The organism is Azohydromonas caseinilytica, from assembly GCF_012927045.1.
In the GTDB taxonomy this organism is placed as follows: domain Bacteria; phylum Pseudomonadota; class Gammaproteobacteria; order Burkholderiales; family Burkholderiaceae_C; genus Azohydromonas; species Azohydromonas caseinilytica.
In genome coordinates this window covers 1-56,167 of the sequence record NZ_JABBFW010000018.1, presented here as the reverse complement: position 1 = coordinate 56,167, position 56,167 = coordinate 1, and the positions used below count along the sequence as shown (strand labels likewise).

The window sequence follows — 56,167 nt, the reverse complement described above, 5'->3', positions numbered from 1 at the left end:
GCAGCCATTGAGCGTACCGTCACGGGTTTGGGTTACGAACTCGTGGAGGTGGAGCGCGCGGCGCGCGGCCTGCTGCGGGTGACTATCGACCGGGTGCCTGGGCACAGCTACCCCGGGGCCGCGTCGGAGTCGGTGACGGTGGACGACTGCGAGGCCGTGACGCGGCAGTTGCAGTACGTGCTGGAGGTTGAGGGCGCCGACTATGCGCGACTGGAAGTCTCATCGCCGGGGTTGGATCGCCCGCTCAAGCGCGAGGCCGACTATGCGCGCTTCGCCGGCGAACTGGTCGAAATCACTTTGAAGTTGCCGTTCCAGGGGCGGCGCAAGTACCGCGGTGTATTGCAGCCGCGTCCGGCTGAGGTGCCGCAGTCGCTGGTGGAAGGCAAGGCTGCCGATGCCGTGCCTCAGGCGGCTGGTGGCTGGCGGCTGGTGCTGCAGGACGAGGCGGCGACGGCGCGCAAGGGCGGCGGCAACAAGGCCGCACGCTCCAACGCCAAAGCGCGTGCCAAGGCCAGTGACGAGGAGGCGCCGGTGCAGGTGCTGGACTTCGCCTTCGATGAAGTGCGTGAGGCCCGGTTGGTGCCGGTGGTGGATTTCAAGGGCCGGCGGGCCCAGGCTGCGCAGCCGCAGGAGCCGCAGCAGGACGGAGGACGCACAGAATGAACCGCGAAATGTTGATGCTGGTGGACGCCATCTCGCGCGAGAAGAGCGTCGAGCGCGACGTCGTGTTCGGTGCCGTGGAAGCGGCCCTGGCCTCGGCCACCAAGAAGCTGCACGGTGGCGAGGTGGACATCCGCGTGGCCATCGATCGCGACACCGGCGAGTACGAGACTTTCCGGCGCTGGCTGGTGGTGCCTGACAGCGCCGGGCTGCAAAACCCCGATGCCGAAGAGCTGCTGTCGGATGCGCGCGACCGGATTGCCGACATCGAGGAGGGCGACTACATCGAGGAGCCCATCGAGTCCGTCACCATCGGGCGCATCGGCGCGCAGGCCGCCAAGCAGGTGATCCTGCAGAAGATCCGCGACGCCGAGCGCGAGCAGCTGCTCAATGACTTCCTTGCCCGCGGCGAGAAGATCATGGTCGGTACCGTCAAGCGCCTGGACAAGGGCGACATCATCGTCGAGAGCGGCCGTGTTGAAGGCCGGCTCAAGCGCAGCGAGATGATCCCCAAGGAGAACCTGCGCACGGGCGACCGCGTGCGGGCCTTCATCGCCGGCATCGACCCGACCGTGCGCGGGCCGCAGATCATGCTCTCGCGCGCTGCGCCGGGTTTCATGATCGAGCTGTTCGCCCAGGAGGTGCCCGAGATCGAGCAAGGGCTGCTGGAGATCAAGAGCTGCGCCCGCGATCCCGGCTCGCGCGCCAAGATCGCCGTGCTCTCGCATGACAAGCGCGTGGACCCGATCGGCACCTGCGTCGGCGTGCGCGGTTCGCGCGTGAACGCCGTGACCAATGAGCTGGCCGGCGAGCGCGTGGACATCGTCTTGTGGTCCGAGGACCCGGCCCAATTTGTGATTGGTGCCCTGGCGCCGGCGAACGTCCAGTCCATCGTGGTGGACGAGGAGCGCCACGCCATGGACGTGGTGGTGGACGAGGAAAACCTCGCCATCGCCATCGGCCGCGGCGGCCAGAACGTGCGCCTGGCTTCCGATCTCACCGGCTGGCGCATCAACATCATGACGGCCGAGGAATCGCAGGCCAAGCAGGCCACCGAGACCGAGAAGCTGCGCCGTCTGTTCGTGGAGAAGCTTGACGTGGACGAGGAGGTCGCCGACATCCTCATCGGCGAAGGCTTCACCAGCCTTGAAGAAGTGGCCTACGTCCCCATGCATGAAATGCTGGAGATCGAAGCCTTCGACGAGGACACCGTCGGTGAGCTGCGCAAGCGCGCCAAGGATGCGCTGCTGACCATGGAGATTGCCCGCGAGGAGGCCGTGGAGGAGGTGTCGCAGGACCTGCGCGACCTCGACGGCCTCACGCCCGAGGTGATCGCCAAACTGGCCGACGGCGGCGTCCACACCCGTGACGACCTGGCCGACCTGGCCGTCGATGAACTGACCGAAATGACTGGCCTGGACGACGTGGCGGCCAAGGCTCTGATCATGAAGGCGCGTGAACACTGGTTCAACGCCTGAGCATCATCCTGACCACGCCCGTAAGACCGCACCGCCCAGTAAGCAAGGATTCCCATAATGGCCGTGACCACCGTCGCCCAGTTCGCCGCCGAGCTCAATCGCCCGGCGTCCGCACTGCTCGAGCAACTGCAGTCCGCCGGCGTCAGCAAGCGCTCCACCGACGACGCGCTCACCGATGCCGACAAGGAGCGACTGCTGGACTACCTGCGCAGCAGCCATGGCACTGCGGCGGGCGATCGCAAGAAGATCACGCTGACGCGCAAGAGCACCAGCGAGATCAAGCAAGCCGACGCCTCCGGCAAGGCCCGCACCATCCAGGTCGAAGTGCGCAAGAAGCGCGTCTTCGAGCGCGTCGCCAGCCGCCCCGATGAGGCGCCGCAGGTCGATCCCGAGGAACTGCGCCGCCGCGAGGAAGAGGCGCGCGCCCAGGCCGAGGCCCTGCGCCGCCAGGAAGAGGAGCTGGCGGAGCGCCAGCGCCAGCGCGAAGCCGAGGAAAAGCGCCAGCGCGAGGAGGCCGAGGCCGCCCGCCGTGCCCGTGAGGCCGAGGAGGCTGCGGCGCGCGAGCGCGAAGCCGCTGCTGCCCAAGAAGCCCAAGAAGCGCAGGCTGCCCAAGCCGCGCAGGCTGCCAAGAGCAGCGCCCGTGAGCAGGCTGCGGCCCGTGCCGCAGCGGAGGCCGCGGCGCTGCAGGCCGCCTCGCGCCGCCAGCACCAGGGTGTACGCCATGCGCCGCGCCAGCAGCCCGCGGCCCGTGGCGGAGCACCGGCACCCGCGCCGGTGGCCGCTGCTCCGGCGCCCGCTCCTGCGGCTGCTGCTCCGGCACCCGCGCCCGCCCCCGTACCGACTCCCGTGCCCGCGCGCGGTGTCGCCGCGCCGGCGCCCGCGGCCCCGGCCGTCGAGCCGCCCAAGCCCGTGCTGCGCGTGGTGAAGGCCGCCGAGGTGGCCGACGCCGAGAAGCAGCGCCTGGCTGACCTGGAGCGTCGCCGTAAGGCCGCCGAGGCCGAGGCCGCCGCCATCCGCGCCATGATGAACGCGCCCAAGAAGGTGCTCGTGGCCAAGAAGGAGGAGCCCAAGCCGGCGCCCGCCCCGATCAAGGGCACGATCCACAAGCCCGCGGCCAAGACGGCCGCCGGCGCTGCTGCGGCCGCCGCACCGGCTCCGGCCGGCGCTAAGCCCGGCGACAAGAAGTCCGTCAAGTCCGAGAAGCTGTCTTCCAGCTGGGCCGACGACGCCGCCAAGAAGCGCGCCGCGCTCAAGGGCCGCAGCGACGCCGGTGGCGGTGCGCGCGCGGGCTGGCGTTCGCCGCGCGGCGGCCGCCGTGGTGGCGACCGTGACGAGCGCAGCAGCTCCAACTTCGTGGCACCGAACGAGCCGCAGGTGCAGGAAGTGCACGTGCCGGAGACCATCAGCGTCGCGGATCTGGCGCACAAGATGAGCGTCAAGGCCTCCGAGGTCATCAAGCAGTTGATGAAGCTGGGCCAGATGGTCACCATCAACCAGCAGCTGGACCAGGAGACCGCGATGATCCTGGTCGAGGAGATGGGCCACAAGGCCTTCGCGGCCAAGCTGGATGATCCGGAAGCCTTCCTGGAAGAGGAAGCCGCCGCCAGCAGCGCGGAGCAAAAGCCGCGTGCCCCGGTGGTGACGGTGATGGGCCACGTCGACCACGGCAAGACTTCGCTGCTGGACTACATCCGCCGCTCGCGCGTGGCGGCTGGCGAGGCCGGCGGTATCACGCAGCACATCGGCGCCTACCACGTCGAAACGCCCCGCGGCGTCATCACCTTCCTCGACACCCCGGGCCACGAGGCCTTCACGGCCATGCGTGCCCGCGGCGCCAAGGCCACGGACATCGTGATCCTGGTGGTGGCGGCTGACGATGGCGTGATGCCCCAGACCAAGGAAGCCATCCACCACGCCAAGGCGGCCGGCGTGCCGCTGGTGGTGGCGATCAACAAGATCGACAAGCCCGATTCCAACCTGGAGCGCGTGCGCAGCGAGCTGGTCGCGGAGCAGGTCGTGCCGGAAGAGTTCGGCGGCGATTCCCCCTTCGTGTCCGTGTCCGCCCGTACCGGCCAGGGCATCGACGACCTGCTGGAGCAAGTGCTGCTGCAGGCCGAAGTGCTGGAGCTCAAGGCGGCCGAGGACACCCTGGCCAAGGGCCTGGTGATCGAAGCGCGCCTGGACAAGGGCCGCGGCCCCGTGGCAACCGTGCTGGTGCAGAGCGGCACCCTGAAGAAGGGCGACGTGGTGCTGGCCGGCTCCAGCTATGGCCGCGTGCGCGCCATGCTGGATGAGGACGGCAAGGCCACCGAGGCTGCGGGCCCGTCCATCCCCGTGGAGATCCAGGGCCTGACCGAGGTGCCGCAGGCTGGTGACGAGTTCATGGTGCTGGCCGACGAGCGCCGCGCCCGCGAGATCGCCACCTTCCGCCAGGGCAAGTACCGCGACGTCAAGCTGGCCAAGCAGCAGGCCGCCAAGCTGGAGAACATGTTCGACCAGATGGGCGCCGGCGACGTGCAGACGCTGCCCTTGATCATCAAGGCCGACGTCCAAGGTTCGCAGGAGGCCCTGGCGTCCTCGCTTCTGAAACTCTCCACCGACGAGGTCAAGGTGCAGATCGTGCACGCGGCCGTGGGTGGCATTAGCGAGAGCGACGTCAACCTGGCCATCGCCTCCAAGGCGGTGATCGTGGGCTTCAACGTCCGTGCCGACGCCGGTGCGCGCAAGCTCGCCGACAACAACGGCGTGGACCTGCGCTACTACAACATCATCTACGACGCCGTCGACGAGATCCGCGCGGCGATGTCGGGGATGCTGGCGCCGGAGCAGAGGGAAGAGGCGCTGGGCACGGCGGAGATCCGCACCGTGTTCGTGGCCTCCAAGATCGGCACCGTGGCGGGCTGCATGGTCACCTCGGGCCTGGTGCGCCGCAACGCGCGCTTCCGCCTGCTGCGCGACAACGTGGTCATCTACACCGGCGAGATCGAGTCGGTGCGCCGCTTGAAGGACGACGTGCGCGAGGTCAAGGAAGGCTTCGAGTGCGGCATCAAGCTCAAGAACTACAACGACATCGCCGAGGGCGACCAGATCGAAGTGTTCGAGGTCAAGGAAGTGGCGCGCACGCTGTAACCCAGCCTGCCGTCCCTTCCTGCCAAGCCCCGCCCCGATGGGCGGGGTTTTGTACTTCAGGAGCGCCGCATGCGACACAAGAGAAACATCCCCAACCGCAGCTTCCGCATCGCCGACCAGATCCAGCGCGACGTGGCCGAGCTCGTGCGCGAGCTCAAGGACCCGCGTGTCGGCATGGTCACGATCAATGCCGTCGAGGTGACGCCCGACTACGCGCACGCCAAGGTGTTCTTCTCGCTGCTGGTGGGCGACCCGCAGGAAACCCAGCTGGCCCTCAACGAGGCCGCCGGTTTCCTGCGCAACAGCCTGTTCAAGCGGCTGCAGATCCACACCGTGCCGACGCTGCACTTCCAGTTCGACCGCACCACCGAGCGCGCGGCCGAGCTCGGTGCCTTGATCGCGCAGGCCAACGCCACGCGCGCCAAGGAGGACTGACGCGATGAGCGGCGCCGTGCGCACCCGACTCCCGCGCCGTGCGCTGCATGGCGTGCTGCTGCTGGACAAGCCGCTGGGCTGGTCCAGCAACGACGCGCTGCAGAAGGTGAAGTGGCTGCTGCGGGCCGAGAAGGCCGGCCACACCGGCACGCTGGACCCGCTGGCCACCGGGCTGCTGCCGCTGTGCTTCGGCGCGGCCACCAAGTTCTCCCAGGTCAGCCTGGATGCCGACAAGCGCTACACCGCCACGCTGAAGCTCGGCCAGGTCACCACCACCGGCGACGCCGAGGGCGAGGTGACTAGCGAGCGCCCGGTGGCCGTGACCCAAGCCACCATCGAAGCCGCCTGCGCGCGCCTGACCGGTGCCATCGAGCAGGTGCCGCCGATGCACTCCGCGCTCAAGAAAGACGGCAAGGCGCTGTACGAGTACGCGCGCGCCGGCATCGAGGTCGAGCGCGCCGCGCGCCAGGTCACGATTCACGCGCTTGACATCCTCAAGTGGCAAGGTGACGCGCTGGTGTTGGATGTGCGCTGCAGCAAGGGCACTTACGTCCGCACGCTGGCCCAAGACCTGGGCGAGCTGCTGGGCTGCGGCGCGCACCTCTCGGCGCTGCGGCGCACCGGCAGCGGCGCGCTCACGGTGAGCCGCGCCATCAGCCTGGAGGCGCTGGAGGCCCTGGACGAGGCCGCGCGCGTGGCGCTGCTGCAGCCGCCCGACGCGCTGGTGGCCGACTGGCCGGCCGTCCGCCTGCCGGCCGACGAGGCCGCGCGTTTTCTCACCGGGCTGCGCCGCCGTGTCAGCCATGCCGATGCCGCCGGCGTTCGTGTCTACGGCCCCGAGCCGCGCGCCTTCCTGGGCACCGCCCAGGTTCGCGCCGGCGAACTGATTGCCCAACGCCTGCTGAGCCCTCCCGAGGTGCAGGCACTGCTCCAAGTTCCCCATGGCGCCCTGGCGCCGCAGGCCCACGAGGCCGCCCTGAATTTCTGAAAGACGTTCTTTATGAGCAAGCAGATCCGCAACATCGCCATCATCGCGCACGTCGACCATGGCAAGACCACGATGGTCGACCAGCTCCTGCGCCAGTCCGGCACCTTTGCCGAGCACGAGAAGGTGGTCGACACCGTGATGGACAGCAACGCGATCGAGCGCGAGCGCGGCATCACCATCCTGGCCAAGAACTGCGCCGTGAGCTGGGAAGGCACGCACATCAACATCGTGGACACCCCGGGCCACGCCGACTTCGGCGGCGAGGTGGAGCGCGCGTTGTCCATGGTGGACGGCGTGGTCCTGCTCATCGACGCCCAGGAAGGCCCGATGCCGCAGACGCGCTTCGTGACCAAGAAGGCGCTGGCCCTGGGCCTCAAGCCCATCGTGGTGGTCAACAAGGTCGACAAGCCCGGCGCCAACTGCGACAAGGTCATCAACGCCGCCTTCGACCTCTTCGACAAGCTCGGCGCCACCGACGAGCAGCTGGACTTCCCCGTGGTCTACGCCTCGGGCATCAACGGCTGGTCCTCGCTGGAAGAGGGCGCCCCGGGCGAGCAGTGGGGCCCCGACATGTCGGCCCTGTTCAACACCGTCCTCAAGCACGTGCCGGCGCACGAGGGTGACCCCGACGCCCCGCTGCAGCTGCAGATCTCGGCGCTGGACTACAACAGCTTCGTCGGCCGCATCGGCGTGGGCCGCGTCAACGCCGGCAAGATCAAGCCGGCCATGGACGTGCTGGTGATGGAAGGTCCGGACGGCAAGTCCTTCAAGGGCCGCGTCAACCAGGTGCTGACCTTCCAGGGCCTGGACCGCATCCAGGTCACCGAGGCCGGCCCCGGCGACATCGTGCTGATCAACGGCATCGAGGACCTGGGCATCGGCGTGACCGTGACCGACCCGGCCAACCCGCAGCCGCTGCCCATGCTGCGCATCGACGAGCCGACGCTGACGATGAACTTCTGCGTCAACACCTCGCCGCTGGCCGGCCGCGAGGGCAAGTTCGTCACCAGCCGCCAGATCTGGGATCGGCTGCAGAAGGAGCTGCAGAGCAACGTCGCGCTGCGCGTCAAGGAAACGGACGAGGACGGCATCTTCGAGGTCGCGGGCCGCGGCGAGCTGCACCTGACCATCCTGCTGGAGAACATGCGCCGCGAGGGCTACGAGCTGGCCGTCTCCAAGCCGCGCGTGGTGTTCCGCGAGATCGAGGGCGTCAAGATGGAGCCCATCGAGCTGGTGACGGCCGACATCGAGGAAGGCCACCAGGGCGGCGTGATGCAGGCGCTGGGTGAGCGCAAGGGCGAGCTGGTCAACATGGAGCCGGACGGCCGCGGCCGCGTGCGCCTGGAGTACCGCATCCCGGCGCGTGGCCTGATCGGCTTCTCCAACGAGTTCCTGAACCTCACCCGCGGCTCGGGCCTGATCAGCAGCCTGTTCGACGGCTACGAGCCCTTCAAGGGCGACGTGGGCGGCCGCAAGAACGGCGTGCTGATCTCCATGGACGACGGCGAGATCTTCACCTACGCGCTGGGCAAGCTCGACGACCGCGGCCGCATGTTCGTGAAGGCGGGCGACCCGGTGTACGAGGGCATGATCGTCGGCGTGCACAACCGTGACAACGACCTGGTGGTCAACGCCACGCGCACCAAGCAGCTGACCAACTTCCGTGTCAGCGGCAAGGAAGACGCCATCAAGATCACGCCCCCGATCGAGTGCACGCTGGAGTACGGCGTGGAGTTCATCGAGGACGACGAGCTGGTCGAGATCACCCCGAAGTCGATCCGGCTGCGCAAGCGCTTCCTGAAGGAGCACGAGCGCAAGCGTGCGCAACGGGAAGGTGCTTGACGCACCTTCCCGCCGCGCACGCGGCGTGCAGGATGGGGCACCCCCCGCCCCCCGCCAAGCGGGGGCTCCAGCTTGAATGACGCCCGGGCCGCCTCCAGCGGCCCTCTTTCATTGAGCTGCACCTCTGCTGCGACGAAACGCCTCCCGCCGTTCTTCTCGCTGCTCAACGACCTTTCACCATCTCGTCTTTCGGAGCTGCCCCTGCTATGACCCACCGCCAAGGCATCGTCACCATGGTCCTGGTCACCCTGCTGTGGAGCATCGCGGGGGTGGTGACGCGGCAGCTGGACAGCGCGGCCAGCTTCGAGGTGACCTTCTGGCGCAGCGCCTTCAACGCGCTGGCGCTGGGCGTGCTGCTGGCGGCGCTGCGCGGGCCGCGGGCGGTGTGGGCAACGCTGCGCAGCGGCGGGCGCACGCTGTGGCTCTCGGGGCTGTGCTGGAGCGTGATGTTCACCGCCTTCATGGTGGCGCTCACCCTCACCACCGTCGCCAACGTGCTGGTGACCATGGCGCTGGGGCCGCTGTTCACGGCGCTGCTGTCACGGGTCGTGCTGCAGCACCGGCTCGCTGCCCGCACCTGGATCGCCATCGTCCTGGCGGGCGTGGGCATCGCCTGGATGTACGGCAATGAGCTGCTGCGCAGCGACGCGCGCGCGCTGCTGGGCATCGGCGTGGCGCTGGCGGTGCCGCTGGCCGCGGCCACCAATTGGACGGTGCTGCAGTACAGCCGCCGCCGCGGCGCCGCGCAGGAGGGCGGCGGTGGGGACATGCTGCCGGCGGTGCTGATCGGCGCGCTGCTCTCGTCCGCCGCCACGCTGCCGCTGGCCGCTCCCTTCCAGGCCACCGGCTCCGATCTGGCCTGGCTGGCGCTGCTGGGTGCGCTGCAACTGGCCGTGCCCTGCCTGCTGTGCGTGGCGGTGTCGCGCGTGCTGCACGCGCCCGAGATGTCGCTGCTGGGCCTGCTGGAAGTGCTGTTCGGCGTGCTGTGGGCCTGGCTCGGCGCGGACGAGACGCCGGCACCTTCCGTGCTGGCCGGCGGCACGCTGGTGCTGGGCGCGCTGGCGCTGGATGCGGCGCTGGGGTTGAGGCAGGGTGGGGCTCCCACACCCGCGCCGGACGCCAAGCTGCATTCCCGGGCCTGAGGCGCACGGCTGCCACCACGCCCGCATCGGTTGACCTCCACTGCGCTCGCTGGCCATGAAAGGCGCCTGGTCCACCTGTCTCCTGGTCGCCGCACTGGGCCTGCTGCTCGCCCTGCTGGCCTTGCTGCTGGGCATGCGCTCGGCGGTGCGGCAGGACGAGCTGTTCCTTTTCGTGTGGAACACTTGGCATCGATTCAAAAGCAACGATGCGCAAAATCCGGTCCGATGGAACCATTTCCATCAGCTCACGGCCTATCCAGGCAAGATAGAAATTCAGCGCCCCGCCATCACGGAAAAAACCATGGTGGCTTTTGTTTTTGGCCAGAGCGATTCTGCAAACTCCGGCGGCGAGCGGTTCGAGGTGCCTGACGAGCGGGTGGTGAACTACTGGGGCGGCAAATACCACCGCGCCGCGGACCCGTTGCTGGGTGCCACCGCCAACCGGCTGTTGGAGCGACAGCCGGCGGATCGGCGGCCGGTTGAACGGCATGCCCGGGCATGGTTCAGGGCACTGCAAGACCCTGCAAGAATGCCCGGACCGACAGGCATGACACCACGACCTTGATGCCCAGGCCTGTTCATCGACGCAGGACACCAGCCATGCAACTCAATCAGCACGACTTGCCTTCTCCGGACAAGCCCCTTAGGTCGCCGCTGCGGCGACGGGTTATTGCACTCATGGCTGCAGCCGGTGGCACGCTGCTGGGCTGGGGAGCCCGGGCTGGAACGGCTGGGGTGATCTCCGTTGCCGACAAGGCACGCTCGGTGATCCGACCGGCCGATTTCGGTGCCCTGGGTGATGGCCGCAGTGACGACACCGCCGCCTTGGTCGACATGTTCACGGCGGCGCCTTCCGGCAGCGTGATCGACCTGGGCGCCAAGAGCTACGCCGTGTACGGCAGTGTCGAGGGCGCCAGGGAGGGCGACGCGGTGCCGCTTTCGTCTACGCTGCGCCTGATCGGCAAGAGCGACATCGCCATCCGCAACGGCACGATCTTCGCCGCGAATCCCGGCCGCTCGGCGGCCAAGCGCCGTTTCCCTTCCACGCTCACCATTGATGGCTGCAAGCGCATCAGCCTCACCGACGTGACTCTGCGCAGCAAGGGCGAGTCGTGGGGCGACGCGGACGCCTCGGCCAAGCTTGGCCCGGAGGCACGCCGGGTGTTCCTGGCGCAAAACGGTGGCCATGCCCTGGTCGTCATCCGCTCGGAAAATATCCGTGGCACCAACTGCAGATTCGAGCTTTGCGGCTCATGCGCTTCCTTCTATGTCTGCAGCTCGGACGACGTCCAGCTGACGGCCTGTTATTCATCTCCATAGTCCCTTGGATATGCCGCATTCGCCGCCGATTCCTGGTGCGGCAATGCCAGCGTTTCAGGTTTTTCGAAACACGAGCTGGTTCTGAACGATTGCCGCTCCGACAAAGGAGGGGCCGCTTATGGCAGCAAGAGCTGTGTTGCCGCCGATGACGCCGATGTCATCATTCGCGTCAACGGCGGCGTCTACAAGGACGCTTACGCCAACGGGAGCGCCAATTTCCTGGGCTCTGCGTTCAGCAGCATGAGTTCCCATGTCTATGTCAATGACACCCAGGTGGAGAACTGTGCCTCGGTCGGCCTGACCCACCATTCCGGGACAGGAACAGCGGTACTGGAGTGCAACAAGGTGATGGCGCGTGGTCTACGCACCGCACTGCATATCAATGGCCCCGCCGCGTTCGGCAAGTCGGCGGTGAGCTACCAGCGTTGCCGCGCCACCTTCTCGCCATCGCCCTCGCTGTGGGGCAGTGCCGAGCTGTCGCAACCCACGGTCGTGGCCAACATGAAAGTGTCCAGCCTCATCACGGTCGAGCTGACTGAATGCGACGTGCGGGGGGCAAAATACCTTTCCTGGAATAACCGAGCCTGCTATGGCGGCTTGAAAATAGTTGGTGGTTATTACGAAATTGACAACCAGATATTCAAGTCAAAAGGTTGAGGTGGGGCCAGCGCCGGTTCTGGGCGTGGTTTTGAAATCACAGGGGGAGCCACGATCAAGATAAGGCGTCCAGATTTGGACGAGCCGGTTTTCGATATTGAAAACAGGGACGGAGCCGGCGTGATGACCTATCAGTATGTCGACATCGACTCCAGCGTGACGATCGAGCTTCCCAGGGGCCGCCAGGTGGCCAGGATCAACGACGCCAGCCGGGGCAAGCTGTCCGAGCGCAAGCGGCTGGATGCCCGAGTCATCCATTGAGCGGGGCTTCGGGCCGCAAGCATTGTTGACCAGCGCCCCTGTTGGGTACCGGAAGCGCGGTGTGATGCCCGTGTGCCATGGGCCGCGGCAGTGTCCGTCTCCTGGCCATGGCCTCGCTCGGGAAGGTTCTGGGCTCGCTCAATACAATCCGGCCCGCCTCTTGGAGCCGGCCTGGGCCAGCCATTCAAATGAATCAAGCACTTAACGAAAGTCTGAGCCCCTGGCGTCTGTCGGTGGCCCCCATGCTGGACTGGACCGACCGCCACTGCCGCTACTTTCACCGCCTCATCACGCGCCACACCCGGCTCTACACCGAGATGGTGACCACCGGTGCGCTGCTGCACGGTGACCGGCCCCGCCACCTCGACTTCAATCCCGAGGAGCACCCGCTGGCGCTGCAGCTCGGCGGCAGCGAGCCCGCCGATCTGGCCGCCTGCGCCCGGCTCGCGCAGGACTGGGGCTACGACGAGGTCAACCTCAATTGCGGCTGTCCCAGCGAGCGCGTGCAGCGCGGCGCCTTCGGGGCCTGCCTCATGGCCGAGGCGGACCTCGTCGCCCAGGGCGTGAAAGCCATGCGTGACGCGGTGGACATCCCGGTGACGGTCAAGCACCGCATCGGCATCGACCGCATCGAGTCCTACGACTTCGTGCGCGACTTCGTGGGCGCCGTGGCCGAGGCCGGCTGTGAGGTGTTCATCGTCCACGCCCGCAATGCCTGGCTGCAGGGCCTGAGCCCCAAGGAAAACCGCGAAGTGCCGCCGCTGCGCTACGAGTTCGCCTATCAGCTCAAGCGCGACTTCCCAGGGCTCACCATCGTGCTCAACGGCGGCGTGAAGGGCGACGACGAGATCGCCGAGCACCTGCGCCACGTGGACGGCGTGATGGTGGGCCGGCAGGCCTACCACGAGCCCTGGAGCATGGCGCGCTGGGACGAGCGCTTCTTCGGCGACGCACCCGCCGAGCGGGATCGGGCCGACATCGAGAAGCTGATGGTCGAGTACATGGCGCGGCAGGCGTCCAACGGGGTGGCCTGGTCGCATGTCGCGCGCCACATGCTGGGCCTGTGGAACGGCATGCCCGGCGCGCGGCGCTGGCGCCAGGTGTGGAGTGACCACCGCCTCAAGCACGAGCCGCCGCAGGCGGTGTGGCGCCAAGCGCAGCGGCCCGCCGCCCAGCCGGTTTCCGAGCCGGCCTGACAGCGCCGCCTGGGGCGGGCCCCGGCGCCGGACGCGGCTCCGCGCACCGACCCGCACACGGGGAGGGCCTGAGCCTTTCAATCGCCCCTCCAGAGCCGGGACGCGCCGCATGGCCGGGCACGGCGCGCGCTGACACACTCCGCGCTGGCCGCCACGGGGGCGGCCGCTGGACAGCGGAGGTGCAGTGAAAAGAACAGCCCAGTGGCCCCTTTCCCCGTCACGGAGCGGCTGAGCCATGGCGACCTGGACCGTGGTGCTGCTGAGCGTGCTGGGCACGTTGGCCGTGTCCTTCGTGGCCATGAACCTGATGTCGGGCGAGCGGCGCATCCAGGAGCAGCTGGAGCGGCTCTACGACACCGACGACCCGCAGTTCCGCCGCTCCATGAGCGTGCTGCTGGGCCCGCCGATGCTCGAAGGCAACCATGTGCGGGAGCTGGTCAACGGCGATCAGATCTTCCCGGCCATGCTGGAGGCCATGCGCGGCGCGCAGCGCAGCCTGACGTTTGAAACCTTCATCTACTGGTCCGGCCAGATCGGCGACCAATTCGCCGAGGTCCTGTCCGAGCGGGCCCGGGCCGGCGTCAAGGTCCATGTGCTGCTGGACTGGGTGGGCAGCTTCAAGATGGAGGACCGCTACCTCGAACAGATGAAGGAAGCCGGCGTCGAGGTCGAGCGCTACCACAAGCCGCACTGGTCGCACCTGGCGCGGCTGAACCAGCGCACGCACCGCAAGGTGCTGGTGGTGGACGGGCGCATCGGCTTCACCGGCGGCGTGGGCATCGCCGACGAGTGGCAGGGCCACGCCCAGGACGAGCACCACTGGCGCGACACGCATTTCTGCGTCAAGGGCCCCGTGGTGGCGCAGATGCAGGCGGTGTTCACCGACAACTGGATCAAGGCCACCGGCCGCGTGCTGCACGGCGAGGCCTACTTTCCGGCGCTGTACCCCAACGGCGACCAGCCGGCGCAGATGTTCAGCAGCTCGCCCACGGGCGGCAGCGAGAGCATGCACCTGATGTACCTGATGTCCATCACGGCGGCGCGCCACACCATCCACCTCTCCAGCAGCTACTTCGTGCCGGACCACCTCGCGGTGCAGGCGCTGGTGGACGCCCGCAAGCGCGGCGTGCGGGTGCGCATCATCACGCCGGGGCGCTTCATCGACACCGCCACCGTGCGGCGCGCGTCACGGGCGCGCTGGGGCCCGCTGCTGGAGGCGGGCGTGGAGATCGCCGAGTTCCAGCCGACGATGTTCCATTGCAAGGTGCTGGTGGTGGACGGGCTGCTGGTGTCGGTGGGCTCCACCAACTTCGACAACCGCAGCTTCAAGCTCAACGACGAGGCCAACCTGAACGTGATGGACGCGGCCTTCGCGCAGCGGCTGATCGAGGTCTTCGAGCGCGACTGGCAGCGCGCCCGCCCGGTGACGCTGCAGGCCTGGCGGCACCGGCCGGCGCGCGAGAAGCTCATCGAGCACGCGGCCGCGCTGATGCGGGCGCAGCTGTAGGCGTGGCGCGCGCCGGCCAGGTCGCCAGCAGCAGCCCGGCCAGGGCCAGTGCGCAGGCCACGGCGTGCCCCGCCGTCATGTGCTCGCCCAGCAGCAGCACGCCGATGGCGGCGGCCGAGAGCGGCAGCATCACCGTGAACACCCCGGCCTGCTGCGCCGGCACGCCCTTGAGGCCCTGCATCCAGAGCCAGACGCTGACCATGCTGGCCGCCAGCGCGTAGAACACCAGCAGCGCCCAGGAGGCGGGCGTGACCTGGGCGAAGTCGAAGGACAGCGCCTGCCACAGCCCGAAGGGCGTCACCAGCAGCAGGCCCCAGACGTTGATGAGCGCGCTGATGCGCCGCGGCGACAGGCTGGCCGTGAGCCGCTTGCCGATCACCACGTAGCTGGCCTCGCACAGCACCGCTGCCAGCAGCAGGGCATAGCCCCACCAGGGGGCGGACGCCGTGCCCGGCGCATTGCGCGCGAAGGCCAGCAGCGCAATGCCGCCCACGGCGCAGGCGATGCCCAGCGCCGAGCGCGGCGTGATGCGCTCCTTGAGCAGCGCCCAGGACAGCAGCGCAACCGCCGCTGGGATGCCGGCCATGGTCACGCCCGCGGCCAGCGCCGAGGTGGCCTGCACGCCGAAGAGCATGCAGATGGAGAACATGAAATTGCCGAAGAAGCTCTGCAGGAACAGCAGGCGTTTCTCGGCCGGGCCCAACGTGGGCTCATCCACCGGCCGCCTGACCCATCCCGCCATCGCCACCGCCGCGATGCCGAAGCGCAGCCACGCCAGCAGGAACACCGGGAACACCGCCACCAGCAGCTTCGACAGCCCCACATAGCTGCCGACCAGGGCCATGCTGGCGGCCAGCGAGAGGCAGGAGATGAGGGGCAGGTGGGTGGCGGGGCGCGAGGAGGGAGGCGAGGACTTCAAGACGGCGGCCTGGGGAACAGCGGGTAGGCGGGGGAGTGTGCCTCAGGGGCGGGACGGCTTTGCCCGCAGCGCCAGTGACCCCGGCAATGCTCCAGGGCAGCGGGCTGCCCGGTCAACGAGTTGGCTGTGAAAAACCGCTTCCTTTGAAAAGGCCTGTGCGCCTGCTGGCAAGGCGGTTTCGAGGCTCAACAAAATTCCGGCCGGAAATGGCAATAAATGAGAATGGGGAGTCGATCCTGCAACAGGATCAATTGGGTGTGCATTAATGGGATTGTGAACTGCGTCACGCAGTGCATTGCGGAAGCGGTGGATAACTCAGAGCCGGCCGCGCCAGCGCATACGATTTGCCGTTGGCTGCGGAGGTCCACCACTGAAAGTGGCGCCCGGTCGGGTTTTTTGTCTCTTGACGCGCCCGTGACCGCTGAAGTCAAAATATTCCAAAACTCCAATAACGGACCCACCATGCCAACCACCTCCGCCCGAACCCGGGTTCGCCGCCTGCCCGAGCTTGCCAACCATGAGCGGAGCATGCTGCACGCCATCGTCGATGAATCCTACGTCTGCCATATCGCGTTTTCAGTGGAGGATGGCACCCATTGCATTCCGACGGCGCACTGGCGGCAGGGCGAATATCTCTACATCCACGGCTCCAACGGCAGCCGGCTGATCAAGGCGCTGAAATCCGGCGTGCAGGTGTCGGTGGCCATCACGCTGCTTGATGGGCTGGTGCTGGCCAAATCGGCCTTCAGCCATTCGATGAATTATCGGTCGGCGGTGGCTTATGGACACTTCCAGGAAATCCATGGCCAGGATGAGAAGCTGGAGGCGCTGGATATGTTCATGGAAAAAATCGCCACCGGCCGCAAGGACGAAGCCCGCCGGGGTAATTTCAAGGAGCTTGCCGCCACCAGCCTGATGCGGATGCCGCTCACGGAAACGGCGGTCAAGGTCAGCGATTCAGAGCCAGCGGACAAGGAAGAGGATATCGATCTTCCCGTGTGGGCTGGCATATTGCCTCTCATGACCCGGCGGGGAATGCCGATCCGCGCTGACCACAGTCCATGTGGAACCGTGCCGGAGTATGTGAAATCATGGGCTGCCGAGTGAGTAATGGGTCAAGCGTGGGAAATGAATTCAAGCTCGTCGCCGCTTTCAAAATCCGGTGAAATAAATTGATATTCCTGCAAATACCTCATTGCGTCAAAATCAAAACGCATCCACATACCTCAACAATTCCCAAGCGCTGACATGCCGCGCATATTCGGCCCATTCCTGCCGCTTGAGCCGCACGAACTCGCGCACCAGTGAGGACGACAGCGCATTGACCAGCACCTCGTCCCCCTCCAGCGCGTCCAGCGCCTGCGCCAGGCTGTGGGGCAGCGTGCGCAGGCCCAGTTCGGCCAGGGTTTGAGGCGAGGCTTCCAGCAGGTCGATGTCCACGTCCGGGCCCGGGTCGAGCCGGCGCTCGATGCCGTCGAGGCCCGCCGCCACCATCCCGGCCAGCATCAGGTAGGGGTTGGCGCTGGCGTCCGGCAGCCGCCACTCGAAGCGTCCATGCAGCGTCCGCACCAGCGCCGTGCGGTTGTCCGGACCCTGGGCGACGTACTTGGGCGCGTAGCCCGGGCCGTTGAGCGTGGGGCGCAATCGCTTGTACGAGTTCACCGTCGGCGCGGCCAGCGCGCACAGCGCGGCGCTGTGCGCCAGCACGCCGGCCACGAAATGCCGGCCCAGTGTGGACAGCGTGCGGGTGCGGTCCACCGCGCCATCGGGCAGGTGCGGCGTGAACAGGCTGCGCGCATCCACGCCTTCGCCTTCCCACAGCGAGACATGCACGTGCATGTCGCTGCCCGCCTGGTCGGCAAACGGTTTTGGCATCAGCGAGAACAGCATGTCGTGCTGCTGCGCGATGGCATGCGCCGCCTGCTTGAACAGCATCAGCTGGTCGGCGCAGGCGAGAGCGTCGGTGTGGCCGAAATTGACCTCGTACTGCCCCGGCGCCTCGGCATGCTCCAGCTGCATCACGTCCAGCCCGCAGCGCTCCAGCGCCTCGCGCAGCTCGTGCAGGTAGCCGGCCTGGCGCGGCAGCGTCTTCAGGTCGTAGCAGGGTTTGTCCAGCCGTTCGCGCGCGTCCGCCGGGACGAAGGACTCGCCCTCGCGGCGCAGCAGGAAGAACTCCGGCTCCAGTCCCACGCGCAGCATCCAGCCCTGCTCCTCCAGCGGCGCCAGCGCGCGGCGCAGCACCTGGCGCGGATCGGCGTCGAAGGGCTCACCGGCGACGAAGCCGTCGGCCACGATGCGCGCCACGCCGGGCAGCCAGGGCAGGGCAACGATGGAGCTGGCCTGCCCGCGCGCGTGGTAGCGGGCGCGCTCGCCGGTGCGCGGCAGGGCGCTGCCCCAGATGGCCGGGCCGGCAAAACCGGCGCCGTCGGTGAGCACGTCGTCCAGGTGCGCCAGCGGCACGAAGCGGCCGCGCGCGGCCCCGTGCAGGTCGGTGAACTGCACCAGCAGGGTGTGGATGCCCTGCTTCTTCAAGCGCTCGCGCAGGTCCCGCATGGGTGTGCTCCGTCAGCTGTCGGCGGCGTCGATGCGCAGCCAGGTGGTCTTGAGCTCGGTGTACTTGTCGAAGGCGTGCAGCGATTTGTCCCGCCCGTTGCCGCTCTGCTTGAAGCCACCGAAAGGCACGGTGATGTCATCCTCGTCGTACTGGTTGACATGCACGGTGCCCGCCCGCAAGGCGCGTGCCACCCGGTGCGCCCGGCTCAGGTGGTCGCTCCAGACGCTGGCCTGCAGCCCGTAGGGCGTGCCGTTGGCAATGCGCACCGCCTCGGCCTCGTCCCGGAAGCGCAGCACGCCCACGACCGGCCCGAAGATTTCCTCCTGCGCAATGCGCATGCCGTGGTTCACGCCAACAAAGATCGTCGGCTCGACGTAGTGGCCGCCGCTGTCCGGCCGGGCCTGGCGCCCGCCGGCCACCAGCTGCGCGCCCTCGGACTGGCCCGCCTCGATGTAGCCCAGCACCGTGCGCAGCTGGATGTCGTCCACGATCGCGCCCATGGCCGTGCCCGGCTGCAGCGGGTCGCCCGGCTGGTAGCGCGGCAGCTGCGCTGCCAGCAGCTCGGTGAAGCGCTCGGCGATGTCCTCGTGCACCAGCAGGCGCGAGGGCGCATTGCAGCTCTCGCCCTGGTTGAAGAACATGCTGCCCGCCGCGGTGGCGGCGGCGCGGGCCAGGTCGGCGCAGTCCGGAAACACGATGAAGGCCGACTTGCCGCCCAGCTCGTTGAACACGCGTTTCAGATTGCTGCGCCCGGCGTACTCCAGCATGCGCCGCCCGGTGCGCGTGGAGCCGGTGAAGCCGATGGCGTCCACGTCCATGTGCAGCGCCAACGCCTCGCCGGCCTCGCCGCCGTGCCCCGGCACGACGTTGAACACGCCCGGCGGCAGCCCGGCCTCCACGGCCAGCTCGGCCAGCCGCAGCGCGGTGAACGGGGACTTCTCGCTGGGCTTGAGCACCAGCGAGTTGCCGGTGGCCAGCGCCGGCGCGATCTTCCAGGCCGCCATGATCATCGGGTAGTTCCAGGGCACGATGGCCCCGACCACGCCGACAGGCTCGCGCGTGATCAGCGCCAGCGCCGTCTCCGGCGTGGGCGCGATCTCGTCGTAGCGCTTGTCCAGCGCCTCGGCGTACCAGGCGATGCAGCGCGCCGTGGCCGGCACGTCCACCGTCAGCGCATGGCCGATGGGCTTGCCCATGTCCAGCGTCTCCAGCAGCGCCAGCTCCTCGCGCGCTGCCAGCACGGCTTCGGCGAAGCGCTGCAGCACCTTCTTGCGCGCCGCGGGCGGCTGGCTGGCCCAGCGCCGGTCTTCGAAGGCGGCGCGGGCGCTTCGCACCGCGGCGTCGATGTCGGCCTCGCGCCCGCGCGCCACCGCGCCCAGGCGCCGGCCGTCCACCGGCGAGTGTTTCTCGGTGGTTTCGCCGGCAACCGCGTCGCGGCGCTGGCCGTCAATGAAGCAGCGGCCGTCCGGACGCACCTCGGCGGCGCGGGCATGCCAGTCGATGGCGGGGCGGTTCATGCGCGTTCCTTTCCCGATGCAGGCCTTCAGAGCCAGCCGTTGCGCGTGGCGTCGGCCAGGGTCAGGTCCAGGCAGCGCTGGATCAGCGCCGCCATCTCGTCGAGCTGCGCCCGCGTCACCACCAGCGGCGGCGCGACGATCATGCGGTCGCCCACGGCACGCATGATCAGGCCGTTGCCAAAGCAATGGCCGCGGCAGACCATGGCGATGTCGATCTCCGGCGCGAAGGGCTCATTGGTGCCCTTGTCGCGCACCAGCGTCAGCGCGCCCATCAGCCCACAGCTCTGCACCTCGCCCACCAGCGGGTGCTCCTGCAACTGCCGGTACAGCTCGGCCATGTAGGGGCCGGTCTCGTCGCGCACGCGCTCGACCAGCTTCAGCTCCCGGATCAGCCTGAGGTTGGCCACGCCCACGGCGCAGGCCACGGGGTGGCCGGAGTAGGTGTAGCCGTGGGTGAACTCGCCGCCTTTCTCGATCAGCACCTGTGCCACGCGCTGCCCCACCATCACGCCGCCCAGCGGCACGTAGCCGCTGGTCACGCCCTTGGCGAAGGTGATGAGGTCGGGCCGGGTGCCGAAGCGCTCGCAGCCGAACCACTGGCCGGTGCGGCCGAAGCCGGTGATGACCTCGTCGCTGACCAGCAGGATGCCGTAGCGGTCGCAGATGCGCTGGATCTCCGGCCAGTAGCTCTCGGGCGGCACGATCACGCCGCCCGCGCCCTGCACCGGCTCGCCGATGAAGGCGGCCACGTTCTCCGGGCCGACTTCCAGGATCTTGTCCTCCAGCCACTGCGCGGCCTGCAAGCCGAACTGCTCGCGCGACAGCCCCAGGCGCCGGCCATGCTCCCACCAGTGCGGCTGGTGGATGTGGACGATGCCGGGAATGGGCAGCCCGCCCTGTTCGTGCATGCCCGGCATGCCGCCCAGCGAGGCGCCGGCCATGGTCGAGCCGTGGTAGCCGTTCCAGCGGCTGATGATCACCTGGCGCTGCGGCTGGCCCATCAGCGCCCAGTAGCGGCGCACCATGCGCACGATGGTGTCGTTGCTCTCCGAGCCCGAGCCGGCGAAGAAGACATGCTGGAACTGCGGCGGCGCCAGCTCGGCCAGCAGCTCGGCCAGCTCGATGGCCGGCGGCGTGCTGGTCTGGAAGAAGGCGTTGTAGAAGGGCAGCTCCTGCATCTGGCGCGTGGCCGCGTCGATCAGCGGCTGTTGCCGGTAGCCCACGTTCACGCACCACAGGCCCGACATGGCGTCGAAGATGCGCTGGCCCTCACTGTCCCAGAGATAAATGCCTTCGCCGCGCGTGACGATGCGCGCGCCGCGCGCGGCCAGCGCCTTGAAGTCGGTGAAGGGGTGCAGGAAGTGGGCGGCGTCGGCGGCCTGCCAATCCCGGGTGGTGCGTCCGCGGTAGAGCGATTCGGTCATGGGCGTTCCTCCTCGTTTCTTAGACGTGCAGCAGCAGGTGCTCGCGCTCCCAGGGCGAGATCACCTTCATGAACTCGGCGAATTCGGTTTCCTTGACCTCGGCGTAGACGGTGATGAAGTCACTGCCCAGCACCTCGGCCAGCGCCTCTTCGGCGCGCAGCTTCTCCAGCGCCTCGCCCAGGCTGCGCGGCAGCGCGTAGTCGCCTAGGTAGGCGTCGCCCTTGCACTCGGGCGTGGGCTCGATGCGGTTCTTGATGCCCAGGTAGCCGCAGGCCAGCGTGGCCGCCAGCGCCACATACGGGTTGGCATCGGCGCCGATGACGCGGTTTTCCACGCGCCGCGCCGCCGGCGGCGCCACCGGCGAGCGGATGCCCACGGTGCGGTTGTCGGTGCCCCACTGGATGTTGATGGGCGCGGCCGTGAAGCGCGCCAGGCGCCGGTAGCTGTTGACGTAGGGCGCGAACAGCGCCATGGCCGCCGGCACGTACTTCTGCAGCCCGCCGATGTACCAGTAGAACTCGCGGCTGGGGCTGCCGTCGGGGTTGCTGAACAGGTTCTGCCGCGTGTCCTGGCGCAGGATGCTCTGGTGCACGTGCATGGCGCTGCCGGGCTCGCCGGCGATGGGCTTGGCCATGAAGGTGGCGAACATGTCGTGCCGCATCGCCGCCTCGCGCACCGTGCGCTTGAAGAAGAACACCTCGTCGGCCAGCGCCAGCGGGTAGCCGTGGAAGAAGTTGATCTCCATCTGGCCCGCGCCGATCTCGTGGATCAGCGTGTCCACGTTCAGCTCCATTTTTTCGCAGTAGTCGTAGACGTCCTCGAACAGCGGGTCGAACTCGTTGACCGCGTCGATGGAGTAGGCCTGCCGCGAGGTCTCGGCCCGGCCGCTGCGCCCGATCGGCGGCTTCAGTGGCATGTCCGGGTCGGTGTTGCGCGCCACCAGGTAGAACTCCAGTTCCGGCGCCACCACCGGCTCCAGGCCCTCGGCCTTGAACAGCTCGCACACCCGGCGCAGCACCGAGCGCGGCGCGAAGGGCACGAGGCGGCCGTCGCGGTCAAAGCAGTCGTGGATGACCTGCGCCGTCGGGTCCGTGGCCCAGGGCACGATGCGCACCGTGGCCGGGTCGGGGCGCAGGTGCATGTCGCGGTCGGTGGGCGTGATGACGTCGTAATAGGGCCCCTCTTCAGGGAACTCGCCCGTCACGCCCATGGCCACCACGACCTCCGGCAGCCGCATGCCGCGATCCTCGGTGAACTTCTGGCGCGGCAGGATCTTGCCGCGCGCCACGCCGGTGAGATCGGGCACCAGGCACTCGATCTCCGTGACGCGCTGCTGGTCCAGCCACTGCTCCAGGTCGCTGTAGGTGAAGTTGTCGCGTCCTGACATCACTCATCCCTCCTGCTGGTCGCGGCGTCGGGCCGCTTGTTGCCGGCATGCGTGGCCGAAGGCCTGCAGCAGCCGCATCGAGATCGGGTTGTTCGGGGCCTGCCACTCCGGGTGCCACTGCACCGCCAGCGCGAAATCCATGCCATGCACCGAGAAGGCCTCGACCAGGCCGTCCGGCGCGCGCGCCTCCACGCGCAGCCCGGAAGCGAGGCGGTTCACCGCCTGGCCGTGCACCGAGTTGACGCGGAAGGCCTCCTCCTGCACCACCGCCTGCAGCAGCCCGCCGGGCTCCACGTGCACCTCATGCGCCAGCGCGTACTGCGCCTCGGCCGTCTCGCCCTGGCCGCGGTGGTCGGCGTAGCCCGGGAGCGAGTGCACCGCCTGGTGCAGGCTGCCGCCCAGCGCCACGTTGAGCTCCTGCGCGCCGCGGCAGATGGCCAGCAGCGGCAGGCGACGCTCGATCAGCTTGAGGATGAAGGGCAGGGTCCAGGCGTCGCGCCGGGGGTCCAGCGGCAGCGTGGTGTCGTGCACCGGCTCGCCGAAATGGCGGGGATGCACGTTGGACGGCGAGCCCGTGAGCAGCACGCCGTCGGCCAGGTCGAGCAGGGCGTCGAGCTCCTCCGGCGCCGCGTCGGGCACCACCAGCGGCAGCGCCCCAGCCAGCCGCACGGCGGCCACGTACTTGGCGCCGGCGACATGGAAGGGGTGCTGGCCCAGCACCCGGTTGCACGCCGGCACGAGCACGACCGGCGGGGAGGAGCTTCTGTCGCCGGCGCAGCTCATGCCGCGCGGCGCAGGGCGCCGGCCAGCGTGTCCACGATGCGGTCGATGTGGCTCTTCTCGATGATCAGGGGTGGCGACAGCGCGATGGTGTCGCCGGTGGTGCGGATCAGCACGCCTTGCTCCCAGCAGTCCAGGAACACGTTGAAGGCGCGCTTGGCCGGCGCGTCGGGGATGGGCGTGAGCTCGATGCCGCCGACCAGGCCGATGTGGCGCACGTCCACCACCAGCGGCAGGTCCCGGAGCGAGTGCAGCGCCTGGCCGAAGTAGTCGTGCAGTTCGCTGGCGCGGGTGAGCAGGTTTTCCTCCTCGTAGGTCTGCAGCGTGGCCAGCGCCGCCGCGCACGCCAGCGGGTGCGCCGAGTAGGTGTAGCCGTGCGGGAACTCGATGAGCTGTTCCGGGCCGTGCATGAAGGCGTCGTGGATCTCGCGCTTGGCCAGCACGGCGCCCATGGGCACGCAGCCATTGCTCAGGCCCTTGGCCACCGTCATCAGATCGGGCGTGACGCCGAAGGTCTGCGCCGCGAAAGGCTGGCCAGTGCGGCCGAAGCCGGTGATGACCTCGTCGAAGATGAGCAGGATGCCGTGGCGGTCGCAGATCTCACGCAGCCGCTGCAGGTAGCCCACCGGCGGCAGCAGCACGCCGGTGGAGCCGGCCACGGGCTCGACGATCACTGCGGCGATGGTGCTGGGGTCGTGCAGCGCGCACAGCCGCTCCAGGTCGTCGGCCAGCTCGGCGCCATGCGCGGGCTGGCCGAAGCTGAAGGCGTTGCGCGCCGGGTCGTGGGTGTGGCGCAGGTGGTCCACGCCGGCGAGCAGCGTGCCGAACAGCTTGCGGTTGCCAACGATGCCGCCCACCGAGATGCCGCCGAAGTTCACGCCGTGGTAGCCGCGCTCGCGGCCGATGAGCCGGGTGCGGCTGCCCTCGCCGCGCACGCGGTGGTAGGCCAGTGCCATCTTCAGCGCCGTCTCCACCGACTCGGAGCCGGAGTTGGTGAAGAACACGCGGTCCAGCCCGGGCGGCGTGAGCTTGACCAGTTCCTCGGCCAGCTCGAAGGCCTGCGGATGGCCCATCTGGAACGGCGGCGCGTAGTCCAGCGTGGCCGCCTGCTGGGCGATGGCCTGCACGATCCGTGGTCGCGCATGCCCGGCGTTGACGCACCACAACCCGGCCACCCCATCGAGCACCTGCCGTCCTTCGGGCGTCCAGTAATGCATGCCTTCAGCGCGGGCCAGCATGCGCGGCGCCTGCTTGAACTGCCGGTTGGCAGTGAAGGGCATCCAGTGGGCGTCGAGGGAAGAAGTGTCGGTGGTGCGGTCAGTGGTCATGAGCTCTTCAAGAAGCGCGGCGCCTGCAGCCGCGGGCCATACCAGTCTATTCCTCGAAAGGGGGATGCCGCAGCCGGTCCGGCGCTCGGGCTTGACGCAACCAGGGGCGCGGGCGCGACCCTGCGCCGGCCCGGGTCATCGCCCCGATGGGGGATCGCCACGACGGTTGCGCGGGCATCCTCGTGCTTGCGAAAACCGCGCAAGGAGCAGGCATGGCGCTGGACCTGGGCTGGCTGGCGGCGCAGCGTGAGCAGGCGCTGGCGCTGGAGCGCGAAGTGGCCCGCGTGGTGGTGGGCCAGGCGCGCGCCATCCGCCTGGTGAACATCGCCGTCTTCGCGCGCGGCCACGTGCTGCTGCAGGGCGACGTGGGCGTGGGCAAGACCACGCTGCTGCGCGCCTTCGCGCGCGCGGTGGGCGGCGCCTTCGCGCGGGTGGAAGGCACCATCGACCTGATGCCCGCCGATCTGGTCTACCACACCCATATCGGCGCCGACGGGCGTCCGGCCGTGGACCCGGGCCCGCTCATCGCGCAGGGCGGCGAACTGGCGATCTTCTTCTTCAACGAGATCAACCGCGCCCGCCCGCAGGTGCACTCGCTGCTGCTGCGCGCCATGGCCGAGCGCAGCGTCTCGGCCTTCAATCGCGAGTTTCAGCTGCCCCACTTGCTGGTCTTCGCGGACCGCAACCGCGTCGAGCGCGAGGAAACCTTTGAACTGGCCGTGGCGGCGCGGGACAGGTTTTTGATGGAAATCACCATCGACACGCCTGCCGACGAGCTCGAGCGCGAGGCGCTGGTGTTCGACCCGCGCTTCCACGACACCGACGCACTGGTCGAAACGCTGCCCTCGGGCCTGGTGCGGCACCGCGAGCTGGGCGCTCTGGCTGCCGCCATCCAAGGCCACATACAGGCTTCTCCGACATTGCGCCGCTACGCCTTGGCGTTGTGGCGGGCGAGTGAGCAACCAGGCCGGCACGGGGTGCGGCTGGCGCAGGAGGCCGTGGACCCGTCGGCGCTGCTGATGGCCGGCGCCAGTCCGCGCGGCATGAGCATGCTGCTGCGCGCCGCGCGCGTGGCGGCTTGGCTGGACGGGCGCGATCACCTGGTGCCCGAGGACCTGCGCGCGGTGTTCCATGAAGTGATGGCGCACCGGCTGGTGCTGCAGCCGGTGTACGAGCTGCGCCGCGCGACCCTGGTGCCGGAACTCACCCGCGCCATCCTGCAAGCGGTGCCGGCGCCGTGATCCAGCCGCCGCCTGAATTCCATTACCGCCTGCCCGGGCCGGCGCAGGGCCTGCGGGCGGGCGCGCACCGCAGCTTGGGCGGCGAGGGTGGGCTGGAGTTCCGTGGCCATGCCGACTGGCTGCGCGCGCCGGACGCGCGGCGGCTGGATGTGCGCGCCACGCTGCGGGACCCGTTCCAGCGCTGGCAGGTGCGGCTGCACAGCCCGCCCCGGGCGCAGACGGTGTGGCTGATCGCCGATGTCTCCGCCTCCATGGCCTTCGGCGCGCCGCGGCGCCTGGACGTGCTGGCGGACTTCGCGCGGAGCCTGGCCTGGTCCGCCTGGCGTACGGGCGATCCCTTCGGCTGCGTGGCCTGCGACGACCGCCTGCGCGAGGAGCTGCTGTGGCCGCCTGCGCGCCAGGCCGGCCGGGCCGAGGCGCTGGGGAGCCAGTTGCGCGCGCTGCGGCCCGAACGCCAGGGCAGCCGGGCGCTGGCGCAGGCGGCGGCGGTGCTCGGTGCCTCGCGGGGGCTGCTGTTCCTGGTGTCGGACTTCCATGTGCCGCTGGAGGAAGTGAGGCGCTGGCTGGACGCCTTCGTGAGCCACTGGGTGGTGCCGGTGGTGCTGTGGGACCGCTACGAGTTCGAGCCGCGCGGCCCGGCCGGGCTGCTGCCGCTGGTGGATGCCGAAAGCGGCGCGCGGCGACTGCTGTGGTGGCGGCCGGGGCTGCGCGAGCGCTGGGCGCAGGCCGGGTGCGAGCGGCGCGAGGCGCTGCAGCGCTGCTTCGCCCAGGCGCGGCTGCGGCCGCTGTTCATCGAGGGGGCCTTCGATGCCGATGCCGTCACGCGTCACTTCCTTCAGGGTTGAACTGGTAGCCGCCGGCCTGCTGGCCACCGCGCCGGCGCCGGCGCTGGCGCAGACAGTCCAGCTGCACGAGATCGAGCCGCGCACCTTCGGCTACCAGCTCGGCGACCTCATTGAGCGCCATGCCGAAGTCAGCGTCCCGGCCGGGTGGCGGCTGGATGAGGCCTCGCTGCCCGTGCCCAAGCCCGGCTTCGCCATCGAGCTGCGCGAGGCGCGCTGGGAAAAGCCGCCGTGGTGGCGTCCCGGTGGCACGTTCCGGCTCACGCTGCGCTACCAGGTGCTGGGCTCGCCGCCGGCGCCGCAGCTGCTGGAGCTGCCGCCGGTGCTGCTGCGCTTCGAAGGCAAGCGGCCCCAGGGCGTGCGGCTGGATGGTGTGCCGGTGATGGTGTCGCCGCTGGTGCCGGAGCCGGCGCCCGAGCGCCGCGGCTTCGGTGCCCTGCAACCGGACCTGCCGGCGCCGCTCATCCCGGTCCAGCCTCTGAAGGCGCGGCTGGCCGCTGAAGGCCTGATCGCCGTGCTGCTGCTGGGCGGGCTGGCGCTTGAAACCTGGGGCTGGCCGGGGCGCCGGGTGGAACGTCCTTTCGATCAGGCCTGGCGCACGCTGCGCCGGCTGCCCGATGAGACCAGCGCGGCGCAGTGGCGGCAGGCGCTGGCGGTCTTGCACCAGGCCTTGAATCGCAGCGCCGGCGAAGTGCTGTTCGCGCCCGGTCTGGACGAATTCCTGGCCCGCAAGCCGGCCTTCGCGCCGCTGCGGCCGGAGCTGGAACGCTTCTTCGCGCTGTCGCGCCGCAGCTTCTTCGCGCCGGGGAGCGAGGACATCCCCGACCCGGGCTGGCTCAAGGGGCTGTGCCGGCGGGCGCGCGCGCTGGAGCGGGAGGTCCGGTGAGCCTGTCGCTGGATCAGCCGCTGTGGCTGCTGCTGTTGCCGCTGGCGCTGCTGCCCTGGCGGCGGCCGGGCGGGCTGCCGGTGATCCACGGCGCGCTGGCGCTGCTGCCGCCCGATCCGGTGGGGCAAGCCATTGCGCTGGGACTGCGGGTGCTGGGCTCGGTGGCGATCGCGGCGCTGGTGCTGGCGCTGGCCGGCTTGCGGCAGCCGGAGCGGGTGGTGCAGCGCGTGGGGCGCGGCGCCGAGATCGTGCTGCTGCTGGACCGCAGCGCCAGCATGGACCAGGGTTTCAACAGCCGGGCCGCCGGCGGCAGCGGTGGCCTCAGCGCCGAGGGCGGCGGGCGCGGACGCGCCAAGAGCCGCGTGGCGCGCGAGGTGCTGTCCGAATTCGTGGCGCAGCGTTCCGGTGATCGTTTCGGCCTGGTGGCTTTCAGCTCGGTGCCCATGCCGGTGCTGGATTTCACCGGCCGGACCGCAGCCGTGCAGGCCGCCATTGCCGCCGGCGGCGTGGGGCGCGGGCTGGGTGAGACCGACATCGGGCAGGCGGTGCAGGCGGCGCTGGACTATTTCGACGAACGCCGCTTTGGCGGGGCGCGCATCGTGCTGCTGGTCTCCGACGGCGGCGACCACCTGGAGCCGGCCGTGCGCGAGCGCATCACGCAGCGCATGCGGCGCAACCGGGTGTCGCTGTACTGGCTGTACCTGCGCTCCACCGGCAGCCCGGGGCTGGTGGCCGAGGGCGGCGATGCCGAGGCGGCCTCGAATGTGCCGGAGGTGTTCCTGCATCGCTTCTTCAGCACGCTGGGGCCGCAGTACCGGGCCTACGAGGTGGGCGATCCGGCGGCGCTGCAGCGCGCGGTGGCGGACGTGGCCCGGCAGGCCGACCTGCCCAGCAGCTTCGACGAAACCCTGCCGCCGCGCCGGCTGGACGGTCTCTGCCTGGCGCTGGCGCTGGGGGCGGGCCTGTTGTTGTGGGGGGCGCAATGCCTGCAGCGCGCACGTTGGGCCTGAGCCGCCGCGCGCGCCGGCGGGGGCTGCTGGGCCTGCTGGCGGTCTTGCTGCTGGCGCTGGTGCTGGACGCCTCGACGCTGTGGCGCGCGTCGCGCTGGAACGGGCTGATCCGGGAAGGGCGCGTCCTGGCGGTGCTGGGCCCTGAGGCGGCCCGGGTTCCGCAGGAACTGCCGGCGGCGCTGCGTTTCGCCATCGCCGGCGAGCAGGCGGCCCGCGGCCAGGGCGAGGCGGCGCTGGACGGCTGGCGCGCGCTGCAGTCGGAAGACAGCGCATTGGGCCGCGCCGCGCGCTTCAACGCCGCCAACGCCTTGCTGCGCGAGGCCGAGCGGCTGCGCGCCGGTCAGCAGCCGGGGCAGGCCATCGCCCTGGTCGAGCTGGCCAAGGAGAACTTGCGCGAGCTGCTGCGCCAGGACCCGGGCCACTGGGCCGCCCGCTACAACCTGGAGCGCGCGCAGCGGCTGCAGCCCGATGCCGACCCGGCGGACATCGCCCCGGCGGCGGCGCCGCAGAACGCCGAGCGCGCCGCCACCACGATGCGCGGCGTGGCGCAGGGGCTGCCGTGAGCGGTGATGCCGTCTCATGGTTCGACAAGGCCCGGCGCTGGTGGCCCGGCCCCGGCCGGCGCGCGCTGCCGGCGGCGGTGCTGCTGCTGGCGCTGGCAGTGCTCGATGTGACGGTGCCGCTGGAGCTGGCCCGGCCGGAAGCCGTGGTGGTGCTGGACGTCACGCAGAGCATGGACGTGGCGGACGTGCCGCTCGATGGGCGCACGGTGTCGCGCCTGGCGTTGGCGCGCGCGGCGCTGCACGACGCGCTGGGGCGGCTGCCTTGCGGCTCGCGCATCGGCCTGGGCCTGTTCACCGAGCACCGCAGCGTGCTGCTGCTCACGCCGCTGGAGGTATGCGAGCACCTGCGGGAGCTGCGCGAGGCGCTGGCGCGCATCGATGGGCGCATGGCCTGGAGCGGCAACAGCGAGGTGGCCAAGGGGCTCAACAGCGCGCTGCGCCTGGCGCGGGCGCTGCCGGAGCAGCCGGCGCTGGTCTTCGTCACCGACGGGCATGAGGCGCCGCCGCTCAATCCACGCTACCGGCCGCCGCTGGACACCGAGTCCGGGCGCGAGGCCGGCTGGCTGCTCGGCGTCGGTGGGCTGCAGCTCTCGCCCATTCCACGCAGCGACCCGCAAGGCCGGCCGCTGGGCTTCTGGAATGCGAGCGAGGTGCTGCAGGTGGAGCCGTTCAGCCGCGGGCGCGGCGGCAGCGTCGAGGGCGAGCGCATGGTGGAGGAGGCCGGCCCGGCCCCGCCGGACCTGGGCGCCACCCCGGGGCGCGAGCACCTGTCGGCGCTGCGCGAGCCCTATCTGCGGCGGCTGTCCCAGGAGGCCGGGTTGCGCTATGCGCGGCTGCAGTCTGCCTCGCAACTGCTGTCGCTGCTGCAGGACCCGGCCCACGCGCGGCGGCAGCGGGAGCGGGTGTCGCTGCGTCCGTGGCTGGCCTTGGCCGCGCTGGCGCTGCTGGTGGCCCGCCATCTGGGGCCGTTTCGACGGCCGGCAGGGCGGCACGGCCGATCACGGTGAGCCCGCGAGTGCTGTCCGAGGGGCTTGGCACCGGCGCGCACCCTCAGGAAGTCCCTTAAGGGAAGACCCTTCTTCGCACGCTGAAAAACGCTGTTTCGCATTGCGAAATTCACGGGTGCTGCGACGCAGCAATTTTTCCCATGACAGGAAATGTTATGCCGCATTGTGGAATATTATGATTAAGTTATTGATTTATTTAGGAAAAATTTTCTGTCTTATATAAGACATAAGTCTACTGACTGACCGCTTCTGCCTTTAGGCTTTAGCCATCGATTCACCTGTTTCATCTCTCACCGCAGAAGGAGTCTCCCGATGAGCCAACTGACCCGCGAACAGCAGATCGCCGCCCTGGAGAAGGATTGGGCCGAGAACCCCCGTTGGAAGCTCGTGAAGCGCGGCTACAGCGCCGCCGACGTGGTGCGTCTGCGCGGCAGCCTGCAGCCCGAGTACACGCTGGCCCAGCGCGGTGCCGAGAAGCTGTGGGAGAAGGTCAATGGCGGCGCCAAGAAGGGCTACGTGAACGCCTTCGGCGCGATCAGCGCGGGCCAGGCGATGCAGCAGGCCAAGGCCGGCCTGGAAGCCGTGTACCTGTCGGGCTGGCAGGTCGCCGCCGACGGCAACACCTCCGAAACCATGTACCCCGACCAGTCGCTGTACGCGTACGACTCGGTGCCGACCATGGTTCGCCGCATCAACAACACCTTCAAGCGTGCCGACGAGATCCAGTGGTCGCGCGGCATCAACCCCGGCGACGAAGGCTTCGTCGACTACTTCCTGCCCATCGTGGCGGATGCTGAAGCCGGCTTCGGCGGCGTGCTCAACGCCTTCGAGCTGATGAAGAACATGATCGCCGCGGGCGCCGCCGGCGTGCACTTCGAAGACCAGCTGGCCGCCGTGAAGAAGTGCGGCCACATGGGCGGCAAGGTGCTGGTGCCGACCCAGGAAGCCATCGAGAAGCTGATCGCCGCGCGCTTTGCCGCCGACGTGATGGGCGTGCCCACCATCGTGCTGGCCCGCACCGACGCCGAGGCCGCCAACCTGATCACGAGCGACCACGACGCCAACGACAAGCCCTTCCTGACCGGCGAGCGCACGCAGGAAGGCTTCTACCGCGTCAAGAACGGCCTGGAGCAGGCCATCAGCCGCGGCGTGGCCTATGCGCCCTACGCCGACCTGGTGTGGTGCGAGACCGGCGTGCCCGACATCGGCTTCGCCCGCGAGTTCGCCCAGGCCGTGCACGCCGCCTGCCCCGGCAAGCTGCTGAGCTACAACTGCTCGCCCTCGTTCAACTGGAAGAAGAACCTGGACGACAAGCAGATCGCCTCGTTCCAGGAAGAGCTGTCGGCGCTGGGCTACAAGTACCAGTTCATCACGCTGGCCGGCATCCACATTAACTGGTTCAACACCTTCCAGTTCGCGCACGCTTACGCCCGCGGCGAAGGCATGAAGCACTACGTCAATATGGTCCAGGAGCCGGAGTTCGCCGCTCGCGAGAAGGGCTACACCTTCGTGTCGCACCAGCAGGAAGTGGGCGCCGGTTACTTCGACGACGTGACCACGGTGATCCAGGGCGGTTCCTCCAGCGTCAAGGCGCTGGCCGGTTCCACCGAGGAAGAGCAGTTCCACTGATCTCAAGCATTCACTGATCCACTGAGCCTGTGCGTGGGGTGCGGGCTGCCGGCGACACGATGCCGGCTTTTCAGTGAATTCGTGCGCCGGGCGAACCTCGGCGCACGTGGCCCGCTGGTCCACCAGGCCAGCGGGCTTTTTCCTTGAGGGCGCCAAGGCAGGGCGCGCGGGCATACTCGCCGCCCGTCGCATTCAGGACCTCGTCGCTTGAGCACCCACTTTCTCACGCCGCAGATGGCCGGCTTGCTCGCGCGCATGGCGCGCGTGAAGACGCCGCCGCTGCACGCCATGACCCCGGCCGAGGCGCGCGCGGCCTACACGCTGCGCGCCGAGGTGCTGGACCCGCCGCGCGCGCCGCTGGCGCGGGTCGAAGACTTCACCATTCCCGCCGCCGACGGCACGCCGTTGCCGGCGCGGCTGTACGCACCCTCGCACGAGCGGCTGCCGCTGCTGCTGTACCTGCACGGTGGCGGCTTCGTCATCGGCAACCTGGGGACGCACGACAGCCTGTGCCGGCAGCTGGCGCTGCGCAGCGGCGGGGCGGTGGTGGCGCTGGACTATCGGCTCGCGCCCGAGCACCGCTTCCCGACCGCGGTGGACGACGCCTGGGCCGCGATGCACTGGCTGGCGGCCCAGGCGCACATGCTCGGGCTGGACGCCTCCCGCCTGGCCGTGGGCGGCGACAGCGCTGGCGGCACCCTGGCGGCGGTGTGTGCCCTGCATGCGCGCGACCGCGGGCTAGCGCTGGCGCTGCAACTGCTGATCACGCCCGGCACCACCGCGCATGCCGACACGGCCAGCCACAAGCTCTTCGCCAACGGCTTCGTGCTGGACGCGGCCGCCATCGCCTGGTTCTTCGATCACTACATCGAGCACCACCACCGGCGCGACTGGCGCTTCGCGCCGCTGGAGGCCGACGTGGACGGCGTGGCGCCGGCCTGCGTGATCCTGGCCGAGTGCGATCCGCTGGTGGACGAGGGCGTGGCCTATGCCGACCAGCTGCGCGCCGCGGGCGTGCCAGTCGAGCTGGAGCTGTATCGGGGCCTGACGCACGACTTCATCAAGATGGGCCGTGCCATTCCCGAAGCGAAGCTGGCCCAGCAGGTTGCGGCCGAGGCGCTGCGCCAGGCCTGGGAATCCTGAGGGCAGGGCCTTGGCGCTGCGTTGTCAGAACAACGTACATGGTTGTCCTGCGGCATGCCTGCGAGGTGCGGTGTAGACAATCTGCGCGGCTGGGCCGGCTCATGGGCGGAGCGGGTGTCCAGGTTACCTGAGCAACGTACATGACATTCCTGCGCGATGGTCGTGCCAGAAAGCGAAGAGGAGTACGGCCCGGCCTTCGACGCAGGAACATGGCGCTCTGTTTAGCAAGCTGAAACAACGTACATGATTAACTCAAACATTCATCCACCTCACTGCGACACCACAGTCCGTACAGGAAGCTGGCAGCAACTGGGGTCTGCGGCTCAAGCCATTCGCCAAGCGGTCTTCGTGGAGGAGCAGGGCATTCCAGCCCAGTTGGAACGCGACCCGGCCGACACCGGCTGCCTGCATGCCGTGGCTTTCGATGCTGCGGGCCAAGCTGTGGGCACCGGCCGGCTGCTGCCGCTGCCCGATGGCGTGATGAAGCTGGGCCGCCTGGCGGTGCTGCGTTCGCAGCGCGGCCAGGGCGTGGGCCAGGTCTTGCTGCAGGCTCTATTGGACGCAGCCCATGCGCAGGGCGCTCGCGAGGTGATGCTGCACGCGCAGCAGTCAGCTGCCAGTTTTTACTTGCCGGCCGGCTTCACGGTGCGCGGCGACGAGTTCATCGAGGCGGGGCTTCCGCATGTGGAAATGGTCCTGGTGTTGGACCAGGACCAGAGCTGAAGCCCGGCGCCTTCCAAGATGGTTTTTCAGGAGGCGACGCTGACCGCCTCGGCAGATGGTGTGGTCGGCATCGTTGCAGGCCACTGCGGCAGCTCCACGCGCCGGCGTTGCGGCTGCGGGCCATGGCTCAGCTCCACCACGACGAGGCGCCGGCTCTCGCGCTCGCGCACCAGCACCGTGGAGCTGCGCGTGCCGTAGTGCGGCATGTCGATGAACACGGAGGACAGGCCGCGCTCCAGCTCCAACGGCACCCCGGTGCTGGGCAGCTCCGCATCGGGCACGCGCTCACGGTGCGACAGCGCATGCAGCAGCGTCTCGACCAGCGCCTCGGCGCTGTCGCTCTCCCGCAGCGCCTGCGCCAAGCCGGCCTTGAGCCGGCGCAGCTTGGGCCAGGGCGTGTCCAGCACGGCGTTGGAAACAGCATGCAGGCCGGGTGCCAGCGGATGCGGCGTCGGATGGTCGCTGCCGGTCCAGAACAGCTCGCCGCCTGCGATGTCGCCCGCGATCAGGTTGAACGGGTTATGGCCGGCAGCCGCCAGCTCGGCGCAGAAGCCGGCCGGTTCGGCAGCGCCATGCAGCCACTGCGTCACGATCTCGCCGCGCGAGGGCGCGTCGGGGCGAACCGCGCCGGGCCGGCGCACGTTGGTGAGCATGGCCAGCCGGCCAGTGACGGTGAGGCCCATCCAGGTGCCACCGGCCCTCAGGTCCCGGCCGGCGAGCGTGCCGTCCGGCCAGCGGTGCAGCGGCGCGGTGGGGCGGTCCAGGAACTCGTCCCGGTTGGCGGCCACCACCAGGTCGAAGCGGGGATCGGCATCCCAGGCCAGAGCGATCAGGCACATGGCTCGAATATCTCCACGTGGCGCGGGCCCAGCACCAGCAGCGCCAGCGCCGCCGTCGCGGCATGGGCAATGTGCGCCTGCAGTACCGCGTCGATGCCGCCCGGGCGCGCGTAGCACTCCATGAGCGTGCGCTGGCCGTCGGCATCCTCGCTCTCCGGACGCTGCAGCAGCGCGCACTGCAGGTCCGGATGCGTGCGCTGCAACCCGGCCTGCAGCCCGCGCACGGCCTGCACGCAGGCGCCCAGGTCGGGCAGGGCCACGCGGTAGTACACGAACAGCTGGCGCCCGCCCGGGGCGCTCGTCAAGTCAGGCGGCATCCAGCGGCAGGTCGTAAGGCAAGGGCGCCTGGCGCAGCGCCGGGCCGTCGGGGCTGCGCAGGTGCAGCGAGGGCGCCTGCAGCGCGGCGATCTTCAGCTCCACCAGCGCGGCGTGGCGGCCCTGCAGCGAGGCGGCATCGACCACCATGCCCGACGGCTGCGTCGGGTCGTCGCCGGCGGCGAACACCTCCTGGCCCGGCGCGGCGTCGGCCTCGGCATCGAACAGGAAGGCACGGCGCTTGAGCGTGCCGCGGTACTGGCTGCGCGCCACCACTTCCTGGCCCGGGTAGCAGCCCTTCTTGAAGTTCACGCCGCCCACCAGCTCCAGGTTCACCATCTGGGGCACGAACTGCTCGACAGTCGGGCCCACGACGCGCGGCAGGGCGCTGCGCACTTCCAGCCAGCGCCAGGCCTCTTGGCTCAGTGCCGGCAGCGCGGGGGCCGGCGCCTCGGCCGCGGCGGCCAGCAGCCAGCGCGGGATGCCGTCGGCGTCGGGGAGGCGGATCACGTCGGCCTCGCCGTGGCGCACGCGCTGCCAGGGCTGCTGCGGCGCGGCGTCACCCAGCCAGGCTGCGGCACTGGGGCCGGCCAGGCCGTAGAGGCGCAGGTCGGTGGCCTCGCTGAGCTTGCACTTGGCGCGCAGCACGAACATCGACAGGCGCTTGAGGCTGGCGGCCAGCACGTCGGCGCTGCAGGCCAGCAGCACCTCGTCCGGTGCGGGACGCCAGGTGATGAAGCTGGCCAGCAGCCGGCCCTTGGCCGAGCAGTAGCCCGCCAGGCGGGCCGAGGCGGCATCCAGAGACTGGATGTCCTGCGTGAGCTGGCCGTGGAGGAAGGACGCGGCATCCTCGCCGCGGGCGCGCACCAGGCCCCAGTGCGTCAAAGGCACGGCACCGTCGAAGGTACCTGCCGGAATGAGGGTGTCGGTCATCCGGCCATTATCATCAGCGGCTTTGCCCGGGGCGGTGTTGGTGTGGTGATGAGGCGGATCTTGCTGGCGCTCGCGCTGCTGTTGGCCACGAGTGTGCTGGCCGCCGCGGGCGCTGCCTGGTGGTGGCTGCAGCGGCCGCTGCCCCTGGCGGCGGACTCGGTGGAGCTGTCCATCGAAGCCGGCACGGCGCCTCGCGGCGTGGCCCAGGCCTGGGTGCAGGCCGGCGTGCAGACCTCGCCGGATTTCCTGTACCAGTGGTTTCGCTGGTCCGGCCAAGCCCGCCAGATCCGCGCCGGCAGCTACGAGATCCACCGCGGCGTGACGCCGCGTCAGCTGCTGGACAAGATGGTGCGCGGCGACGAGGTGCTGGAGAGCGTGCGCTTCATCGAAGGTTGGACGTTCAAGCAGTTGCGCGCCGAGCTCGCGCGCTCGCCGGCCCTGAAGCCCGTCACCGTCACACTCAGCGACACGGAGCTGATGGCCGCGCTGGGCGCGCCGGGTGTGGCGCCGGAAGGGCGCTTCTTCCCGGACACCTATGCCTACAGCCGCGGCGTGAGCGATCTCACGGTGCTCAAGCGCGCGCATGCGGCGATGCAACGCCGGCTGGAGCAGGTCTGGGCCGAGCGCCCGGCCGACACGCCGCTGCGCAGCATGGACGAGCTGCTCGTGCTGGCCTCCATCGTCGAGAAGGAAACCGGCCAGGCGACGGACCGGCCCAAGGTGGCGGCGGTGTTTCTCAACCGGCTGCGCGTGGGCATGCCGCTGCAGACCGACCCCACCGTGATCTACGGCCTGGGCGAGCGCTTCGACGGCAACCTGCGCAAGCGCGACCTGCAGGCCGACACCCCCTACAACACCTACATCCGCCAGGGCCTGCCGCCCACGCCCATTGCCCTGCCGGGCATGGACTCGCTGCGCGCCAGCGTCAAGCCAGCGCCGACGCAGGCGCTGTATTTCGTCTCTCGGGGCGACGGCAGCAGCGTCTTCAGCGACAACCTCGCCGACCACAACCGGGCGGTCAACCAGTACCAGCGCGCGCCCCGCGGCAACGCGCCCTGACTTCAACTTCCTCCATTCGTGAACCACGGCTTCATCACCTTCGAAGGCATAGACGGCGCGGGCAAGAGCTCGCACATCGAGGCGCTGGCCCAGTGGCTGCGCGTGCGCGGGCGCGAGGTGCTGCTCACGCGCGAGCCCGGTGGCACAGCCCTGGCCGAGCGGCTGCGCGAGCTGCTGCTGCACGAGCCCATGGACGCGCTCACCGAAAGCCTGCTGGTGTTCGCCGCGCGGCGCGACCACCTGCGCCAGCGCATCGAGCCGGCCCTGGCGCGTGGCGCCACCGTGCTGTGCGACCGCTTCACGGATGCCACTTTCGCCTACCAGGGCGGCGGCCGCGGCTTCGACCTGGCCGTGCTGGGCCAGCTGGAAGGCTGGGTGCAGCAGGGCCGTCAGCCGGACCTGACGCTGTGGTTCGATCTGCCTCCCACCGTGGCCGCGCGGCGCCGGGCGGCGGCGCGGGCGGCGGACCGCTTCGAGAGCGAGGACGAGATCTTCTTCACCCGCGTGCGCGAGGGCTATGCGGCACGCGCCACGGCGGCACCGGAGCGTTTCATCCGCATCGACGCTGAGCAGCCGCGTGAGGCGGTGTGGGCGCAGATCGAGCGGGAGCTGCAGGAGCGCGGCTGGTGAGCGCGCCGCTGCCCTGGCTGAATGGGCCGCTGCAGCAGGCGCTGCGGCAGCGCTCGCACGCGTTGCTGATCCACGGCCCGGCCGGTGTCGGGCAGTACGAGTTCGGTTTCGAGCTGGCGCGGGCGCTGCTGTGCGAGGCGACGGGCGAGGGCGTCCAGCGACCCTGCGGGCGCTGCACGGCCTGCCACCTGATGGACACGCATGGCCATCCGGATTTCAGGCTGCTGTTGCCCGAGGCGCTGCGCGAGCCCCTGGGCTGGCCCGACGAGGAGGGGCGCAAGAAGGACGCCAAGCCCAGCAAGTGGATTCGCATCGAGGAGGTGCGCCAGGCCATCGACTGGACGCACCAGAGCCTGTCGCGCGGCGTGGCCAAGGTGCTGCTGATCCATCCGGCCACGGCCATGCAGGAGGCCAGCGCCAACGCGCTGCTCAAGACGCTGGAGGAGCCCGCGCCGCAGGTGCGGCTGCTGCTGACCACCACCGACCCGGAGCTGTTGCTGCCCACCATCCGCAGCCGTTGCCAGCGCCTGGCCTTGCCGTTGCCGACGCGCGAGGCGGCACTGGCCTGGCTGCAGGAGCGGGGCATCGCGCAGCCGGCGGTGCTGCTCGATGCCGCGGGCGGCCGCCCGCTGGAAGCCCAGGCGCTGGCCAGTGAGGGCATCGATGCCGACAGCTGGAGCGCGCTGCCGCAGCGCCTGCGCCAGGGCGATGCCGGCGCGGTGGCGCAGTGGCCGCTGCCGCGGCTGCTGGAGACGCTGCTCAAGCTCTGTCACGACCTGATGGCGGTGGCCGCCGGCGGTGCGCCACGCTATTTCCCGGCCGAGGCGCTGCCGCCGGGTGCCGCACTGCCGGCGCTGGCGGCGTGGTCGCGGGAGCTGACGCAGCTGTCGCGCCACGACGAGCATCCCTGGAACGCGCCGCTGCTGGCCGAATCGCTGGTGGCCCAGGCCGCGGCACTGTGGCCGGGCAAGCCCGCGTCGGCCGGGCGTGGGCGTCTCACTACACTGGGGCGCTGATGAACGACAGCCTGCCCATCGAACCGATCCCGGCGCAGCCGACGCTGGTGCCACTCGCGCTAACCGACAGGGCGGCGCTGTACGCGGCCTACATCCCGCTGTTTGCCGAAGGCGGGCTGTTCATTGCCACGGCGCGAGAGCATCGGCTGGGCGACCTGTACGAGGTCGTTTTGACCTTGCCGGGCGAAACCGAGCGTCGGACGGTGGCCGGCAAGGTGGCCTGGATCACGCCGGTCAACGCCACGGGCGGCCGTGCGCAGGGCGTGGGCGTGGTCTTTGCCGGCGATGCGGAGTCGCGTGCGCTCAAGGCCCGCATCGAAGAGATCCTGGGCGCCGAGCTGGCCTCGGTACGGCCGACCCAGGTGTTCTGAGTTCTAAATCTTTCGTTTCGCGCGTGGTCGCGGGACCTGTTGGACTGATTTCCGATGTACGTCGATTCCCATTGCCATTTGAGCTTTCCCGAACTGCAGGCGCGCCTGGACGAGATCCGCGCCGCGATGGCTGCCGCGGATGTGGACCGCGCGTTGTGCATCTGCACCACGCTGGAAGAGTTCGAGAGCGTGCATGCGTTGGCGATGGCGCATGACAACTTCTGGGCCAGCGTGGGCGTGCATCCCGACAACGAGGATGTGCTGGAGCCCTCGGTGGGCTACTTGTGCGAGCTGGCGGCGCGGCCGCGCGTGGTCGGCATCGGGGAGACGGGGCTGGACTACTACCGCCTCAACGGCCGCAGCCTCGAAGACATGGAGTGGCAGCGCGAGCGCTTTCGCGTGCACATCCGTGCCGCCCGTGCCACGGGCAAGCCGCTGATCATCCATACCCGAAGCTCCAGCGACGACACGCTGGCGATCCTGCGCGAGGAGGGCGGTGAGCAGGCGGGCGGCGTCTTTCACTGCTTCACCGAGACCGAGGCCGTGGCGCGTGCCGCGCTGGACCTGGGCTTCCACATTTCCTTCTCCGGCATCCTCACGTTCCGCAATGCGCAGGACCTGCGCGAGGTTGCCAGGTTCGTGCCGATGGACCGGATGCTGATCGAAACCGACAGCCCGTACCTGGCTCCGGTGCCGTACCGCGGCAAGGTCAACCAGCCGGCCTACGTGCCGCATGTCGCGGCCCAGCTGGCCGAGCTCAAGGGCTGCAGCGCCGAGGACATCGGCCGTGCCACCAGCGCCAATTTCGAAAGGCTGTTCAAGGTGCCGTCACTGGGGGCCGCATGAGCAGTGGCCTTGGAGGGGAACAGCGGCGAGGCGCTGTCAGGCGCTCGGTGCTGATGGGGGGCCTGGCTGCATTGCTGGGCGTGGGCCCTGCCTGGGCCGGCAGTTACGAGGATTTCTTCAAGGCCGTCGAGCGCGACGATGGGCGCAGCGTGGCGGCACTGTTGCGGCGCGGTTTTGATCCCAACTCGCGCAACGAGCGTGGCGAGCCGGCGCTGAGCTTCGCGTTCAAGGAAGATGCGCTGGCCGCCGCAGAGGCGCTGTGGGCGCATTCGCAACTGGATCTGGAAGCGTCCAATGCCGCCGGCGAGACGCCATTGATGATCGCGGCGCTGCGTGGCCATGTGGCGTGGATGCAGCGCCTGATCCAGCGCGGTGCACGCGTCCATCGCGAGGGCTGGGCGCCCATCCATTACGCGGCGTCGTGCCCGGAGCTTGGGCCGGTGGTGGAGATGCTCAAGGCGGGGGCGCCGGTGAACGCGGTCAGTCCCAATGGCAGCACGCCGCTGATGATGGCGGCCGGCTATGGGGCTATCGATGCCGCCAGGCTGCTTGTGCAGCGCGGCGCTGATGCCAAGGCACGCAATCAGCGCGGATTGAGCGCAGCTGACTTTGCACGAGGCGTGAGCCGCGATGCGCTGGCGGACGAACTGGAGGCGGCGGCACGCCGTTAGATGCCGGCCCGATGCGGCCATGGGATTAGGGAGGACGCCATGCCACAATTGTATACTGACGCTGCAATGCGTATTATGTGAAATTGCAATGGTGGTTCCATGTTTGTGTGTCGAGGCTGACGGCATCCAGGCTTGCCGCCTGCCAGGGCTGCGTAGTTCTTTGCGCGTTGTCTCTGCCCGATGACGAACTCCTCTTTCCTTCAGTCAACGCTGTTCAATGAGCCGCCGCTGGAAGTCGCCACCGTTCAGCCCGCGCCAATCGATGTTGAGCTGCAGGAACTGGCACACCGGCTGAACGAGCGTTGGGACGGACGGCTGCATCTGGGAACGTCGTCCTGGAATTTCAGCGGCTGGGCCGGCCTGGTTTGGGCACAGGCTTATCCAGAGGCACGCTTGTCGCGTGAAGGCCTGCAGGCCTATGCCGCGCATCCGCTGTTGCGCACCGTGAGTCTGGACCGGGCCTTCTACCGCCCATTGGAGGCCGCCGCCTATGCCACCCTGGCAGCCCAGGTACCGGCGGGATTCCGATTCGTCGTCAAGGCGGCGGCGCTGGTCAGCGACGCCGTTCGGCGCGATGCGGGCGGACGTGCCGAGCGCAGCAACCCGTCGTTCCTGGATGCCCAGATGGCACTGGAGCAATGCCTGCGGCCGGCCGTTCAAGGCCTGGGTGAAAAGCTCGGCGTGCTCGTGTTCCAGCTGTCACCGTTGCCGCCGGCTTGGCTGCACGACCCGGTGCGGCTGGAGGCGCAACTGGATCGCCTTTGGCAGGCCTTGCTGCCCGAGGTTCCATCAGGCAGCCGGCTCGCTCTGGAGCTGCGCGACCCGGAACTGTTGCAGCCCTGGCTTGCGGCGCATTTGAAAGCCCATGGCGTGCGCTATTGCCTGGGTCTGCATGACCGCATGCCGGGTCTCGACCAGCAGCTGCCTTTGCTGCGCGCAACTTGGCCAGGAGATCTGGTGTGCCGCTGGAACCTGCAGCGAGGCCAGAGTTACGCCAGTGCCAAGGATCGCTGGGCACCCTTCGACAAGTTGTGTGCGCCGGACCTCTCTACCCGTCAAGGCTTGGCGCGCGTGATTGGGGGCACCTTGTCGGCCGGCCGCAGCGTCTACGTCACCATCAACAACAAGGCTGAGGGCTGCGCGCCCTGCTCTGTCCTGGAATTGGCACGCGCACTCGCCGGGATGTCGGCCTGAGCCGCAGCTCATCGATCGTCGAGCCCAAAAGCAAAAAGACCGAAGGTTCTTGCGAATCTTCGGTCTCATGCGGTCTTGGCGGAGTCGGAGGGATTCGAACCCTCGATGCAGGTTTTGCCCGCATACTCCCTTAGCAGGGGAGCACCTTCGGCCTCTCGGTCACGACTCCAGCGAAGCTTAGATTCTAACAGGGTTTTTGCGATCTGTGCAGCTACCCTGCTGTTTTTTCATTTTTATCAGGATGCGGCCGGTTCCTGGTCGAGGTCGAAGACCTTGTGCAGTGCGCGCACGGCCAGTTCCATGTACTTCTCGTCGATCACGACGCTGGTCTTGATCTCGCTGGTCGTGATCATCTGAATATTGATGCCCTCGTCACTCAGGGCACGGAACATCTTGCTGGCGACGCCGGCGTGGCTACGCATGCCGATGCCCACGATGCTGACCTTGCAAATCTTGGTATCGCCCAGCACCTGCGCGGCACCCGTGGCCGGGGCGACCTGGCTCTGCAGCAACTCCATGGTGCGCTGGTAGTCGTTGCGATGCACCGTGAACGAAAAGTCGGTCTTCCCGTCGTGCGACACGTTCTGGATGATCACGTCGACGTCGATGTTGGCCTCGGCTACGGCGCCCAGAATCTGGTAAGCGATACCGGGCTTGTCGGGCACACCCATGACAGTGATCTTGGCCTCGTCGCGGTTGAACGCGATGCCGGAGACAACGGCTTGTTCCATCTTTTCGTCTTCCTCGAAGGTGATCAGGGTGCCGGAGCGGGCTTCCTCTTCGATATCAATGTCCCAGGGCGTAAAGCTGGAGAGCACGCGCAGCGGCACACGGTACTTGCCCGCAAACTCCACCGAGCGGATCTGCAGCACCTTGGAGCCCAGACTCGCCATCTCCAGCATCTCTTCGAAGCTGATGGTCGAGAGCCGGCGCGCTTCGGGCACGATGCGCGGGTCGGTGGTGTAGACACCGTCGACGTCCGTGTAGATCAGGCACTCGTCGGCCCTCATCGCCGCCGCCACCGCGACCGCCGAGGTGTCGGAACCGCCACGGCCCAGCGTCGTGATGTGGCCTTCGGCGTCGATGCCCTGGAAACCGGTGATGATCACCACACGGCCTGCGGCCAGATCGGCACGTACGCGAGCATCATCGATGCTTTGAATGCGCGCCTTGGTGTAGGCCGAATCCGTCTGCACCGGCACCTGCCAGCCTGTGTAGCTGATAGCCTCCGCGCCCTCGGCCTGCAGCGCGATGGCCAGCAGGCCCACCGACACCTGCTCGCCGGTGGCGGCGATCATGTCGAGTTCGCGCATCAGCGCCGGAGAGCTCTGTTTGGGCGAGAGCTCCTTAGCCAGCCCCAGCAGCCGATTGGTTTCGCCGCTCATCGCGGAGGGAACGACCACCATCTGGTGGCCCGCACGTGCCCACTTGGCCACGCGCTTGGCGACGTTGCGGATGCGCTCGGTTGAGCCCATCGACGTGCCGCCGTACTTGTGAACTATCAATGCCATGGTGTGTGAAACAGGCCCGGTGTTTGCCGCGAGGCGCCAGTGGCCCGCGAACCCGCGATTCTAGCCCGCTGTATCGGACACCCATTCGAGTGCGAATTGCGGCGTGCCCGGCGGTGCCCACAGCCGGGCATCGATGCCGAGTCCAGGCACGAACAACAACGCATCGCCGTGCCATAGCAGCGGCCCGCCTCGTTGCCAACTCGGGACGCCTTCTGCCTGGTATTGCTTCTTTAGGCTACGCGGGATGCTGTGAGGGCTGCGCTGAAACTGTTCGCCGCCGCTGCGCTCGCGCAGGCAGCAGTCTTGGAGCCGGGACAAGGCCACGCCTGCTTCGGCAACAGGTTTCACTCGCAACGAACCGCCCCAGCCCGACAAGTGATAGCAGCCAGCCTCGGCTACCGAGATGGCCTGCTGCCGGCTGGCATTGAGCAAAATTGACGCTGAACATGCTGGCTCGCAGCGCAGCAGACCGCGGTAGCGTCGCAGTACATGCCCGCCGACGGTCCACTGCGCCGGGGAGTCCCCGGGAAGCTCCTGCACAAGGCGCTGCAGCAACGACTCACTGGGTCCTCGGCCGCAACGCTGACCCAGCCAGTGGCGTAGCACGTTTACCCGGCGGGCTACCGGAAACATCTCCAGGGCGGGCAAGCGCAGTGCGCTGCCCTCCTCCACCTTTGCCAGATCGAGTTCCGCCAGCGCTTGCAGGCACTCGCGGGCCTGTTGGGCCTGCCGGGCTGCGGCGCAGAGCGCTTGCTCGGTGTGCGCAAATGCCGCCGTCAGCGCGGGCATGACGTGGTGGCGTAGCCGGTTGCGCGCAAAACTCAAATCGTCGTTGCTCGGGTCCTGGACGAACGACAGGCCATGTGAATGCACATAGACCTCCACAGCCTCCGAGGGCTGTTGCAACCAGGGTCGTGCCCACAGCACACCATCGCGCACGATCTGCTTCGGCATAGCCGCCAGCCCGGCCATGCCGCTGCCGCGCAGAGCCTGCAACATGAAGGTCTCGGCCTGGTCTCGCCGGTGATGGGCCAGCAGAACGAGACTGGCCTCTTCCTCACAAGCCATACGCGCCAGCGCGGCATAGCGCCCGCGCCGTGCCCAGGCTTCGATGCTTTCGCCCCGCTTGGGAGAGCCATCGAGCCGGCACCAGCGCAGTGTTACAGGAAGGCCCTGCCCGCTCCAGTCGGCACACTGGCGCCGCAGGTGCTCCACCCAGGCATCGGCTTCGGGCAGCAGGCCATGGTGTACATGCAGGGCGAGCACACGCAACCCGAGCGCCTGAGCAGCACGGGCGGTGGCATACAGCAGCGCAGTGGAGTCGCGCCCTCCGCTGGCGGCTACGGCGACGCAGAGGGAATCAGCGCTCGGTGGTGTCGCTGAAGCGGCCATACGACTGCAGCCGCTCGTAGCGGCGTTGCAGCAGCTCACGCGGCTTGAGGTCCACCACCTGGCGCAGCGCGTCATTGAGCGCGCGTTTGAGCGTCGCGGCCATGTGACGAGAGTCACGGTGCGCGCCACCCACAGGCTCGCTGACAATCTTGTCGATCAGGCCTAATGCCTTGAGTCGGTGGGCCGTGATGCCTAACGCTTCCGCGGCATCAGCGGCGCGCTCCGCCGTTTTCCAGAGAATGGACGCACAGCCCTCGGGTGAAATCACGGAATAGACGGAAAACTGCAGCATCAGCACCTGGTCGGCCACGCTGATGGCCAGTGCACCGCCGGAGCCGCCCTCACCGATGATCGTGGTGATGATGGGCACTTCTAATTGCGCCATTTCATAGATGTTGCGGCCAATGGCTTCGGATTGCCCGCGTTCTTCGGCGCCGATACCCGGGTAAGCGCCCGGCGTATCCACAAACGTGAACACAGGTAGTCCGAACTTTTCCGCCAGCTTCATCAGCCGCAGCGCCTTGCGATAGCCTTCGGGACGGCTCATGCCGAAGTTACGTGCCGCGCGTTCCTTGGTATCGCGGCCTTTCTGGTGGCCCAGCACCATGCAGGCCTGCCCATTGAAGCGAGCCAGACCGCCAACGATGGACTGGTCGTCGGCATAGTGGCGATCGCCGTGCAGTTCCTGGAAATCGGTAAAGATCTCTTGGATGTAGTCCAGCGTATAAGGCCGCTGCGGATGACGGGCAATCTGCGTCACCTGCCACGGTGTCAGATTGGCGTAGATGTCCTTGGTGAGCTGCAGGCTCTTCTTCTGCAACCGCTCGATTTCCTCGGAGATGTCCACGGCAGACTCGGTCTGCACATAGCGCAGTTCCTCAATCTTGCCTTCCAACTCGGCGACGGACTGTTCGAATTCGAGGAAATGTTTTTTGCTCATGAAGAAAAGCTCCTTGCCGCGACGGCTCAGTATTCGACGGGCACCGGATCGAGGCTGCGCCAGAGGTACCAAGTCGCCACGGAACGGTACGGCGCCCAGGCATCCCCCACCTCGCGGGCTTCCGCCCTTGATACCGGCTCGCCGCTGAAATAGTTGAGGCTGATACCCCGCAACAAACCCACGTCGTCCAGCGGCAGGACGTTGGGGCGCATCAGATGAAAGATCAGGAACATCTCCGCCGTCCAGCGACCGATGCCACGCACGGCGACAAGTTCCTCAATGATGGCCTCGTCATCCATCTGCTGCCACTGGCGCACGTGTACCGTACCGTCACTGAAGTGCGTCGCCAGGTCGCGCAGATACTCCACTTTGCGCGCTGACAAACCCGCCTCCCGCATGGCCGGCAGCTCCAAACCCAGCACTGCTGCCGGCTGCAGCCTCGTGGCACGGCCGCCGGCAAGGGTGATGAAGCGCTCCCACACCGACTGCGCTGCACGCACCGAAATTTGTTGTCCGACGATGGAGCGTGCCAGCGTCGTGAAAGCGTCACCCCGACATTGCAGCCGGGCCTCGCCAAACTGCGGGATGAGTTTGCGCATCACTCGGTCACGCTTGGCGAGGTGCTTGCACGCCTCGTCCCAATAAGCAGGCGTGACCACTGTGGCCGGACGCACCATTCAGGCCTTCACCCAAGTTGTGCCCTGTGCTGAGTCCTGCAGCACGATGCCTTGCTCGGTCAACTCGCGCCGGATAGCGTCGGCGGTGGCAAAGTCGCGAGCCTTCTTGGCTTCGGCACGCCGTTCGATCAACTGTTGAACCTTGGCTTCATCCAAGACGCCACCGCCTTGAAGGAAGGCTCGCGGAGACTGCTGCAGCAGACCCAATGTGGCACCGAGAGCCTTGAGTAGAGTGGCGGCTTCCACGGAGCGGTTGCGGTTCACCTCAGTCGCCAGTTCAAACAGCACCGCCACGGCACCGGGCGTGTTGAAATCGTCGTCCATCGCAGCCCGGAAAACCGCAGCTTGGGGCTGCGTCCAGTCAATGGTTGCGAGTACAGGCACGCCCTCCACGCTGGAAAGCGCCGTATAGAGACGGCGCAGCGCGTGGCGTGCGTCTTCAAGATTAGCGTCGCTGAAATTGAACGGACTGCGGTAGTGCGTGCGCAACATGAAGAAGCGCACTGTCTCGCCATCGAAACTCTTGAGGACGTCGCGGATTGTGAAGAAGTTGCCGAGTGACTTCGACATCTTCTCGTTATCCACGTTGAGAAAGCCGTTGTGCATCCACACATTGACAAACGTCCTGCCGCTGGCACCTTCGCTTTGCGCGATCTCGTTCTCGTGGTGAGGAAACTGCAGATCCATGCCGCCGCCATGGATGTCGAAATGCTCGCCCAGCAGAGCGCAACTCATGGCTGAGCACTCGATGTGCCAGCCCGGGCGCCCTGGGCCAAAGTCGCTGGCGTACTTGGCATCGTCCGGCTCCTCCGGCTTGGCTGCCTTCCACAGCACGAAGTCCAGCGGGTCCTCCTTACCTTCAAGCACCGCCACGCGCTCTCCGGCACGCAGCTCATCGAGTGACTTGCCAGAAAGCTTGCCGTAGCCAGGAAACTTGCGCACCGCAAAATTCACATCGCCGCCTGTGGCCCGGTAGGCCAAGCCCTTGTCTTCTAGGCGGTGAATCATCTGCAGCATCTGTGGCACGTACTCAGTGGCGCGAGGTTCGTGCGTTGGCGGCTCGATTCCGATGGCAGCAATGTCCTTGTGCATAGCTGCGATCATCTCGTCGGTGAGTTGTCGGATCGGAATGCCACGCTCCAGCGCACGACGAATGATCTTGTCGTCGATGTCGGTGATGTTGCGCACATAGGTGACTTCGAAGCCACTGGCCCGCAACCAGCGGCTGACGATGTCGAAGGCCATCATCATGCGCGCGTGCCCAACATGGCACAGGTCGTAGATCGTCATGCCGCACACGTACATGCGCACGTGCTTCGGCTCAATGGGGGAGAAAGACTCAACCTGACGGCTGAGCGTGTTGTAGATGCGAAGACTCATCGACGGGAGGGCGACAGCAGGCGCCAAAGAATGCCCCTGGCGCGACCCGCCCGGCAGGCGCCGGCCGGGAAACGGGCGCCGGGGGCTTCAGTAGAATCGGATCAGTATAGCCAAGGACGCCTCGCCCATGCCTCGACTCGCTGCTCTCGCCACTCTTAGCGTAGCCTTTGCTCTGTGCACTTCTGCTTCATCAGCACTGGCTCAAAAAGTGAAGCTGCAAACTTCGGAAGGCGACATCGTCATCGAGCTGGCATCGGACAAGGCGCCTAAGACGGTAGACAACTTTGTGCAGTACGTGCGCGCAGGTCAGTACGACGGCACGGTCTTTCACCGGGTGATTGAGGACTTCATGATTCAGGGTGGCGGCATGACGCCGGACCTCAAGGAAAAGCCTACCCGCGCTCCCATTCCGCTGGAGAGCCGCAACGGTTTGTCCAATGTGCGTGGTAGTGTGTCCATGGCGCGTACCATGGTGCCGGACTCGGCCACAGCCCAATTTTTTATCAACGTCAAAGACAACCCTTTCCTTGATCAGCCCAATGCTCGGGACGGTAACGGCTATGCCGTATTCGGCAAGGTGGTGTTGGGAATGGATGTCGTGGACAAAATCCGGAAAGTGCCCACTGGAAACAAAGGACCGCATCAGAACGTACCGCTGCAGCCAGTGTTGATCAACAAAGTCACTCTAGAGAAGTAACCATGACCAAGACCATTGAAATGACCACCAGCGCGGGCGTAATCCGCATTGAGCTCGACGACGCCAAAGCGCCCACTACTGTTGAAAACTTCCTGAATTACGTGCGTGCGGGTCACTATGACGGTACTGTTTTTCATCGTGTCATCCAAGGCTTCATGATTCAAGGCGGCGGCTTCGAGCCCGGCATGAAACAAAAGGCTACCGGGACGCCTATCAATAATGAGAGTGCCAACGGCTTGCGCAATGAAAAGTACACCGTCGCCATGGCCCGTACCATGGCACCGCACTCGGCCACGGCCCAATTCTTTATTAACACCAAAAACAATGGCTTTCTGGATAAGGATCGCTCGCAGGACGGTTGGGGCTATGCCGTGTTTGGCAAGGTGGTCGCTGGTACCGAAGTCGTAGATGCAATCGAGCGTGTAGCCACCGGCAACCGCGGTGGTCATGGCGACGTTCCGCTGCAGGACGTGATCATCGAGCGTGTAGTCGAGATTGCTTGACCTTGGTGTTCCGTGACAGGACCGGTATACCGGCGCCTGAGCGTCTTATTGCTCTGGCGCATTGGGACTGCATCGACTTCATCAGCGACTTGCATCTAGACGCAGCGCGTCCCCGGGTTTTCCACGCTTGGGCCAACTATTTGTTCAATACCCCTGCCCATGCCGTCTTCATCTTGGGGGACTTGTTTGAAGCCTGGATAGGAAACGATACAGCGCAGCAGGAGGGCTTTGAAGCCCAGGGTATCCGTGTCCTGCGCGAAGCGGCCCAACGCTGCTGGATTGGGTTTATGCCCGGCAACAGGGACTTTCTTCTCGGCATGGATCTGCTGCAGTCCTGCGGCATCCAACTGTTGAGCGATCCGACGGTACTTCAAGCTTATGGACAGCAACTCTTATTGACCCACGGTGATTTGCTATGCGTTGACGATGCCAACTACCAACGTTTCCGTAGCCAAGTACGTGATCCTATTTGGCAGACAGCTTTTTTAGCGCGCCCTCTTCTGGAGCGGCGCGCGCTCGCAAAAGCGATGCGGGATGCCAGCCGCGAGCATCAAAACAATCCAGCTGCCTGGGCTGACATAGATGTACACATGGCCCAATCATGGCTCAACGCTGCTGGTTGCAAAGTGCTCGTGCATGGTCACACCCATCGCCCAGGCAGTGAGTCATGGCCTTCTGCACTTGAGCGTCATGTCTTGTCTGACTGGGAGCTGGACGGCCCGGGGCCAAATCGAGCTCAGGTATTGCGTCTTACCGGCGAAGGCTTTTTGAGACTGGACCTAGGCTTCTAACATGCTGGCTTGGTTGCGCCAAGCTTTGCAACAGAGACGCGAAAATCGCGCTCTGCAGCGGAGGCCAATTCCCGAAGCCCTGTGGCAACTGACACTGCGACGCTTTCCTTTTCTGCGCTATCGCAGCGAGGCAGATCTGCAAGCCCTGCGGCGGATGTGCAGCGTCTTTCTCGACAGCAAGGAGTTCCATGGTGCCGGAGGCTTTGAGCTACGGAATGACGTCGTCGTTGCCGTAGCGGCGCAGGCTTGCCTTCTTGTATTGAAGCTGGGGCTTTCTTGCTATGACCGCTTTGTTGGCATCGTGCTCCATGCTGACGCGGTGATCGCGCCACGCGAGCAGTTGGACGACGTCGGCGTCTTGCATCGCTATGACGAGGTCCTGGCCGGCGAAACCATGAGTGGCGGTCCCGTGATGTTGAGCTGGAACGATGTCTATAGTGCCGGGGCGTTGGAAAATGGACCGGCGTACAACGTCGTAATCCATGAGTTTGCTCATGTACTGGATATGCGCGACGGTATGGCCGATGGCTTGCCGTTATTGCCAGACCCGCAGTCCCAGCACCGCTGGCGGAAGGTGCTCGAGTCTGAATTTAAGCGTCTGTGTCGGTGGGTGGATCAAGGCATGAGTACCGCCATAGACCCTTATGGTTGTGAAGGCCTGGAAGAATTTTTCGCCGTAGCCAGCGAAGCATTCTTCGTCACGCCATTGGCGTTGAAAGGTCAACAGCCAGCAATGTACCGGTTGCTAGCTTCGTACTATTTGCAAGATCCAGCGGAAAATATTTAATGGGCCTATGAGGGTATTGAACAAATAAATCATTTGCCGGACACCTCATCGCAGGCCTTGCTGTGGGGTGACAGGCATAGATGCAATAGGGCAATGATCAGCCAGGGGCGAAGCACAAGTGGTCCGCGGGACGGCCGCCAGTGTTGAAGCACGCAGCCCATGGACTGGACGTCGAAGTGTGTACGCCACCCGGGCTGAGTCCTCTGTGGTACCCAAGGGCCTTCGTCGTCCTACCCATAGGCTGTATCGTCGAGCGCACCCACGCCTGGAACGAGCACTGGCGGCGTTTGGTGTGCATCACGACCGGCGTATGAACATCAGCCGCACATGAGGTTTGATTTATTCAACCCTCTCTAAGAGGGCTTACGTAAATGTTAAGACGTCGTGGCTGGCTCCGCACGCGGCCGGTCGCTCTTACGCGGCTCAATTTGCAGTTGCACTTCTTCCTTGTCGTCAAGGTCTACTGTCAAACGGCCACCGTCAACCAGACGCCCAAACAACAACTCGTCTGCTAGTGCACGGCGGATAGTGTCTTGGATTAGGCGCTGCATCGGGCGGGCCCCCATGAGCGGATCGAAACCCTTCTTCGCCAAGTGCTTGCGCAGCGCATCAGTGAAAGTTACCTCAACCTTCTTTTCAGCCAACTGACTTTCCAGTTGCAGCAGGAATTTGTCCACCACGCGCAGGATGATCTCCTCGTCCAGCGCTCGGAAGCTGACGGTGGCATCAAGCCGATTGCGAAATTCAGGTGTAAATAAGCGCTTGATGTCGGCCATCTCGTCGCCGCTCTCACGCCGCGTCGTGAAGCCAATAGTGGCCTTGTTCATGGTTTCTGCCCCCGCGTTGGTCGTCATGATAATGATGACGTTGCGGAAATCAGCCTTGCGCCCATTGTTGTCGGTTAGGGTGCCATGGTCCATGACCTGAAGCAGGACATTGAAGACGTCCGGATGTGCCTTTTCGATCTCGTCAAGCAACAGCACTGCGTGCGGTTTCTTAGTGATGGCCTCGGTCAGTAAGCCACCTTGATCAAAACCAACATAGCCTGGAGGAGCACCAATAAGTCGGCTTACCGCATGGCGCTCCATGTACTCCGACATGTCGAAGCGAATGAGTTCTATGCCCAAGATGAATGCCAACTGCTTGGCGACCTCAGTCTTACCCACGCCAGTCGGTCCACTGAACAGAAACGAGCCGATCGGCTTATCAGGTTTGCCTAGACCAGATCGTGCCATCTTGATAGCAGCCGCCAAGGCGTCAATGGCAGGATCCTGCCCGAACACCACGCTCTTAAGATCGCGATCCAGTGTCTTGAGTTTATTGCGGTCATCACTCGACACTGAGGCAGGTGGAATACGGGCGATTTTGGAGACAATTTCCTCCACCTCGGTGCGGGTAATAGTCTTCTTCTGTTTGCTCTTTGGCAGGATGCGTTGCGCCGCGCCAGCCTCGTCAATCACGTCAATTGCCTTGTCAGGCAGGTGTCGGTCATTTATATACTTGGCTGAAAGCTCAGCTGCTGCCTGAAGTGCACCAAGGGCGTACTTCACGCTATGGTGCTCTTCAAAACGAGACTTTAAGCCCTTCAAAATCTCTACCGTCTGTTCTACAGAAGGTTCAACAACGTCTACTTTCTGAAAACGACGCGACAGGGCTGCGTCTTTCTCAAAGATGCCACGATATTCGCTGAAGGTTGTAGCTCCAATGCACTTCATGGCGCCTGAGCTTAAGGCTGGCTTAAGCAAATTGCTGGCATCCAGTGTGCCGCCCGAGGCAGCACCCGCACCAATCAGCGTATGGATTTCGTCGATAAACAAGATTGCGTGGGGCTGGTCCTTCAGCTGTTTAAGCACGCCTTTAAGGCGTTGCTCAAAATCACCGCGATACTTGGTTCCCGCCAACAGCGCACCCATATCGAGTGCGTACACTGTAGAACCAGTCAACACTTCTGGTACTTCACCTTGGGTGATCCGCCATGCCAAACCTTCAGCAATCGCAGTCTTGCCTACACCAGCTTCGCCTACCAACAATGGATTATTCTTACGGCGGCGGCACAGCACCTGGATGACTCGCTCAACTTCGCTCTCGCGGCCGATGAGCGGATCGATTTTGCCTGCATTGGCAAGAGCATTGAGGTTTTGAGTAAATTGATCCAACGGGGATCCTTTGCCTTCACCCGCTTCTTCCTTCTCGCCTTCGTTGTTACTGCTGTTGTCGTTGGACTTCGTAGGCTCTGGCGGATCTGATTTCTTAATGCCATGAGCAATAAAATTCACCACGTCCAGCCTGGTAACACCTTGCTGGTGCAAATAATAGACCGCGTGCGAGTCCTTTTCCCCAAAAATCGCCACAAGCACGTTAGCGCCTGTAACTTCTTTCTTTCCGCTGCCTGTGCTCTGCACATGCATGATGGCGCGTTGGATAACGCGTTGGAAACCTAGCGTGGGCTGCGTATCCACCTCATCAGTACCACCCACCGTAGGCGTATTCTCCTTGATAAAAGCGGAAAGGCTTTTACGCAGATCATCAATGTTCGCTGCGCATGCTCGTAGTACCTCTGCTGCAGACGGATTGTCGAGCAGGGCCATGAGCAAATGCTCGACGGTAATGAATTCATGCCGCTGCTGGCGTGCCTCAACGAACGCCATGTGCAGGCTGACTTCCAGTTCTTGCGCAATCATGCGGCCTCCATAATGCACTGCAGCGGATGACCGGAGCGGCGAGCCGCTGCCAGTACGAGTTCGACTTTGGTAGCCGCAACGTCTTTGGTGTAGACACCGCAGACGCCCCGACCTTCGTGATGAATCTTCAACATGATGTGGGTTGCTGTCTCCAGGTCACGCTTGAAGTATTCCTGCAACACCATCACCACGAACTCCATTGGCGTGTAGTCGTCATTAAGTAGTACAACTTGATACATGCGCGGTGGCCGGGTGCGAACGGTCTTGCGCTCCACAACAACAGCACCTTCGTCGCGCCCAGGCACGACAGGAGCTCGCGAAGGGGGCTTAGGGGGATCCGAGGGCATGAACTCATTCTATCGACTTGGTGTGTGCTGGCATCTGCTGCGGATATTGCTCCAAGCCGTTCAATCGCAAGGCCCCACTACTGATCGGCGTGTTGATAGCTAACCAAGCCAGCATGTGCAATGCAGGCCCGGATGATGCGCGGCTTCTGCCGAAGTCGCTGGCAAGCGACGCGCAGCTTTCTAGCTTTCAGCGAGGCTGGCGCAGCAGGCATTACGCAACTCGACATGCTTCAGGTGCCGCCAGATTTCCTTTTGGGAATCGATCTCGGGCGCGTAACCGGAGAAGCGTTCGAGGTACACCCCCTCACCCACAGCGCCGATGACAGACAGATGATCAGGCGTCAGGCGTCAGGCGTCAGGCGTCAGGCGTCAGGCGTCAGGCGCCGGTGCAACCTCGGCGTGTGGGCAACAGGCGCGTACGTCTGCACGACGGCCGGCAGCAAGTAGAGGCCGCTCTCATCGACGAACACCACCTTGCGGCCCTCCTGTAGCGCCTGATTCTTTAATGGCCGGCCAGTGCTCTTGATACCACTGCGCGATGGCCTCTTCATCACGCTGCGTTGCGCGCAACCCAGGCTTTTGAGGACTCCACTTCCACCCCTGCAGCAGCTTGCTGACATGCCCTGGGTGGTAGTGCACGCCGAGCTTTCGCTCGATGAGTGCCACAATGCGTTTGCGTGTCCCCAACTCACCGCTGAACCTGTGCGCCGGGGTTTCTTCGTCGAGCCAGGTCAGGATCTGAGCCCGTTGCTCAGCTAAGAGCTTGCACGCCGCCCCAGGAGCGCTGCGCTTGTTCAACGCTACTATCCCGCCGCTTTCACGCCCGCGGCGCATCCACTGCGAAACCGCACCCGGCGTGACACCTAGCGCTTCGCCAATCTCTGCCTGTGTCCAGCCTGCCTCGTGCAGTTCCTAGGCATGCAGTCGCCGACCCTCGCGCCAGTCGACAGCACGGCTCGAAAGCAACTGTCCCATGTTGGCCCTCTTGGAGAGACTGACGGGGTTGAGCAATCTACGCGCCGATCAGCAGTTGTGAACCGTCAAGACGTTGTTTCCTGCTGCGGAAAGTCGGCTCATAGGCGCAATGCCACCGCTGCCGGCGTGCGGACGATGCCAGTTGTAGTGGTGCTGCCAGCTTGCCAGGGCTTGTGTACGGGTGATGGAGCTTTGGTAAGTCCAGCCATAGGCCTACTCGCGCAGTGCCGACTGGATTTCGGCCCTGCCATTGGTCTGCGGCCGATAGACCCAGGTGAACTTGTGTCAGATGCCCAGCGCGCGGCACGCCGTAGCGAAGGCGTGCGAGCGGAACGCCGAACCGTTGCCCGTGAGCACCCGCCGCACCGTGATGCCCAGGGCGGCGTAGTAGGCCACTGCGTCGTGCAGGAACTGCTCGGCGTTGGGCGTGTCACTTTCCGGCATATAGGAGCCGGCCTTTTTCGGCATATAGGAGCCACGTCGAAGGGCTCTCAGGACACCGGTGACGGCCTCAAGCTTGGGCGGCCTTGGAGCCGCTGGCAAGCCGGTTGTGGATGACGGTAGGGAGTTGCCGCGGCATGCGGTAGCTCGCGCCGTCAAGCACCAGGCAGTAGGCGTTGTGGCGCATGCGGTCCAGCGTGGCGCTGGCCAGCAGCTTGTTGGCCGGGAAGGCCTGGTCCCATTCGTGGAAGTCGAGGTTGCTGGTGACGATGGTGGCCACGCTCTCGTAGCGCTCGGCCATGAGCTCGTGCAGGTCCTCGTCGGCCGGCGGGCGCAGTGGTTTCAGACCGAATTCGTCCAAGATCAACAGTGGCACGCACGCCAGGTTGGCCAGCCGGCGCTCGTAGCCGCCGGTGGCGCGGGCGGCGTTGAGCGAGGCGGTGAGCTGGCTGCAGGTCATGAAGGCCACGTCCACGCCCTGGCGCACCGCACAGTGGCCCAGGGCCTAGGCCAAGCGACTTGCCGCCGCCCGGTGGTCCCATCAGGATCAGGTTGGCGCCGTGGCGCAGCCAACCGTCGCCGGCGCACAGCGCCGCGACCTGGGCCTTGGAGATCATCGGTACCGCCTCGAAGTCGAAGTTCTCCAGCGTCTTGCCCGGCAGCAGCTTGGCCTCGCCCAGGTGGCGCCCGATGCGACGCCTGTCGCGCTCGGCGAGCTCGTGCTCCGCCAACGCCGTGAGCAGCCGAACGGCGGGCCAGCCCTCCTTGTCGGAGCGCTCGGCGAAGGCAGGCCAGATCTGCTTGAGTGCGGGCAGCCGCAGCTCGTTGAGCAGCAACGTCAGCCGCGTGGGGTCGAAGTCGCCGCTCATGCTTGCACCTCTTGGTGGCGCTGGACTAGGGCCTCGTAGTCCGTCAGCGAGGTTAGCTGCACGCAGACCTCCGGCAAAGCTGCACGCAGACCTCCGGCAAGCTCGCCGGGTCCGGCGCGAAGCGCGCCCTCAGCTCGTTGAGGTCAGGCAGCCGGTGCTCCGCCAGGTACCGCTGCAGCAGCTGGCCCAGGTGCGCTTCGCAGGTGCGCTCATGCGCCAGGCTCAGCAGCTCGCCCATCGTCTTGCACGCCGCGCGCGGCGGCAGCTGCTCGCACAGCCTCTCGAACGTCAGCCGGTAGGCCTCGCGCGGGAAGAGCTGGTCGCGGTAGACCAGGTTGAGCAGCGCCATGGGCTTGCGGCGCAGGGCATGGATGACGTGGCGGTAGTCCACGACATGGCCGTGGCGGCCGCTGCCGCCAGAGCGACCCCTGGCTAGCGTCATCAACGCCGTGCCGCTGTCAGCGAGCGGCATATACCGACCACTTCAGAGGCGGCGTAATCCGGCCACTCTGCGGGTGGTGGCGCTGAGCGGCGGAGTCGGCATAAACCGGCCAGTCCAGAGGCGGCATAAACCGGCCACGGCGCAGTCGGCGTAATCCGGCCAGCTGAGCGTCGGCATATACCGGCCACCGCGGCCGGCGCCGCGGGCGTCTCGAACCTGACCCCTTGGCTACCTTCCGAGCTTTTGCTCCAGGAGGTACGCCCGGTGGGACGCAGGAGGATCGAGATGTTCC

General features: G+C 67.0%; 53 protein-coding genes, 1 tRNA gene and 3 pseudogenes (1 of these 57 cut by a window edge). 34 read left to right on the top strand and 23 right to left on the bottom strand.

All coding sequences use genetic code 11. The features are described from left to right. From rimP to HHL10_RS20840, 13 genes are all read left to right on the top strand, one after another. A protein-coding gene (gene rimP / locus HHL10_RS20900) for a ribosome maturation factor RimP (RefSeq protein WP_169162388.1) crosses the window boundary here: on the top strand, positions 1–663 show its 3' portion. The gene continues 12 nt to the left of window position 1, outside the view; only the last 663 of its 675 coding nucleotides appear in the window; the start codon falls outside the window, past its left edge; its stop codon occupies positions 661–663. After that, positions 660–2,138, top strand: coding sequence for a transcription termination factor NusA (gene nusA / locus HHL10_RS20895; RefSeq protein WP_169162335.1), 1,479 nt, complete (start codon positions 660–662; stop codon positions 2,136–2,138). Before rimP ends, nusA begins: the two co-directional genes overlap by 4 nt. 57 nt (positions 2,139–2,195) lie before the next feature. Beyond that, positions 2,196–5,267, top strand: coding sequence for a translation initiation factor IF-2 (gene infB / locus HHL10_RS20890; RefSeq protein WP_169162334.1), 3,072 nt, complete (start codon positions 2,196–2,198; stop codon positions 5,265–5,267). Between the two features lie 69 nt (positions 5,268–5,336). Continuing rightward, positions 5,337–5,702, top strand: a complete 366-nt coding sequence (gene rbfA, locus HHL10_RS20885; RefSeq protein ID WP_169162333.1) for a 30S ribosome-binding factor RbfA — start codon at positions 5,337–5,339, stop codon at positions 5,700–5,702. 4 nt (positions 5,703–5,706) lie between these two features. Further along, positions 5,707–6,690: a tRNA pseudouridine(55) synthase TruB gene (gene truB, locus HHL10_RS20880; RefSeq protein ID WP_169162332.1), complete on the top strand. Its 984-nt coding sequence runs from the start codon at positions 5,707–5,709 to the stop codon at positions 6,688–6,690. Positions 6,691–6,702: 12 nt separating this feature from the next. Then, a complete protein-coding gene (gene typA, locus HHL10_RS20875; protein ID WP_169162331.1) occupies positions 6,703–8,532 on the top strand; it encodes a translational GTPase TypA in 1,830 nt (609 codons plus the stop codon). A gap of 206 nt (positions 8,533–8,738) precedes the next feature. Next, a complete protein-coding gene (locus HHL10_RS20870) occupies positions 8,739–9,674 on the top strand; it encodes a DMT family transporter (protein WP_169162330.1) in 936 nt (311 codons plus the stop codon). A 55-nt stretch (positions 9,675–9,729) separates the two neighbouring features. Further along, positions 9,730–10,239 (top strand): hypothetical protein, encoded by a 510-nt coding sequence (locus HHL10_RS20865; protein ID WP_169162329.1) that lies wholly within the window; start codon positions 9,730–9,732, stop codon positions 10,237–10,239. Positions 10,240–10,274: 35 nt separating this feature from the next. Further along, entirely contained in the window at positions 10,275–10,994 is a 720-nt protein-coding gene (locus HHL10_RS20860) for a glycoside hydrolase family protein (protein WP_169162328.1), read from the top strand. Between the two features lie 240 nt (positions 10,995–11,234). Further along, positions 11,235–11,651 carry a hypothetical protein gene (locus HHL10_RS20855; protein WP_169162327.1) on the top strand — a complete coding sequence of 139 codons (417 nt, stop codon included), beginning with the start codon at positions 11,235–11,237 and terminating at the stop codon, positions 11,649–11,651. 75 nt (positions 11,652–11,726) lie between these two features. After that, complete coding sequence (locus tag HHL10_RS20850; protein ID WP_169162326.1) at positions 11,727–11,912, top strand: hypothetical protein; 186 nt, start codon at positions 11,727–11,729, stop codon at positions 11,910–11,912. A gap of 242 nt (positions 11,913–12,154) precedes the next feature. Next, positions 12,155–13,108: a tRNA dihydrouridine(20/20a) synthase DusA gene (gene dusA / locus HHL10_RS20845; protein ID WP_235971693.1), complete on the top strand. Its 954-nt coding sequence runs from the start codon at positions 12,155–12,157 to the stop codon at positions 13,106–13,108. A 235-nt stretch (positions 13,109–13,343) separates the two neighbouring features. Continuing rightward, positions 13,344–14,615: a phospholipase D-like domain-containing protein gene (locus HHL10_RS20840; protein WP_169162324.1), complete on the top strand. Its 1,272-nt coding sequence runs from the start codon at positions 13,344–13,346 to the stop codon at positions 14,613–14,615. Here HHL10_RS20840 and HHL10_RS20835 read toward each other — a convergent pair. Next, positions 14,575–15,534, bottom strand: coding sequence for a DMT family transporter (locus HHL10_RS20835; protein WP_259373275.1), 960 nt, complete (start codon positions 15,532–15,534; stop codon positions 14,575–14,577). The two genes, HHL10_RS20840 and HHL10_RS20835, sit on opposite strands and share 41 nt — an antisense overlap. Before the next feature lie 462 nt (positions 15,535–15,996). Between HHL10_RS20835 and HHL10_RS20830 the strand changes: the two genes are divergently transcribed. After that, entirely contained in the window at positions 15,997–16,641 is a 645-nt protein-coding gene (locus HHL10_RS20830; RefSeq protein WP_169162386.1) for a pyridoxamine 5'-phosphate oxidase family protein, read from the top strand. A 99-nt stretch (positions 16,642–16,740) separates the two neighbouring features. Here HHL10_RS20830 and HHL10_RS20825 read toward each other — a convergent pair whose 3' ends face one another. Genes HHL10_RS20825 through aptA form a run of 6 tightly spaced genes read right to left on the bottom strand, consistent with a single transcriptional unit; the run spans position 16,741 to position 24,524 of the window. Beyond that, a complete protein-coding gene (locus HHL10_RS20825; protein ID WP_169162323.1) occupies positions 16,741–18,087 on the bottom strand; it encodes a glutamine synthetase family protein in 1,347 nt (448 codons plus the stop codon). A gap of 12 nt (positions 18,088–18,099) precedes the next feature. Beyond that, positions 18,100–19,605 (bottom strand): aldehyde dehydrogenase, encoded by a 1,506-nt coding sequence (locus tag HHL10_RS20820; RefSeq protein WP_169162322.1) that lies wholly within the window; start codon positions 19,603–19,605, stop codon positions 18,100–18,102. Positions 19,606–19,631: 26 nt separating this feature from the next. Continuing rightward, entirely contained in the window at positions 19,632–21,029 is a 1,398-nt protein-coding gene (locus HHL10_RS20815) for an aspartate aminotransferase family protein (RefSeq protein WP_169162321.1), read from the bottom strand. A 19-nt stretch (positions 21,030–21,048) separates the two neighbouring features. Next, a complete protein-coding gene (locus HHL10_RS20810; RefSeq protein WP_169162320.1) occupies positions 21,049–22,416 on the bottom strand; it encodes a glutamine synthetase family protein in 1,368 nt (455 codons plus the stop codon). A gap of 3 nt (positions 22,417–22,419) precedes the next feature. Then, positions 22,420–23,199: a gamma-glutamyl-gamma-aminobutyrate hydrolase family protein gene (locus HHL10_RS20805; protein WP_169162319.1), complete on the bottom strand. Its 780-nt coding sequence runs from the start codon at positions 23,197–23,199 to the stop codon at positions 22,420–22,422. Further along, positions 23,196–24,524: an omega-aminotransferase AptA gene (gene aptA / locus HHL10_RS20800; RefSeq protein WP_169162318.1), complete on the bottom strand. Its 1,329-nt coding sequence runs from the start codon at positions 24,522–24,524 to the stop codon at positions 23,196–23,198. Before aptA ends, HHL10_RS20805 begins: the two co-directional genes overlap by 4 nt. A 212-nt stretch (positions 24,525–24,736) precedes the next feature. Between aptA and HHL10_RS20795 the strand changes: the two genes are divergently transcribed. From HHL10_RS20795 to HHL10_RS20755, 9 genes are all read left to right on the top strand, one after another. Further along, positions 24,737–25,765: an AAA family ATPase gene (locus tag HHL10_RS20795; RefSeq protein WP_169162317.1), complete on the top strand. Its 1,029-nt coding sequence runs from the start codon at positions 24,737–24,739 to the stop codon at positions 25,763–25,765. Next, on the top strand, positions 25,762–26,610 hold the full coding sequence (locus HHL10_RS20790; RefSeq protein ID WP_169162316.1) for a DUF58 domain-containing protein: 849 nt from the start codon (positions 25,762–25,764) through the stop codon (positions 26,608–26,610). Before HHL10_RS20795 ends, HHL10_RS20790 begins: the two co-directional genes overlap by 4 nt. Then, a complete protein-coding gene (locus HHL10_RS20785) occupies positions 26,573–27,493 on the top strand; it encodes a hypothetical protein (protein ID WP_169162315.1) in 921 nt (306 codons plus the stop codon). The genes HHL10_RS20790 and HHL10_RS20785 overlap by 38 nt, the downstream gene beginning before the upstream one ends. Continuing rightward, a complete protein-coding gene (locus HHL10_RS20780; RefSeq protein WP_205833145.1) occupies positions 27,490–28,503 on the top strand; it encodes a vWA domain-containing protein in 1,014 nt (337 codons plus the stop codon). The genes HHL10_RS20785 and HHL10_RS20780 overlap by 4 nt, the downstream gene beginning before the upstream one ends. Further along, a complete protein-coding gene (locus HHL10_RS20775) occupies positions 28,476–29,066 on the top strand; it encodes an MxaK protein (protein WP_169162313.1) in 591 nt (196 codons plus the stop codon). Before HHL10_RS20780 ends, HHL10_RS20775 begins: the two co-directional genes overlap by 28 nt. Then, positions 29,063–30,073: a vWA domain-containing protein gene (locus HHL10_RS20770; protein WP_169162312.1), complete on the top strand. Its 1,011-nt coding sequence runs from the start codon at positions 29,063–29,065 to the stop codon at positions 30,071–30,073. Before HHL10_RS20775 ends, HHL10_RS20770 begins: the two co-directional genes overlap by 4 nt. Before the next feature lie 312 nt (positions 30,074–30,385). Beyond that, positions 30,386–31,702 (top strand): isocitrate lyase, encoded by a 1,317-nt coding sequence (gene aceA / locus HHL10_RS20765; RefSeq protein ID WP_169162311.1) that lies wholly within the window; start codon positions 30,386–30,388, stop codon positions 31,700–31,702. Positions 31,703–31,936: 234 nt separating this feature from the next. Next, on the top strand, positions 31,937–32,845 hold the full coding sequence (locus HHL10_RS20760; protein ID WP_169162385.1) for an alpha/beta hydrolase: 909 nt from the start codon (positions 31,937–31,939) through the stop codon (positions 32,843–32,845). Between the two features lie 243 nt (positions 32,846–33,088). Beyond that, entirely contained in the window at positions 33,089–33,568 is a 480-nt protein-coding gene (locus HHL10_RS20755; RefSeq protein WP_169162310.1) for a GNAT family N-acetyltransferase, read from the top strand. Positions 33,569–33,594: 26 nt separating this feature from the next. On the opposite strand, the gene HHL10_RS20750 is transcribed toward HHL10_RS20755, so the two are convergent. The 3 genes from HHL10_RS20750 to ygfZ are packed head-to-tail and all read right to left on the bottom strand — an operon-like array spanning position 33,595 to position 35,655. Continuing rightward, on the bottom strand, positions 33,595–34,407 hold the full coding sequence (locus HHL10_RS20750) for an NRDE family protein (RefSeq protein WP_169162309.1): 813 nt from the start codon (positions 34,405–34,407) through the stop codon (positions 33,595–33,597). After that, positions 34,398–34,712, bottom strand: coding sequence for a DUF4936 family protein (locus HHL10_RS20745; protein WP_169162308.1), 315 nt, complete (start codon positions 34,710–34,712; stop codon positions 34,398–34,400). The genes HHL10_RS20750 and HHL10_RS20745 overlap by 10 nt, the downstream gene beginning before the upstream one ends. 1 nt (position 34,713) lies before the next feature. Then, positions 34,714–35,655 (bottom strand): CAF17-like 4Fe-4S cluster assembly/insertion protein YgfZ, encoded by a 942-nt coding sequence (gene ygfZ, locus HHL10_RS20740; RefSeq protein WP_169162307.1) that lies wholly within the window; start codon positions 35,653–35,655, stop codon positions 34,714–34,716. Positions 35,656–35,703: 48 nt separating this feature from the next. Here ygfZ and mltG point away from each other — a divergent pair, with 48 nt between their 5' ends. The 7 genes from mltG (at position 35,704) to HHL10_RS20705 (ending at position 41,442) form a co-directional block, all read left to right on the top strand. Then, the gene (gene mltG / locus HHL10_RS20735) at positions 35,704–36,714 is read left to right on the top strand and encodes an endolytic transglycosylase MltG (RefSeq protein WP_169162306.1); all 1,011 of its coding nucleotides are present in this window, start codon (positions 35,704–35,706) and stop codon (positions 36,712–36,714) included. Between the two features lie 18 nt (positions 36,715–36,732). Continuing rightward, positions 36,733–37,344, top strand: coding sequence for a dTMP kinase (gene tmk, locus HHL10_RS20730; protein ID WP_169162305.1), 612 nt, complete (start codon positions 36,733–36,735; stop codon positions 37,342–37,344). Further along, positions 37,341–38,360 carry a DNA polymerase III delta subunit-related protein gene (locus HHL10_RS20725; RefSeq protein WP_310734641.1) on the top strand — a complete coding sequence of 340 codons (1,020 nt, stop codon included), beginning with the start codon at positions 37,341–37,343 and terminating at the stop codon, positions 38,358–38,360. Before tmk ends, HHL10_RS20725 begins: the two co-directional genes overlap by 4 nt. Beyond that, on the top strand, positions 38,360–38,731 hold the full coding sequence (locus HHL10_RS20720; protein ID WP_169162304.1) for a PilZ domain-containing protein: 372 nt from the start codon (positions 38,360–38,362) through the stop codon (positions 38,729–38,731). Before HHL10_RS20725 ends, HHL10_RS20720 begins: the two co-directional genes overlap by 1 nt. 54 nt (positions 38,732–38,785) lie before the next feature. Then, on the top strand, positions 38,786–39,577 hold the full coding sequence (locus tag HHL10_RS20715) for a TatD family hydrolase (RefSeq protein WP_169162303.1): 792 nt from the start codon (positions 38,786–38,788) through the stop codon (positions 39,575–39,577). Positions 39,578–39,630: 53 nt separating this feature from the next. Continuing rightward, positions 39,631–40,248, top strand: coding sequence for an ankyrin repeat domain-containing protein (locus HHL10_RS20710; RefSeq protein ID WP_235971685.1), 618 nt, complete (start codon positions 39,631–39,633; stop codon positions 40,246–40,248). A 180-nt stretch (positions 40,249–40,428) separates the two neighbouring features. Continuing rightward, a complete protein-coding gene (locus HHL10_RS20705; RefSeq protein WP_169162301.1) occupies positions 40,429–41,442 on the top strand; it encodes a DUF72 domain-containing protein in 1,014 nt (337 codons plus the stop codon). A gap of 76 nt (positions 41,443–41,518) precedes the next feature. On the opposite strand, the gene HHL10_RS20700 is transcribed toward HHL10_RS20705, so the two are convergent. From HHL10_RS20700 to cysS, 6 genes are all read right to left on the bottom strand, one after another. Then, positions 41,519–41,611 (bottom strand) — tRNA-Ser (locus tag HHL10_RS20700). Positions 41,612–41,678: 67 nt separating this feature from the next. Continuing rightward, complete coding sequence (locus HHL10_RS20695; protein ID WP_169162300.1) at positions 41,679–42,953, bottom strand: aspartate kinase; 1,275 nt, start codon at positions 42,951–42,953, stop codon at positions 41,679–41,681. 60 nt (positions 42,954–43,013) lie between these two features. Continuing rightward, positions 43,014–44,345 carry a tRNA lysidine(34) synthetase TilS gene (gene tilS, locus HHL10_RS20690; protein WP_169162299.1) on the bottom strand — a complete coding sequence of 444 codons (1,332 nt, stop codon included), beginning with the start codon at positions 44,343–44,345 and terminating at the stop codon, positions 43,014–43,016. Further along, on the bottom strand, positions 44,314–45,285 hold the full coding sequence (locus HHL10_RS20685; protein WP_169162298.1) for an acetyl-CoA carboxylase carboxyltransferase subunit alpha: 972 nt from the start codon (positions 45,283–45,285) through the stop codon (positions 44,314–44,316). Before HHL10_RS20685 ends, tilS begins: the two co-directional genes overlap by 32 nt. A gap of 26 nt (positions 45,286–45,311) precedes the next feature. After that, positions 45,312–45,962 carry a DNA-3-methyladenine glycosylase family protein gene (locus tag HHL10_RS20680; RefSeq protein WP_169162297.1) on the bottom strand — a complete coding sequence of 217 codons (651 nt, stop codon included), beginning with the start codon at positions 45,960–45,962 and terminating at the stop codon, positions 45,312–45,314. After that, positions 45,963–47,342: a cysteine--tRNA ligase gene (gene cysS / locus HHL10_RS20675; RefSeq protein WP_169162296.1), complete on the bottom strand. Its 1,380-nt coding sequence runs from the start codon at positions 47,340–47,342 to the stop codon at positions 45,963–45,965. A 127-nt stretch (positions 47,343–47,469) separates the two neighbouring features. Between cysS and HHL10_RS20670 the strand changes: the two genes are divergently transcribed. The 4 genes from HHL10_RS20670 to HHL10_RS20655 are packed head-to-tail and all read left to right on the top strand — an operon-like array spanning position 47,470 to position 50,120. Continuing rightward, positions 47,470–48,039, top strand: a complete 570-nt coding sequence (locus tag HHL10_RS20670; protein ID WP_169162295.1) for a peptidylprolyl isomerase — start codon at positions 47,470–47,472, stop codon at positions 48,037–48,039. A 2-nt stretch (positions 48,040–48,041) separates the two neighbouring features. Continuing rightward, positions 48,042–48,542: a peptidylprolyl isomerase gene (locus HHL10_RS20665; RefSeq protein WP_169162294.1), complete on the top strand. Its 501-nt coding sequence runs from the start codon at positions 48,042–48,044 to the stop codon at positions 48,540–48,542. 5 nt (positions 48,543–48,547) lie between these two features. Further along, positions 48,548–49,333 (top strand): UDP-2,3-diacylglucosamine diphosphatase, encoded by a 786-nt coding sequence (locus HHL10_RS20660; protein WP_310734644.1) that lies wholly within the window; start codon positions 48,548–48,550, stop codon positions 49,331–49,333. Position 49,334: 1 nt separating this feature from the next. Further along, positions 49,335–50,120: a M90 family metallopeptidase gene (locus HHL10_RS20655; protein WP_169162293.1), complete on the top strand. Its 786-nt coding sequence runs from the start codon at positions 49,335–49,337 to the stop codon at positions 50,118–50,120. 374 nt (positions 50,121–50,494) lie between these two features. Here the strand turns inward: HHL10_RS20655 and clpA are convergent, their stop codons facing one another. From clpA to HHL10_RS20625, 7 genes and pseudogenes are all read right to left on the bottom strand, one after another. Then, complete coding sequence (gene clpA, locus HHL10_RS20650; RefSeq protein ID WP_169162292.1) at positions 50,495–52,801, bottom strand: ATP-dependent Clp protease ATP-binding subunit ClpA; 2,307 nt, start codon at positions 52,799–52,801, stop codon at positions 50,495–50,497. Next, positions 52,798–53,148 (bottom strand): ATP-dependent Clp protease adapter ClpS, encoded by a 351-nt coding sequence (clpS, locus tag HHL10_RS20645; protein ID WP_169162291.1) that lies wholly within the window; start codon positions 53,146–53,148, stop codon positions 52,798–52,800. The genes clpA and clpS overlap by 4 nt, the downstream gene beginning before the upstream one ends. 456 nt (positions 53,149–53,604) lie before the next feature. Then, positions 53,605–54,057 (bottom strand): winged helix-turn-helix domain-containing protein, encoded by a 453-nt coding sequence (locus tag HHL10_RS20640; RefSeq protein ID WP_259373276.1) that lies wholly within the window; start codon positions 54,055–54,057, stop codon positions 53,605–53,607. Positions 54,058–54,171: 114 nt separating this feature from the next. After that, positions 54,172–54,543 (bottom strand): annotated as a pseudogene (locus HHL10_RS20635) (integrase core domain-containing protein); the annotation flags it as partial. Positions 54,544–54,634: 91 nt separating this feature from the next. Then, complete coding sequence (locus tag HHL10_RS31060; protein WP_259373274.1) at positions 54,635–55,024, bottom strand: ATP-binding protein; 390 nt, start codon at positions 55,022–55,024, stop codon at positions 54,635–54,637. 115 nt (positions 55,025–55,139) lie between these two features. Further along, a pseudogene (locus tag HHL10_RS31055) lies at positions 55,140–55,433 on the bottom strand (ATP-binding protein); the annotation flags it as partial. A 52-nt stretch (positions 55,434–55,485) separates the two neighbouring features. Beyond that, a pseudogene (locus HHL10_RS20625) lies at positions 55,486–55,887 on the bottom strand (IS21 family transposase); the annotation flags it as partial. Between the last annotated feature and the right edge of the window lie 280 nt (positions 55,888–56,167).

Bases quoted from the DNA above. Each gene is read 5' to 3' on its own strand.
- truB (WP_169162332.1), top strand. From the start codon at position 5,707: ATGAGCGGCGCCGTGCGCACCCGACTCCCGCGCCGTGCGCTGCATGGC.
- aceA (WP_169162311.1), top strand. From the start codon at position 30,386: ATGAGCCAACTGACCCGCGAACAGCAGATCGCCGCCCTGGAGAAGGAT.
- HHL10_RS20855 (WP_169162327.1), top strand. From the start codon at position 11,235: ATGAGTTCCCATGTCTATGTCAATGACACCCAGGTGGAGAACTGTGCC.
- HHL10_RS20795 (WP_169162317.1), top strand. From the start codon at position 24,737: ATGGCGCTGGACCTGGGCTGGCTGGCGGCGCAGCGTGAGCAGGCGCTG.
- HHL10_RS20680 (WP_169162297.1), bottom strand. From the start codon at position 45,962: ATGGTGCGTCCGGCCACAGTGGTCACGCCTGCTTATTGGGACGAGGCG.
- ygfZ (WP_169162307.1), bottom strand. From the start codon at position 35,655: ATGACCGACACCCTCATTCCGGCAGGTACCTTCGACGGTGCCGTGCCT.
- HHL10_RS20825 (WP_169162323.1), bottom strand. From the start codon at position 18,087: ATGCGGGACCTGCGCGAGCGCTTGAAGAAGCAGGGCATCCACACCCTG.
- HHL10_RS20840 (WP_169162324.1), top strand. From the start codon at position 13,344: ATGGCGACCTGGACCGTGGTGCTGCTGAGCGTGCTGGGCACGTTGGCC.
- tilS (WP_169162299.1), bottom strand. From the start codon at position 44,345: ATGGCCGCTTCAGCGACACCACCGAGCGCTGATTCCCTCTGCGTCGCC.
- HHL10_RS20860 (WP_169162328.1), top strand. From the start codon at position 10,275: ATGCAACTCAATCAGCACGACTTGCCTTCTCCGGACAAGCCCCTTAGG.
- HHL10_RS20870 (WP_169162330.1), top strand. From the start codon at position 8,739: ATGACCCACCGCCAAGGCATCGTCACCATGGTCCTGGTCACCCTGCTG.
- HHL10_RS20805 (WP_169162319.1), bottom strand. From the start codon at position 23,199: ATGAGCTGCGCCGGCGACAGAAGCTCCTCCCCGCCGGTCGTGCTCGTG.
- HHL10_RS20710 (WP_235971685.1), top strand. From the start codon at position 39,631: ATGGGGGGCCTGGCTGCATTGCTGGGCGTGGGCCCTGCCTGGGCCGGC.
- aptA (WP_169162318.1), bottom strand. From the start codon at position 24,524: ATGACCACTGACCGCACCACCGACACTTCTTCCCTCGACGCCCACTGG.
- HHL10_RS20785 (WP_169162315.1), top strand. From the start codon at position 26,573: ATGCCGATGCCGTCACGCGTCACTTCCTTCAGGGTTGAACTGGTAGCC.
- HHL10_RS31060 (WP_259373274.1), bottom strand. From the start codon at position 55,024: ATGACCTGCAGCCAGCTCACCGCCTCGCTCAACGCCGCCCGCGCCACC.
- HHL10_RS20655 (WP_169162293.1), top strand. From the start codon at position 49,335: ATGCTGGCTTGGTTGCGCCAAGCTTTGCAACAGAGACGCGAAAATCGC.
- HHL10_RS20810 (WP_169162320.1), bottom strand. From the start codon at position 22,416: ATGTCAGGACGCGACAACTTCACCTACAGCGACCTGGAGCAGTGGCTG.
- HHL10_RS20670 (WP_169162295.1), top strand. From the start codon at position 47,470: ATGCCTCGACTCGCTGCTCTCGCCACTCTTAGCGTAGCCTTTGCTCTG.
- HHL10_RS20815 (WP_169162321.1), bottom strand. From the start codon at position 21,029: ATGACCGAATCGCTCTACCGCGGACGCACCACCCGGGATTGGCAGGCC.
- HHL10_RS20715 (WP_169162303.1), top strand. From the start codon at position 38,786: ATGTACGTCGATTCCCATTGCCATTTGAGCTTTCCCGAACTGCAGGCG.
- HHL10_RS20820 (WP_169162322.1), bottom strand. From the start codon at position 19,605: ATGAACCGCCCCGCCATCGACTGGCATGCCCGCGCCGCCGAGGTGCGT.
- clpA (WP_169162292.1), bottom strand. From the start codon at position 52,801: ATGATTGCGCAAGAACTGGAAGTCAGCCTGCACATGGCGTTCGTTGAG.
- HHL10_RS20755 (WP_169162310.1), top strand. From the start codon at position 33,089: ATGATTAACTCAAACATTCATCCACCTCACTGCGACACCACAGTCCGT.
- HHL10_RS20830 (WP_169162386.1), top strand. From the start codon at position 15,997: ATGCCAACCACCTCCGCCCGAACCCGGGTTCGCCGCCTGCCCGAGCTT.
- HHL10_RS20705 (WP_169162301.1), top strand. From the start codon at position 40,429: ATGACGAACTCCTCTTTCCTTCAGTCAACGCTGTTCAATGAGCCGCCG.
- HHL10_RS20665 (WP_169162294.1), top strand. From the start codon at position 48,042: ATGACCAAGACCATTGAAATGACCACCAGCGCGGGCGTAATCCGCATT.
- nusA (WP_169162335.1), top strand. From the start codon at position 660: ATGAACCGCGAAATGTTGATGCTGGTGGACGCCATCTCGCGCGAGAAG.
- HHL10_RS20760 (WP_169162385.1), top strand. From the start codon at position 31,937: ATGGCCGGCTTGCTCGCGCGCATGGCGCGCGTGAAGACGCCGCCGCTG.
- HHL10_RS20720 (WP_169162304.1), top strand. From the start codon at position 38,360: ATGAACGACAGCCTGCCCATCGAACCGATCCCGGCGCAGCCGACGCTG.
- dusA (WP_235971693.1), top strand. From the start codon at position 12,155: ATGCTGGACTGGACCGACCGCCACTGCCGCTACTTTCACCGCCTCATC.
- HHL10_RS20685 (WP_169162298.1), bottom strand. From the start codon at position 45,285: ATGAGCAAAAAACATTTCCTCGAATTCGAACAGTCCGTCGCCGAGTTG.
- rbfA (WP_169162333.1), top strand. From the start codon at position 5,337: ATGCGACACAAGAGAAACATCCCCAACCGCAGCTTCCGCATCGCCGAC.
- cysS (WP_169162296.1), bottom strand. From the start codon at position 47,342: ATGAGTCTTCGCATCTACAACACGCTCAGCCGTCAGGTTGAGTCTTTC.
- HHL10_RS20750 (WP_169162309.1), bottom strand. From the start codon at position 34,407: ATGTGCCTGATCGCTCTGGCCTGGGATGCCGATCCCCGCTTCGACCTG.
- clpS (WP_169162291.1), bottom strand. From the start codon at position 53,148: ATGCCCTCGGATCCCCCTAAGCCCCCTTCGCGAGCTCCTGTCGTGCCT.
- HHL10_RS20775 (WP_169162313.1), top strand. From the start codon at position 28,476: ATGCCTGCAGCGCGCACGTTGGGCCTGAGCCGCCGCGCGCGCCGGCGG.
- typA (WP_169162331.1), top strand. From the start codon at position 6,703: ATGAGCAAGCAGATCCGCAACATCGCCATCATCGCGCACGTCGACCAT.
- mltG (WP_169162306.1), top strand. From the start codon at position 35,704: ATGAGGCGGATCTTGCTGGCGCTCGCGCTGCTGTTGGCCACGAGTGTG.
- HHL10_RS20695 (WP_169162300.1), bottom strand. From the start codon at position 42,953: ATGGCATTGATAGTTCACAAGTACGGCGGCACGTCGATGGGCTCAACC.
- HHL10_RS20865 (WP_169162329.1), top strand. From the start codon at position 9,730: ATGAAAGGCGCCTGGTCCACCTGTCTCCTGGTCGCCGCACTGGGCCTG.
- infB (WP_169162334.1), top strand. From the start codon at position 2,196: ATGGCCGTGACCACCGTCGCCCAGTTCGCCGCCGAGCTCAATCGCCCG.